The 57,671-nt window shown below is 45.2% G+C and carries 53 protein-coding genes (1 of these 53 running past the window's edge); 25 read left to right on the plus strand and 28 right to left on the minus strand.

Translation table 11 applies throughout. From position 1 onward, the window contains the following. Positions 1-3,650: DUF4347 domain-containing protein (locus tag QUB06_RS08010; protein ID WP_333434847.1), on the minus strand; the 3,650-nt coding region annotated here is incomplete at its 3' end. A gap of 32 nt (positions 3,651-3,682) precedes the next feature. On the opposite strand from QUB06_RS08010, the gene QUB06_RS08015 reads away from it, so the two are divergent. Further along, the gene (locus QUB06_RS08015; protein ID WP_333434848.1) at positions 3,683-4,351 is read left to right on the plus strand and encodes a Fe2+-dependent dioxygenase; all 669 of its coding nucleotides are present in this window, start codon (positions 3,683-3,685) and stop codon (positions 4,349-4,351) included. Between the two features lie 16 nt (positions 4,352-4,367). On the opposite strand, the gene QUB06_RS08020 is transcribed toward QUB06_RS08015, so the two are convergent. Both QUB06_RS08020 and QUB06_RS08025 read right to left on the minus strand, forming a co-directional pair. Next, a complete protein-coding gene (locus QUB06_RS08020) occupies positions 4,368-5,207 on the minus strand; it encodes a sulfotransferase (RefSeq protein WP_333434849.1) in 840 nt (279 codons plus the stop codon). A gap of 475 nt (positions 5,208-5,682) precedes the next feature. Then, the gene (locus QUB06_RS08025) at positions 5,683-6,564 is read right to left on the minus strand and encodes a glycerol acyltransferase (protein ID WP_333434850.1); all 882 of its coding nucleotides are present in this window, start codon (positions 6,562-6,564) and stop codon (positions 5,683-5,685) included. 269 nt (positions 6,565-6,833) lie between these two features. On the opposite strand from QUB06_RS08025, the gene QUB06_RS08030 reads away from it, so the two are divergent. Together QUB06_RS08030 and QUB06_RS08035 are read left to right on the plus strand one after the other, a co-directional pair. After that, entirely contained in the window at positions 6,834-7,067 is a 234-nt protein-coding gene (locus QUB06_RS08030) for a hypothetical protein (protein WP_333434851.1), read from the plus strand. Between the two features lie 640 nt (positions 7,068-7,707). Further along, positions 7,708-8,646, plus strand: coding sequence for an SH3 domain-containing protein (locus QUB06_RS08035; protein WP_333434852.1), 939 nt, complete (start codon positions 7,708-7,710; stop codon positions 8,644-8,646). A gap of 262 nt (positions 8,647-8,908) precedes the next feature. On the opposite strand, the gene QUB06_RS08040 is transcribed toward QUB06_RS08035, so the two are convergent. The 6 genes from QUB06_RS08040 to groES form a co-directional block, all read right to left on the minus strand. After that, on the minus strand, positions 8,909-9,148 hold the full coding sequence (locus QUB06_RS08040) for a hypothetical protein (RefSeq protein WP_333434853.1): 240 nt from the start codon (positions 9,146-9,148) through the stop codon (positions 8,909-8,911). After that, positions 9,145-9,807 (minus strand): glutathione S-transferase family protein, encoded by a 663-nt coding sequence (locus QUB06_RS08045; RefSeq protein ID WP_333434854.1) that lies wholly within the window; start codon positions 9,805-9,807, stop codon positions 9,145-9,147. The genes QUB06_RS08040 and QUB06_RS08045 overlap by 4 nt, the downstream gene beginning before the upstream one ends. Positions 9,808-9,868: 61 nt before the next feature. After that, the gene (locus tag QUB06_RS08050; protein ID WP_333434855.1) at positions 9,869-10,237 is read right to left on the minus strand and encodes a hypothetical protein; all 369 of its coding nucleotides are present in this window, start codon (positions 10,235-10,237) and stop codon (positions 9,869-9,871) included. Positions 10,238-10,404: 167 nt separating this feature from the next. Next, positions 10,405-10,770 carry a Tse2 family ADP-ribosyltransferase toxin gene (locus QUB06_RS08055; RefSeq protein WP_333434856.1) on the minus strand — a complete coding sequence of 122 codons (366 nt, stop codon included), beginning with the start codon at positions 10,768-10,770 and terminating at the stop codon, positions 10,405-10,407. Positions 10,771-11,009: 239 nt separating this feature from the next. After that, entirely contained in the window at positions 11,010-12,650 is a 1,641-nt protein-coding gene (gene groL / locus QUB06_RS08060) for a chaperonin GroEL (protein WP_333046934.1), read from the minus strand. 145 nt (positions 12,651-12,795) lie between these two features. Further along, positions 12,796-13,107, minus strand: a complete 312-nt coding sequence (groES, locus tag QUB06_RS08065) for a co-chaperone GroES (RefSeq protein ID WP_006633072.1) — start codon at positions 13,105-13,107, stop codon at positions 12,796-12,798. A gap of 423 nt (positions 13,108-13,530) precedes the next feature. On the opposite strand from groES, the gene QUB06_RS08070 reads away from it, so the two are divergent. The 7 genes from QUB06_RS08070 to QUB06_RS08100 all read left to right on the plus strand — a co-directional run bounded on the left by QUB06_RS08070 (position 13,531) and on the right by QUB06_RS08100 (position 20,164). Continuing rightward, complete coding sequence (locus QUB06_RS08070) at positions 13,531-13,956, plus strand: ferredoxin (protein WP_333434857.1); 426 nt, start codon at positions 13,531-13,533, stop codon at positions 13,954-13,956. Between the two features lie 875 nt (positions 13,957-14,831). Next, on the plus strand, positions 14,832-15,482 hold the full coding sequence (locus QUB06_RS08075; RefSeq protein ID WP_333434858.1) for a response regulator transcription factor: 651 nt from the start codon (positions 14,832-14,834) through the stop codon (positions 15,480-15,482). Between the two features lie 337 nt (positions 15,483-15,819). Then, positions 15,820-16,341, plus strand: coding sequence for a LabA-like NYN domain-containing protein (locus tag QUB06_RS08080; protein ID WP_006633075.1), 522 nt, complete (start codon positions 15,820-15,822; stop codon positions 16,339-16,341). Between the two features lie 208 nt (positions 16,342-16,549). Then, a complete protein-coding gene (locus QUB06_RS08085) occupies positions 16,550-18,190 on the plus strand; it encodes a 2-isopropylmalate synthase (RefSeq protein ID WP_333434859.1) in 1,641 nt (546 codons plus the stop codon). 143 nt (positions 18,191-18,333) lie between these two features. Continuing rightward, complete coding sequence (locus QUB06_RS08090; RefSeq protein WP_333434860.1) at positions 18,334-19,134, plus strand: class I SAM-dependent methyltransferase; 801 nt, start codon at positions 18,334-18,336, stop codon at positions 19,132-19,134. Positions 19,135-19,385: 251 nt separating this feature from the next. After that, positions 19,386-19,700, plus strand: coding sequence for an antitoxin family protein (locus QUB06_RS08095; RefSeq protein WP_333434861.1), 315 nt, complete (start codon positions 19,386-19,388; stop codon positions 19,698-19,700). Further along, positions 19,694-20,164, plus strand: a complete 471-nt coding sequence (locus QUB06_RS08100; protein WP_333434862.1) for a type II toxin-antitoxin system VapC family toxin — start codon at positions 19,694-19,696, stop codon at positions 20,162-20,164. Before QUB06_RS08095 ends, QUB06_RS08100 begins: the two co-directional genes overlap by 7 nt. 190 nt (positions 20,165-20,354) lie before the next feature. Here QUB06_RS08100 and hisC read toward each other — a convergent pair whose 3' ends face one another. The 4 genes from hisC to QUB06_RS08120 form a co-directional block, all read right to left on the minus strand. Continuing rightward, positions 20,355-21,401 (minus strand): histidinol-phosphate transaminase, encoded by a 1,047-nt coding sequence (hisC, locus tag QUB06_RS08105; RefSeq protein WP_333434863.1) that lies wholly within the window; start codon positions 21,399-21,401, stop codon positions 20,355-20,357. A 175-nt stretch (positions 21,402-21,576) separates the two neighbouring features. Beyond that, positions 21,577-22,290, minus strand: a complete 714-nt coding sequence (locus QUB06_RS08110) for a glycerophosphodiester phosphodiesterase family protein (RefSeq protein ID WP_333434929.1) — start codon at positions 22,288-22,290, stop codon at positions 21,577-21,579. After that, positions 22,287-23,141 carry an alpha/beta hydrolase gene (locus QUB06_RS08115; RefSeq protein WP_333434864.1) on the minus strand — a complete coding sequence of 285 codons (855 nt, stop codon included), beginning with the start codon at positions 23,139-23,141 and terminating at the stop codon, positions 22,287-22,289. The genes QUB06_RS08110 and QUB06_RS08115 overlap by 4 nt, the downstream gene beginning before the upstream one ends. A 185-nt stretch (positions 23,142-23,326) precedes the next feature. Further along, on the minus strand, positions 23,327-24,388 hold the full coding sequence (locus QUB06_RS08120) for an esterase-like activity of phytase family protein (RefSeq protein ID WP_333434865.1): 1,062 nt from the start codon (positions 24,386-24,388) through the stop codon (positions 23,327-23,329). Positions 24,389-24,661: 273 nt separating this feature from the next. Between QUB06_RS08120 and QUB06_RS08125 the strand changes: the two genes are divergently transcribed. Further along, entirely contained in the window at positions 24,662-25,984 is a 1,323-nt protein-coding gene (locus QUB06_RS08125) for a tetratricopeptide repeat protein (RefSeq protein WP_333434866.1), read from the plus strand. A gap of 70 nt (positions 25,985-26,054) precedes the next feature. On the opposite strand, the gene QUB06_RS08130 is transcribed toward QUB06_RS08125, so the two are convergent. Then, positions 26,055-26,576 carry a GNAT family N-acetyltransferase gene (locus QUB06_RS08130; RefSeq protein ID WP_333434867.1) on the minus strand — a complete coding sequence of 174 codons (522 nt, stop codon included), beginning with the start codon at positions 26,574-26,576 and terminating at the stop codon, positions 26,055-26,057. Between the two features lie 90 nt (positions 26,577-26,666). After that, positions 26,667-27,239, minus strand: coding sequence for a GNAT family N-acetyltransferase (locus QUB06_RS08135; RefSeq protein ID WP_333434868.1), 573 nt, complete (start codon positions 27,237-27,239; stop codon positions 26,667-26,669). 152 nt (positions 27,240-27,391) lie between these two features. Between QUB06_RS08135 and QUB06_RS08140 the strand changes: the two genes are divergently transcribed. Next, complete coding sequence (locus QUB06_RS08140; protein WP_333434869.1) at positions 27,392-29,482, plus strand: ABC transporter ATP-binding protein; 2,091 nt, start codon at positions 27,392-27,394, stop codon at positions 29,480-29,482. Between the two features lie 162 nt (positions 29,483-29,644). Here QUB06_RS08140 and QUB06_RS08145 read toward each other — a convergent pair whose 3' ends face one another. The 3 genes from QUB06_RS08145 to QUB06_RS08155 form a co-directional block, all read right to left on the minus strand. Beyond that, entirely contained in the window at positions 29,645-29,863 is a 219-nt protein-coding gene (locus QUB06_RS08145; RefSeq protein ID WP_006633087.1) for a hypothetical protein, read from the minus strand. Positions 29,864-30,007: 144 nt separating this feature from the next. After that, complete coding sequence (locus QUB06_RS08150; protein WP_333405000.1) at positions 30,008-31,225, minus strand: DNA double-strand break repair nuclease NurA; 1,218 nt, start codon at positions 31,223-31,225, stop codon at positions 30,008-30,010. 409 nt (positions 31,226-31,634) lie between these two features. Next, a complete protein-coding gene (locus QUB06_RS08155; protein WP_333434930.1) occupies positions 31,635-32,429 on the minus strand; it encodes an HAD family hydrolase in 795 nt (264 codons plus the stop codon). A 167-nt stretch (positions 32,430-32,596) separates the two neighbouring features. On the opposite strand from QUB06_RS08155, the gene QUB06_RS08160 reads away from it, so the two are divergent. Beyond that, positions 32,597-32,761 (plus strand): hypothetical protein, encoded by a 165-nt coding sequence (locus QUB06_RS08160; protein ID WP_333434870.1) that lies wholly within the window; start codon positions 32,597-32,599, stop codon positions 32,759-32,761. 39 nt (positions 32,762-32,800) lie between these two features. Here the strand turns inward: QUB06_RS08160 and QUB06_RS08165 are convergent, their stop codons facing one another. Together QUB06_RS08165 and QUB06_RS08170 are read right to left on the minus strand one after the other, a co-directional pair. Beyond that, on the minus strand, positions 32,801-33,535 hold the full coding sequence (locus QUB06_RS08165; RefSeq protein ID WP_333434871.1) for a DUF928 domain-containing protein: 735 nt from the start codon (positions 33,533-33,535) through the stop codon (positions 32,801-32,803). Positions 33,536-33,676: 141 nt separating this feature from the next. After that, entirely contained in the window at positions 33,677-34,417 is a 741-nt protein-coding gene (locus tag QUB06_RS08170) for a DUF928 domain-containing protein (RefSeq protein WP_333434872.1), read from the minus strand. 335 nt (positions 34,418-34,752) lie between these two features. Here QUB06_RS08170 and QUB06_RS08175 point away from each other — a divergent pair, with 335 nt between their 5' ends. The 4 genes from QUB06_RS08175 (at position 34,753) to malQ (ending at position 39,649) form a co-directional block, all read left to right on the plus strand. After that, the gene (locus QUB06_RS08175) at positions 34,753-36,543 is read left to right on the plus strand and encodes a CHASE2 domain-containing protein (RefSeq protein WP_333434873.1); all 1,791 of its coding nucleotides are present in this window, start codon (positions 34,753-34,755) and stop codon (positions 36,541-36,543) included. A 74-nt stretch (positions 36,544-36,617) separates the two neighbouring features. Beyond that, positions 36,618-37,376 (plus strand): MinD/ParA family protein, encoded by a 759-nt coding sequence (locus QUB06_RS08180; protein ID WP_333287959.1) that lies wholly within the window; start codon positions 36,618-36,620, stop codon positions 37,374-37,376. A gap of 175 nt (positions 37,377-37,551) precedes the next feature. Next, positions 37,552-37,677, plus strand: coding sequence for a photosystem II protein Y (locus tag QUB06_RS08185; protein WP_333140345.1), 126 nt, complete (start codon positions 37,552-37,554; stop codon positions 37,675-37,677). A gap of 463 nt (positions 37,678-38,140) precedes the next feature. After that, a complete protein-coding gene (gene malQ / locus QUB06_RS08190) occupies positions 38,141-39,649 on the plus strand; it encodes a 4-alpha-glucanotransferase (protein WP_333434874.1) in 1,509 nt (502 codons plus the stop codon). A 395-nt stretch (positions 39,650-40,044) separates the two neighbouring features. On the opposite strand, the gene QUB06_RS08195 is transcribed toward malQ, so the two are convergent. Both QUB06_RS08195 and QUB06_RS08200 read right to left on the minus strand, forming a co-directional pair. Then, a complete protein-coding gene (locus tag QUB06_RS08195) occupies positions 40,045-40,926 on the minus strand; it encodes a RodZ domain-containing protein (RefSeq protein WP_333434875.1) in 882 nt (293 codons plus the stop codon). Next, positions 40,923-41,717 carry a pseudouridine synthase gene (locus tag QUB06_RS08200; protein ID WP_333434931.1) on the minus strand — a complete coding sequence of 265 codons (795 nt, stop codon included), beginning with the start codon at positions 41,715-41,717 and terminating at the stop codon, positions 40,923-40,925. Before QUB06_RS08200 ends, QUB06_RS08195 begins: the two co-directional genes overlap by 4 nt. 109 nt (positions 41,718-41,826) lie before the next feature. Between QUB06_RS08200 and QUB06_RS08205 the strand changes: the two genes are divergently transcribed. Both QUB06_RS08205 and QUB06_RS08210 read left to right on the plus strand, forming a co-directional pair. After that, on the plus strand, positions 41,827-41,982 hold the full coding sequence (locus QUB06_RS08205; protein ID WP_333434876.1) for a hypothetical protein: 156 nt from the start codon (positions 41,827-41,829) through the stop codon (positions 41,980-41,982). A gap of 349 nt (positions 41,983-42,331) precedes the next feature. Then, complete coding sequence (locus QUB06_RS08210; RefSeq protein WP_333434877.1) at positions 42,332-43,123, plus strand: DUF2993 domain-containing protein; 792 nt, start codon at positions 42,332-42,334, stop codon at positions 43,121-43,123. Between the two features lie 121 nt (positions 43,124-43,244). On the opposite strand, the gene QUB06_RS08215 is transcribed toward QUB06_RS08210, so the two are convergent. The 3 genes from QUB06_RS08215 to QUB06_RS08225 all read right to left on the minus strand — a co-directional run bounded on the left by QUB06_RS08215 (position 43,245) and on the right by QUB06_RS08225 (position 46,759). Beyond that, entirely contained in the window at positions 43,245-44,162 is a 918-nt protein-coding gene (locus tag QUB06_RS08215) for a phosphatidate cytidylyltransferase (RefSeq protein ID WP_333434878.1), read from the minus strand. Positions 44,163-44,539: 377 nt separating this feature from the next. Next, complete coding sequence (cbiT, locus tag QUB06_RS08220) at positions 44,540-45,133, minus strand: precorrin-6Y C5,15-methyltransferase subunit CbiT (RefSeq protein WP_333179209.1); 594 nt, start codon at positions 45,131-45,133, stop codon at positions 44,540-44,542. Between the two features lie 99 nt (positions 45,134-45,232). Continuing rightward, the gene (locus QUB06_RS08225; RefSeq protein ID WP_333434879.1) at positions 45,233-46,759 is read right to left on the minus strand and encodes an aminotransferase class I/II-fold pyridoxal phosphate-dependent enzyme; all 1,527 of its coding nucleotides are present in this window, start codon (positions 46,757-46,759) and stop codon (positions 45,233-45,235) included. Positions 46,760-46,950: 191 nt separating this feature from the next. Here QUB06_RS08225 and QUB06_RS08230 point away from each other — a divergent pair, with 191 nt between their 5' ends. After that, positions 46,951-47,238: a hypothetical protein gene (locus tag QUB06_RS08230; protein WP_333434880.1), complete on the plus strand. Its 288-nt coding sequence runs from the start codon at positions 46,951-46,953 to the stop codon at positions 47,236-47,238. Between the two features lie 121 nt (positions 47,239-47,359). Next, entirely contained in the window at positions 47,360-48,394 is a 1,035-nt protein-coding gene (locus tag QUB06_RS08235; RefSeq protein WP_333434881.1) for a CHAT domain-containing protein, read from the plus strand. A gap of 44 nt (positions 48,395-48,438) precedes the next feature. On the opposite strand, the gene QUB06_RS08240 is transcribed toward QUB06_RS08235, so the two are convergent. Both QUB06_RS08240 and QUB06_RS08245 read right to left on the minus strand, forming a co-directional pair. Further along, complete coding sequence (locus tag QUB06_RS08240) at positions 48,439-49,887, minus strand: pentapeptide repeat-containing protein (RefSeq protein WP_333434882.1); 1,449 nt, start codon at positions 49,885-49,887, stop codon at positions 48,439-48,441. 485 nt (positions 49,888-50,372) lie between these two features. Next, positions 50,373-52,379: a peptidoglycan-binding protein gene (locus tag QUB06_RS08245; RefSeq protein WP_333434883.1), complete on the minus strand. Its 2,007-nt coding sequence runs from the start codon at positions 52,377-52,379 to the stop codon at positions 50,373-50,375. A gap of 772 nt (positions 52,380-53,151) precedes the next feature. On the opposite strand from QUB06_RS08245, the gene QUB06_RS08250 reads away from it, so the two are divergent. Beyond that, positions 53,152-53,400 (plus strand): gamma-aminobutyric acid A receptor, epsilon-like protein, encoded by a 249-nt coding sequence (locus QUB06_RS08250; RefSeq protein ID WP_333434884.1) that lies wholly within the window; start codon positions 53,152-53,154, stop codon positions 53,398-53,400. Between the two features lie 133 nt (positions 53,401-53,533). Here QUB06_RS08250 and QUB06_RS08255 read toward each other — a convergent pair whose 3' ends face one another. Then, a complete protein-coding gene (locus QUB06_RS08255; protein ID WP_333205857.1) occupies positions 53,534-53,890 on the minus strand; it encodes a hypothetical protein in 357 nt (118 codons plus the stop codon). A gap of 121 nt (positions 53,891-54,011) precedes the next feature. Here QUB06_RS08255 and ychF point away from each other — a divergent pair, with 121 nt between their 5' ends. The 3 genes from ychF to QUB06_RS08270 form a co-directional block, all read left to right on the plus strand. After that, positions 54,012-55,103 (plus strand): redox-regulated ATPase YchF, encoded by a 1,092-nt coding sequence (gene ychF / locus QUB06_RS08260; RefSeq protein WP_333434885.1) that lies wholly within the window; start codon positions 54,012-54,014, stop codon positions 55,101-55,103. Between the two features lie 23 nt (positions 55,104-55,126). After that, positions 55,127-55,498, plus strand: a complete 372-nt coding sequence (locus QUB06_RS08265; RefSeq protein ID WP_333434886.1) for a phage holin family protein — start codon at positions 55,127-55,129, stop codon at positions 55,496-55,498. Between the two features lie 363 nt (positions 55,499-55,861). After that, on the plus strand, positions 55,862-57,671 hold the 5' portion of the coding sequence (locus tag QUB06_RS08270) for a leucine-rich repeat domain-containing protein (protein ID WP_333434887.1). The gene runs 860 nt beyond the window's last position; only the first 1,810 of its 2,670 coding nucleotides appear in the window; it begins with the start codon at positions 55,862-55,864; its stop codon lies off the right edge, out of view.

Here is a 57,671-nt window from a genome sequence, read left to right on the forward strand (position 1 = left end):
CCAAAGTCGATCGTACTTGTGGTACCATCTACTATATCTGTTGTGCCGTCTAATACTTGGATTTCGGGTAATGGTGTAGCAGTGACTGATGCTGAAATCTGGAAATTAAAGGGATTTTCATCGCTGTCATTATTGACAAATTCCAGCGGACCTGATTTATTTCCTGCTGCTGTCGTATCGACTTGAACTTGCAGGTTAGTTGTACCGCCGGCGGCAACTGTTGCAGGTAAATTTCCGACAATGCTAAATCCTGTTGGTAGGGTAAGGTTGCTGAGGTTTAAAGCTGCTGTACCGAGATTGTTGACGGTAAAGGTTTTGGTGAGATTCGTGCCAACTATGACGCTGCCAAAGTCGATCGTACTTGTGGTACCATCTACTATATCTGTTGTGCCGTCTAATACTTGGATTTCGGGTAATGGTGTTGCTGTGTCATCGTTGTTAATGGTTGTGGTTGCGGTAGCTGCGGTTATTGTTGAGCTTTCGGGTGCTGCGGTGGGATTGGGATTAGATAGAGTGACAATAATTGTTTCGTCACTTTCGGCAACACTATCTCCCAAGACATCCAAAGCGATGGTTTTACTGGTTTCATCCGCCGCAAAACTGATAGTTCCCGTTGCAGTAGTGGCACCTGATGTGCCGCCAATATTGTTGTAGTCGGAACTGTCAGTAGTGCCAGCAATTGTATAGTCAACTGTACTTGCAACCCCAATTCCACCACTGCGAGTGACGGTAAATGTGAGTGGTTGATTACCGCTATTTCCTTCGGCTAAGCTAGCGGCTGATGTGGCAATTGCATAACTAATTGCATCGTTGGCGGCAATTGTGACTGTTGTCGAGGGAGTAGTTGTGCCGACAGTGCCGCCTGTAATTGTACCAAAATCGAGGGTTACGGTTTCGGCGTTTTCTGGGAGGTCGTCGGGGTTGATGGTGGCTACTACATCCTGGGTGAGGGTGGTGGTATTTGCCAGAAAGGTAATAGGGGTGGTGGAAAGAGTGTAATCTGCACCCGTTGCACTGCTGCTGGCGTTGATAACAATGGGTACGGTGACGTTACTTAGGGGAACTGCTGAAAGGGTGACTGGGATGGTTACTGTGTTAGCGGTGGTGTTTTCTGTGGTGCTGTAGGTAGCAGCACCGAAGTTAACGCTGGGGATATCGTCGTTATTGATTGTGGTGGTAGCACTGGTGGGAGCCGTGATGGTGGCAGCGTAACCTGTTGCAGCCGTGGGGTTGGAAAGGGTGACGGTGATGGTTTCGTCATTTTCTATGGTTGTGTCGCCTAGAACGTTTAAGGTGATGGTTTTGCTGGTTTCGTTGGCGGCAAAGTTGATGGCGCCTGTGATACCTGTGGCGCTGGAAGTGCCGCCGATGTTGTTGTAGTCGCTGCTGTCGGCGGTGCCGGTAATGGCATAGTCAACAGCGCTGGCGACTGTGGTTGCACCTGTGCGGGTGATGGTGTAAGTTCTGGTTTGAGTGCCGGTGTTGCCTTCTGCGAAGGCGGCAGTATCTACTGTAATGGTATATGCGATGTCGTTTTCGTCAACGGCGATGGTGGCTGTGCCGGTGGTCCTACTGTAGGGACTGCTGCCGCCGTTGTTGGTGCTGGTGTTAGCGGTGCCGCCGTTAGTACCCGCCATTTGATCCCAGGCGCGGAAGGTGAGGGTGTTGGCTATGGCACCGGAGTAGTCGGCATTTGGTTGGAAGTAGATGCGGGTATTGGCATTGGCCGCAAGTAAGCGAGCGTTAGTATTGAGGAATTCACCCAAGGGGTTCCAAGTTGTGCCGCCGTCGATGGTGTAAAACCAACGGCCGTTGGTAGTGTCGGCGGCGGTGATGGCCACGCCTGCTACTGCGCCTGTGTCGGGGTCGGTGAGGTTTGTACCGATGGCTGCGATGATGGAGGAGATGAGGTTGCCGACTGCGCCAGTGGGTGCTGCGGAGTCTTCGAGGACGTTGCTGAGGGTGACGACGGTACCCTCTCCTAGCTCAGGGGCGGTATTGCCGGTGATGGTACCGTAAACGTCGTTGTTGTCTTGCCTTTCGCCGACACCATTGGGGGGGGTGGTGGCAGGGGGGGCACTTGCTTGGTCGGCAGCGGTGTTGTCACTGAAGGTGGCTCCCAATGTGGTGACGGTAGGTAGCCGAGTTGGCATCCCTTGGGTGTTACCATTAACCGCATCGTCCTCGGTAGATTTCATGGCAAAAATTGCCCCACCTTTGCCTTGACCGGAGTTTTGTCTTTCGCCTGTACCGCCTGTCGCTGAGTTGCTAGTAAAAATGGCGTTGTTGAGAGTTAAAGAGCCTTGGCGGATAAAGACTGCACCCCCAAAGCCCGCACCACCGCCGCCATAGCCGCCTTCGCCGCCTATGACGCCAATGCCGCCGCCAAAGCCGCCGCCGCCGCCAAAGCCGCCTTCGCCAATGCCGCCGCCATAGCCAAAGCCGCCGCCGCCGCCGCCGCCATAGCCGCCGCGGCCGCCGCCATAGCCAAAGCCAAAGCCGCCGCCGCCGCCAAAGCCGCCGTCGCCGCCATAGTCGGCGCCATAGCCGCCGCCGCCGCCAAAGCCGCCGTCGCCGCCAAGGCCGCCGCTAACGCTGTCGGCGCCGTCGCCGCCGCTGCCACCAAAGATACCCCCACTACCACCGGTGTCGCTGGTAGTGCTGGTGCCGGTACCACCACCGCCGCCACGAAAACCAGTTCCCCCATTCCCCCCGATGGCAGAATTGTTTGTGAAGTTCACATTACTCAGCGTCACCGTCCCGTCAGAAATGAACAGTCCGCCCCCCATACCCGCAGCCCCGCCACCGCCACCGAAGCCATTTCCGCCTTGCGCCCGTCCCCCCCTGATGGTGAGGTTAGATAAAGTAACACTTCCAGACTTGATAAAGAAGGGACGAACATCCCCGCCATTATTTATACTGTCATCATTGACATCCCCACTGACACTAAACCCACCCCCATTAATTAAAATATTGCTGTCAATGGCGATGGTGGGATCTCCGGTAAACCGGACATTATTTTGCAGAGTAATGGTGTCATCACCGGGTGTGGTATTTGCTTGATTAATTGCCCAGCTTAGGGTGTTAATCACCCCTGTGCCGTTATCAGTTGTCTCGCTGACAATAAAATTTTCCAGCACATAATCGTAATTTTGCACCGCCTCATCCCAAAAGGGCACAGTGGTTTCAACAGCGCCAGATACGATTTCTAAATCCCAATCGCCACCTTTTTTTGAATTGCCGGTTTTGTCGTTACTTGCGGCAATATCCGCGCCGGTGATTTCACTCAGGGTTGCAATGAAAGAGGAATCAGCCGCTACATCACAGCCATACAATAAAATGTCCGCATTTTCACTCAAATTAGCTCGCCATTGCTGCAATAAATTTGAGTAGCTTCCCACGTTTTCGCTGTTAAGGTGGGTTGCACCAAGTTTTAAACTACCCTGACTGCCGTGTGAAAGAATATGTACCGCGCTAAGATTAGAAGTGTCGGCCAGTATTTCTGTAATTTGCTCAATGCCATCGCGGGTTTGATCCAGCACCACAACTTGCGTACCTGCGGGAATGTCGGCTACGAGTTGCTGGTAATTTTGTACAGTAGGATCGACAATGATAATTTGCTTGGCTGCGAGATTGATTGATTCAGTCATGGTTTTAGTGGGAAATTAAGTGAGAAAAAAAGATGATTTTTTGTATCGGAAATGTGCTAACTCCCGAAGAGTTAAACTGGGTGAATTCTCACCTTCAAAATGGTGAGTTTGTTGATGGTAAACTCACTGCTGGTGTGGGAGCATCGGTGAAGGATAACCTGCAATTAAAAACCGATTCTCTTCTGGTGCAGGAACTCAATAAGGTTATCATACCAGCTCTCTGGCGCGCACAACCTTTTCAAATGGCGGCGCGACCAAAGATTATACGCGATGCTATTTTTAGTAAATATGAACCAGGGATGAAGTATGGAACGCATATTGATAGGGCTATGATGGGTGAAAGTTATATGATGCGGACTGATCTTTCTGTAACCATATTCTTGAGTCCCGCATCCAGTTACAGCGGTGGGGAGTTGGTGATAGAAAATCCGCATGGTGAGCAAGCTGTAAAGTTAGATGCAGGAGCCTTGGTTGTGTATCCTTCTACATCTTTGCATCGCGTTGAAATGGTGACGCAAGGTGTTAGGTTGGCGGCAGTTACTTGGGTGCAAAGCCTGATCCGCGATGCTCATCAGCGGGAGATTTTGCTTGATTTGGATACGGCGATGCAAAGCATTTTTGAAAAACATGGAAAAACTCCTGAATTTGACTCGGTTTGTAAAACTTTTACCAATTTATTACGCCTGTGGGCTGAGGTTTAAAGTTGTCCGTGCCGTTTTAATTGCCCGTTGATTTCTGTTTTGTGACAATGACACTGGCTTTGCTATAACTCGATTCTTCCCAAAAAGATAAGCCGTTAAATCGCTCAAACAAGTCGGGAGGTAAAATCGTTTTTCTCGGTTTAAACTCGACTTGGGCACGCACTTGATGTAACCCTTGTGTTTTCAGCTTATTATCAAATTCTGGCTCTTCATATTGAACATTCTCAAAATCATGAGCGAAAGACTCTTCGCCTAGAAATTGATAAATTAGCGATATCGTTTTAGCCGGATTTATGGTTAATAGCTCGTAATCTACCAGTAGAATAGATGCACTCTGTTCGCTATAAAATGCTTCTTTAAGAGCGTTATAAGCATAACCAACTAAACGGGAACCTTGACTTAATGCCTCGGTGCGACTGTAAACTGTAGCCCGTTCCGCTGGATTATTAAATAACCGGGAAACATCAAAGGTGTTGCGCCGAATCAGTAACTCGATGCTGTCCATAATCCAAGCAATGTTTCTGACACAGCAGATGACTTTAGCTTCAGGAAATAGTTCCCGAATTAATGGCAATTTGCTGCACCAAAGGCGATTGGTGTCGAAGATGATTTCTTTGTCAGCTTGCGGGTGATAATAAGCAGAAAAAATACTGAGAATCAGCGCCCGTTTTTGTTCGGGGGAAATAAACACGGAAAATTCATTATCTTCGCTCATGGCTTCCAACATTCGCTCAACTAAACCCCCGACGGGGCTAGTCATACCGGCATGAAACCGGGGGTTTTGTCGCAGGATGGCTGCTAGTAAGGTAGAGCCCGATCGCGGAAGTCCCGATATAAAGTGGACTTTCTGGGGCATTGAGTTAAAATATCTTTAGGGTTTACAAGTAATCTGCACCTGAAGAGAATAAGATAATTGCTTGGTTTTAGATACTTGCTCTGAGAGAGTATCTGGTAGATATTAGTTAGATGCCTTCTCATACCAGATTATAACAGCCCTACCCTACCCCTGTCAGTCGGAAAAGTCGGATCGTTAAAGTCGGAAAAGTCGGAAAAGTCGGATCGTCAAAAATGGTGATCTAGGTCATTGCTGTTTGTAGCGAAATGTGGTATGAGGATATAGTTTCAGTTGACAGTTGACAGTTGACCGCACGGGTAGCGACCTCTACCTGGAAGAAAGAGGATTGGAGTAATGAATAGTCTTCGTTTAATTTCTCCCGATCGGGCTTTGGGCTTTAAACCAATTCTTTCTGGTAACGAAGGCTGGGTTGAATAGAAGGTCGATCGACAATCAGTGCGATCGAACCTATAATAATTTGATAGTCCTGCAATTCTCAATTACCAATCAAACAATCTAATTGTGCTTGCATTTGGGCGGTAACTAGATCGAAACAAGCATCAACATAATCGCGATCGCGCGCAGCCTCCGAACCGTACCTCTCAAATACAATCGGTTTGCAGACGCGAGTCCGAATTTGCACGGGTAAAGGCAGGTTCGGCAAAGGCCCAATACCCAATCCCCAAGGCAATCCCAAATACACCGGAAATACCACCGGATCGATGCCAAATAGCCACGGCATCCCCCATTCATGCAATTGTTTAACTTGTTCGTACAAATCTGCCAAAACTATCAAAGTATCGTGTGCACCGTGCGATACAAGTGGTACAATTGGCACTTCTTCTCGCAATGCTAATTTGATAAATCCCTTGCGTCCCGCAAAGTATATTTGATCGCGCAAGTGGTGGGGGCGAAAAACATCTTGGGCGCCGCCCGGATAGACAAGAACTGCGGCATTTTTCCGCAAAGCTGCGATCGCCATTTTCGGATGTGCCTGGAGGGCACCACACTCAACCCCCATACTAGCAATCTCTGGGGAAACCTTCCATACCGTGGGGTGCATCAATCCGTAGGCCAAGCGTTCCGTGCCGTACCTGCGGAACCATTCGTATAGGAACATAAACATATCTGGAGCGGCGAGTCCCCCGTTGTGAGAACCGACAACAAGCATTTTTCCGCTCGCGGGCACGTGGTGCCAGCCGTCGCTTTGTACGCGAAAATAGTAGCGGTACAGCCATTCCCAAACTGGCAACCAAAGCTCAATGAAGTCGGGATTGCGATCGTCTAAAGATAGACCGTCAAAGGGATAGTTAGAGGATTTGCCGTCTTTTTTGTTAGTAGTTATTGTCACTGCAAAAATATTTAACGCTTTGGTCATTATATAGCAGAAGGAAGAAAGCTTTAACTCTCGAATAGAGAAGGCTTTAGTTATTTGGGCAAGAAAGAAGAAGGGATGAGATTAGTTGGGCTTTTCCTCTCCTTGTGCGTGCGCTAATCCCGATCGCCCTCCCAAAACAAGATTTTTCCTATCATTAATATGCTCCCATTCCGCAGGAATCACCGCATTAGTTTTAGCAATTGAAAACCTCCTAAACATCGAGCGCGGTTGCTATAGCAATATAATTAAATCAGAATTGGCGCAAATATTTGGTTTCTGATTTGAGCGGGCTGGTTTTGTTCCGAGGTTTTGTGCTGCTTGTCTCCACAGGGCAAAACCGTTTGGAAACAGCTACAGCAACTGTCGCTGATAGCGAGGTGGCTTTAGCCACAAAAACAAAACTCTGCCTCAAGCCGATAAGTTTCCGTTTTGGAAGATTTTATCAAATTGACGCCAGCCATCGCGTCAATGCTAACGATTTGCGCTGTTTGCCACAATTTTAATAGTCCTGGACGCACGTACTAGGATTTTCTGTCCGAAGATAAAGTAGTGAAGCAATCTCAAACCCTTGATTTAACGCCCTTGAGTGCGTAAGTCCTGTTTAAGTAAGGTACGATCGACAGTGGAGTTATGTCAGGGCGATCGAAGAACTGTATCCGGCTTGTGGCATCTCATTACGACGATGGGGTCGATCGCGCCAATCGCCTGTCACTCAGAATCTGGGACTATCTCCAGCACAATCTCGCTCTCGAAACTGCCAAGAATTCACATGAAATGTAGCCCCATATTACTCAACTGCAACAACTGACAGCTAAATGGTTTAACGAACACAACAAATGACTTGCAGTCCTAGTAAACTGTCCGGCATTTAAACACTTAACTGTTTACTTTTCCCGTCTACCATTCCCCGACTCGGACACTCTCGCCTTCTCCCTCCCCCACTGTGGCATAATGAGCCATTTATAGGCGTAGCAGCTTTATGTGTCTTCGCTCAACTCACCAAACATTAAATTATATAAATTAAACTTGACTTGCGGTCATAAAAAAGTTATATAAAGCTTTTTTGTGGAATACAAATCGATTTTTTTGCTATATTGACCTGCAATTAAGATAATGATTGTGGTTAAGTGAGGAGTTGAACGGATGAAAAACTTGAATTGCTGGAATAAGCCCGCTGCATTGCTGGGCGCGATCGCGATCGTAGCCGGAAGTTTGCAGGCGAATGCCATCGGTGTTGCCGCCCCATCAACATCCACTGTCAGTCAAGATGCTGAAAATATTTCCTTTGAAGATAGCGCGACCTTTCAAATAGCCCAGGCTGGCAACCTTTGCCGTAAAGTCACTCCCAAAGAAGGTTTGACCGTTCGCCAGAACCCAGACCCCAAATCCCCTAGAGTGGGCGGGGTACCACTTAACACTCAGGTAACGCTGTCCCAAGGCGCTACTTCTGTTAAAGCCTCCGACGGTCGCCTCTGGATTCCAATTACCGCTCCCGTCACAGGGTATGTAGCTAGCGGGTATCCCAACAACGAGGCTAATTTAGGTTCGTGCACGACAGCGAGCACCACAATTAGTCAAACTCCTTCCCCAAGGCCGGCAGCGACACCTGCACCTGCACCTGCACCGGCACCGAGTCCAAGTCCAGCACCAGCACCAGCACCAGCACCAGCACCAGCACCAGCACCAGCACCAGCACCAGCACCAGCACCAGCACCAGCACCGGCACCAGCACCAGCACCAGCACCAGCACCAGCACCTGCGCCAGCACCAGCACCAGCACCAGCACCAGCACCAGCGCCTGCGCCAGCACCGGCACCTGCGCCTGCACCTGCGCCTGCAACGGGCCCGGTAAGTCTGTGCCGGCAAGTAGAACCTCGCGTAGCGCCGAGGGGTCTAGCTATCCGCACCGAGCCTTCCAAGACTTCTGCTGTTAAAGGCGGTGTACCGGCTAACGGTCAAGTAACGCTTGTACCGAATTTCCAGTTAGTGAAAGATAAGAATGGAGAAGACCGCAATTGGGTTGAGATTTCAGCCCCTGTGGCCGGATTCATCTCGGCTGGAAATTTGATCATGTGCAAGTAAACTTCTGAGTTCGATCGCTCTTTTTGACTAAAAGAGCGATCGACACCCAAAATAGTTTTAAGATTGTCGCGCAGCCAGGGAACAACGCGGAGCCCCGATTGCTTCCTGGACTTACGCAGGAATAACTTATTTCTGTCGCGAGTCAGCGGTAGCGAATCTTTCTTGGCCTCTGTTTTTCATCCTCGGTTGCGTAAAGTCTTAGCTTCCTTCCTCGCAACGCATCCGGGGTGAAAGAATTTAAGCAAAAAGCCGATCGACCTTTCTACTTACAGAGGCCGCTTGCCCAATTTTGGTGTCCGCGATTTGGTTGACACTTCGATTGTCTGCCAATCCAGACAATTTCCCACTTATTTTGCCTGAGTCTGAGTTCGATGCGGTGTTTAGCGTTAATTGCTTCGTAGTTCGATCGGGCTGTGGGCTGCCCCATTGCTGCGATGGGAACTTGGATGCAGGTAAAGACAGCTAGGAAAAAGAGCGATCGCTTGACAATTGATTGGTTCATGAGGCTTCAGATTGTGCGAGAAATTTTTGTCTCCCAGAGACGAAAGCCGCCAAATCTGCCTCGGTGAATTGAGTTTGCTGCCATGAGGGACGCGACATTAGTCGATCGCACCAAGCTTGAATTTTAGGATAGCCGTCTAGGGACACATCAACCCAAGATAGCAAGGGCACGACGGTGCCGGCAACGCACTCGGCAAAGGTAACAGTGTTGCTAGCGAAAAAAGGGCGATCGTCCAACAAACCTTCAAAGAATTTCAACACAGTATCGACTTTTTCCTTAGCCTTTGCGATTTCCTGCGGTTGGGGAATTCCCCAGCCCATTTTTTCACTGCTGAGGGGGTAAAGTGTCGGCGCAAGTTCGTTAACCGTGACCAATTCTACCATTTTCACAACTGCCAAATCTTGCGGATCTTTCGGCTGCATTGCCGGTTCGGGATACTTCGTTTCTAGATAGTCAAGAATTGCTAGAGACTCGACGACAGTGAAGTCATCATCGACCAAAACAGGGATGCGGTGAAAAGGATTCATGGCGACAAACTCAGGCTGCAAGTGATCGCCGTCCAAGTGGATTTCTACTAATTCAAAGTCGAGGTTTTTTTCTAAGAGGGCGATCCAGACGCGGCGGGAGTTGGCGGAAATGGGAGTATGGTAAAGTTTCATGGCGGTTGCTATAATCAAAATATCATCATAACAAACTTCTAAAGATGCTATTATTGGCTGATTATTGGCTGATAGTGACTTCCTGACGCACAGACGAGGTAATAGCCTCTACTAGAAATAACCGCTCGCTAACTGACAATTTAAGCGTTAATTTCACTAATTCTTGAAAAGATAAATTTTGGGAATTTTCCGAATAATTATCATTTCTATCGGGCGAAAAACTATCCTCAGAACTTAAAGGTTTGGTATTCTGATCTAAAGTTGTCGTCATGTCTGCGTGGAGAAGCTCTAAAAATTTAATATCGTTCCCTAGATCGGCAGCCTCATCCTCATCTACATCTTCAATTACTTGCAAACGTTCTTGATAGGCATTGATTTGATGTTCAATGGCTTCTATAATAAACCTTAAATCTTTAAATGATAAATTCATGCTACTTGCCTTGGTAAGAATAAATACTCATTTGCCGACTTGAGTTTAAAATACCTAAAACCTTATTTTTTTCTATGCAGGCAATTTGATATAAAAAAGTAATCAAATATACTATTAATTATATTAGTAGGTTGGGTTTATATAGTAACACCCAACCTTCTATTAACTTATTCTATTTTACAGAAAAATGTGCCTATGAGGTAAAGTGCCTCTTTGTATTTTTCTAGAGTCATCGGTCTACTTGGCTTGAATAACCAATGACCAGCACGGTCATTCACTAATTCCAATTCTGGTGGAATGTCAGTGCCGAATTCTAATTTATACCAATTTTTTCCTGACCCTGGACTCTCAAAGGTTGATATTCCTTCTGACCGAGACATTCCTCCTGACAACCTTCCTTCTTCTAAAGTAAGCATAACCCATAATTCATCTTGCTGTTCATAAACGGTAATATCTTTATTGGGTCTGACATTATCCATTCTAGGTGAACTAGCATTTCCCTGTCGATAGAGGGCAACGGGTGTTTTAGTCATAACTATTTAACTCCTCACAAGTTTTAACAAAAAACGCAGGGTTTGGCATTTGGGTATGACCTTGCGTTTTGAATAAAATGGATTGTGGATTGTGGGTTGAGCGAGATTGAGGAATTCAGGAATTGTGAATTGAGCGTTTAGTTAATCTCGCTTCAGAGTTAAAGTTATGCCTACAGTAAAAACCGTTATCAATATAACAGGGCGGGCCCTAAAGCCCGCCCCATCAAACGATCGATTAATTAGTAATCGAAGTCGCCGCCGCCCATGCCGCCGCCAGCGCCAGCAGCAGCGCCATCCTTCGGTTCAGGCTTGTCAACGACGATGCACTCGGTTGTCAGCACCATACCAGCAATAGATGCTGCATTTTGCAGAGCAGAACGAGTCACCTTCGCAGGGTCAACGATACCAGCTTCAAACATATCGACAAACTCATTTGTCGCTGCGTTGAAACCGACGTTGAACGGCTTTTCTTTGACGCGCTCAGCAATCACAGCGCCATTCAAACCAGCATTTTCAGCAATCCGCTTCAGAGGAGCAGCCAAAGCCCGTGCCACAATCAATGCACCGGTCAATTCTTCGCCCTTCAGGCTGCTGTTAGCCCACTCTTCCAATTGAGGAGTCAGGTGAGCCAAAGTTGTACCGCCACCAGGAACAATTCCTTCTTCGACAGCAGCTTTGGTTGCGTTGATCGCATCTTCCAAACGCAGTTTGCGATCCTTCATTTCTGTTTCGGTAGCCGCGCCGACTTTGATCACTGCGACGCCGCCAGCCAATTTGGCCAAACGTTCTTGCAGCTTCTCTTTGTCGTAGGAAGACTCGGTTTCGTCCATTTGACGGCGAATTTGTTCGCAGCGGGACTTGACGGCAGCTTCGTTACCTTCGGCAACAATTGTGGTGCTGTCTTTGGTGATGGTGATGCGGCGGGCTTTGCCGATCATGTCGAGCTTGGTGTTTTCCAGTTTCAAACCGGCATCTTCGGTGATTAGTTGACCGCCGGTCAATACGGCGATATCTTCTAACATGGCTTTGCGTCGATCGCCAAAACCGGGTGCTTTAACAGCAGTCACATTCAACACACCGCGCAGTTTGTTGACAACGAGGGTAGCTAGAGCTTCTTTCTCAATGTCTTCTGCAATGATCAACAGCGGGCGGCCGGAACGAGCTACTTGTTCGAGCACAGGTACTAAATCTTGTACCAAAGCGATTTTCTTGTCTGTCAGCAAGATGAAGGGTTCTTCTAGAATCGCTTCCATCCGCTCAGTGTCGGTGACGAAGTAGGGAGAAATGTAGCCTTTGTCGAAGCGCATCCCTTCGGTGATTTCCAATTCGGTGGTCATAGACTTCCCTTCTTCCAGGGAAATCACGCCTTCCTTGCCCACCTTGTCCATTGCGTTAGCAATCATTTGGCCGACTTCATCGTCGTTACCAGCAGAGATGGAGCCGACTTGAGCGATGGCTTTGGAATCTTCTACTTGTTTGGCGTGTTCGGCAATTTTTTCTACCAAAAACGTGGTTGCTTTGTCAACACCGCGCTTGAGGGCGATCGCATTTGCGCCGGCTGCTACGTTACGCAGGCCTTCTTTGACCATTGCGTGAGCCAAAACGGTAGCAGTTGTGGTGCCGTCGCCTGCTGCGTCGTTGGTTTTGGAAGCTGCTTGACGGATCAGGGCAACGCCTGTATTTTCTACGTGGTCTTCTAGTTCGATTTCTTTGGCGATGGTAACACCGTCATTGACGATCTGAGGAGCTCCGAATTTCTTTTCAAGAACCACGTTACGACCTTTGGGGCCGAGGGTTACGGCCACTGCTTCGGCCAGAATGTCCATACCGCGTTCGAGGGCGCGACGTGCATTTTCGTTGTAGATGATACGCTTAGCCATAGTTTTTGGGGATGAGAAGGTTTGAGATTTTGGATTAGGGATGATGGATTTTAGTCATTTGTCCCGTGTCATTAGTTGTTTGGCGGCGTTCGCTTTAAACTAATGACTGATGACTAAGGACTGATGACTAATGACTAATGATTAATTAGTTAACGATCGCCAGAATGTCTTTTTCTGCAAGCAAGACGTATTCGTCTGTGCCGAGTTTGATGTCGGTGCCGGCGTACTTCGAGTACAGAACTTTGTCGCCGACTTTGACTTCCATTTCAGTGCGGCTGCCGTCGTCATTGCGCTTGCCGGGGCCCACTGCCGCGACTTCGCCTACTTGGGGCTTTTCCTTAGCTGTGTCGGGCAGAAGGATGCCGCCGGCGGTTTTTTCTTCGCTAGCGCTTACTTTCACGAACACGCGCTCGCCTAACGGTTTAACGGTAGAAACACTCAGTGATACTGCTGCCATAAAAAAATCTCCAGATTACAGATTGTCGTGAGTCAGTCGTCAGGGGTCACGATGAAAGCAACAGCGGACTACTTACAACTGACATATTAGCACTCTCGACTCCTGAGTGCTAATTTAGCTTTAGTCAGGGTCGATCGCAACTTAGTTGTCAGTACGGGTTCCCGAACCGAGAATGAGTAGGAGGCAAGGAGAGGGGGAGAGAGGGAGAGAGGGAGAGGGGGAGAGAGCCAGAAGGAGAGAGGGAGAGGGGGAGAGAGCAATTCGCGAAAAAGCCGGGATTTCGACTTTTTATGCCTTTAAAACTTGCCTCTTGCTTGCCCTCCATTTCTGAATAGTAAAAAACCTACCCTTGAGACGGGAGGGAGTGGGGGCTGTGGTGATGACTTTCGATCGCTAACCAATTACTTTTGATTGATGAATACAATGACCGAAAATAACGAGGAATATTGCAGCCAAGGCTTGAGCGCTTGCGTCCAAAGCCTGGGAATCGCTCAAATCGAGCGGCATATTTTTATCTGTGCCGACCAAACCCTGCCCAAGTGCTGCGATCGGCAAACCAGTTTGGACGCGTGGAATTACTTAAAAAAACGCTTGCAACAATTGGGGTTGGACAAGCCAAGTGCCACTCGACCAACCTGCGTCTTTCGCACCAAAGCCAATTGCCTGCGAGTGTGCGCGTCTGGCCCGATTATGGTAGTCTATCCAGACGGAGTGTGGTATCGCGACGTTACTCCCCCCGTCATTGAGAGAATTATTCAGGAACATCTCCTCAACTCAAAGGTCGTTCAAGAATACGCTTTCTTAACTCATCCCTTGCCTGTGCCTTCTGAGGCCCAGCCAAACATTTAATTATAGCGCTGTTAAAGTACAGGGTTATAATTAAATGTTAAGTTTCAAGGTTAAGGGTCAGTAACTCAGGGCTAAAGCCACGCTCGCTTGTAAGAGAAATCAAGCAAGCTGTACTGACCAGCCTAAGCCTTAACTGGCTACGTTATTTAGGCCACGACACCCTGGGATGCGAAGCTAGTCCCTTGCTCTGTCGCTAGTAGTTAAACAGTCTTAAAGTCACTGAGGCAGTGCTGCTAGCCTGACAAGCCTTTATAACATTGGCGAAGCTAACTTGACCCCAGTAATGGGTGTTTGAGGACAACCATATCCTCGCCGGAGGGGCAACCATACCCCTCTACCCCGCAAGGGAATTCAAGGCGATTGAAATCGCCGGGTCGTTTTCCTCTCAGGACTAAAGTCTCTGAGCTTCCCACTTACCGAGCTTTTTTTGTGAAATTATGTGCAAAAATTTCTCAGTGGCAGACACTAAGCAGGTTGCCAAACTACACTAGAAACAGTTAAATACGTAAGTAGGGAGTCTGCTTAAATTTCTCTATATCAGAAGTATCATTTAAAACCGGGGCATTAACCTGAAATTGAACCGATCGAGATTAAAGATATTTAACTTGCGCTCTGTTAGGGAATCTCCAATCAATCAAGGCTGATCTTGACAGGGCGATCGTCCATTACAGGTTTGGGCTGCATTCCAGGTCGTAAGACACTCACAAACAGCCGTCAATTATAGGTTGGAAAGCGGTAATACCCGCCCCGCTTTCCCTCACCGCCATCCCTTCAGTCGATCGTCGTCCTCCACCCCCAGCCGGGTGGCGGGGGACTGACGGAAAAAACAGAAGTGAAAACAAGGAAGCGTGCGGGATACTTTAGCGGGAATAAACATGACAAAGGACAATAATTCAGGAGAGCAAAAACGGCTGATGCTGGTTGACGACGACCCCAACTTGATCTTGCTCGTCAAGGACTACTTGGAGTTTCGGGGTTACAACGTCATTACAGCAGAAAACGGCAGAGACGCTCTGGAAAAACTAGAACAAGAAGTTCCCGACTTGATTATCTGCGATGTGATGATGCCGGAAATGGACGGCTACACTTTAGTCAAACACATCAGAGAAGACCCTCGCACTAACTGGATTCCGGTTCTTTTCTTGTCCGCAAAAGGTCAAAGTTCAGACCGAGTAAAAGGCTTGAGCACTGGGGCGGACGTTTATATAGTCAAGCCTTTTGAACCAGAAGAACTGGTAGCCCAAGTGGAATCTTCTCTGAAAGCAGCATCCCGCTTGATTCGCCACTCAAATCCCGGTATGGAGAGTAGCCCAAAAATTAAGGCGCGCCGCAATGTCGAATTGACCCCCACTGAGTTAAAGGTGGTACAGTTGCTAGCGCAGGGTATGGCAAACCGCCAGATTGCAGACGTGATGAATGTCAGCCAGCGGACTATCGAAAGCCACGTCAGCAATATGCTGGGCAAAACAGGTCTGCACAACCGGACAGAGTTAGCTCGCTGGGCCCTTGAAAGCAAAAAGGCTTGAGCTGAGGTAGCCTGCGCTATGAAATCAGGGGAGCAAAAGCTACTGCTATGCGCTTCGGTATGCCTGCTTGGCGGTAGGGCGGTGGGCGCGGTAGTTTGAATGCGCCATTAACCTTGACACGGCAGCGGGTATTGAGTTACTAGGCGTATAGTTTGTGAGGGCCCCTCGCTCAAATGCAAGCAGGGTTAAAAGAACCCTCTGGCGGTAGAGCCGAAAATATGAAATACTGGGGAGATGGAGTTTTCTGAAGTTTAATCTATTGCCTCAGTTAGCTCCATGTTGCTAAAATGTGATATTTAGATTAACTTCTTTCTACAATTATTAGGTCTAAGTTTCTATGACAAACTTAATGAACCGCCTTTCTATTTTTGTGGACGGGAACAATATGTTCTACGCTCAACAAAAGAACGGTTGGTTTTTTGATCCTCGCAGGGTGCTCGAATATTTCAAAACTTCGCAGCCGAATGTCATCTTGATTAATGCTTTCTGGTATACGGGTCTCAAAGACCCCCAAGATCAAAGGGGATTTCGAGATGCCTTGATCAGTCTGGGTTACACGGTTCGCACTAAGATTCTTAAGGAATATTACGACGATGCTTCGGGCAGATATTCTCAAAAGGCTAATTTAGACATTGAGATTGTGGTTGATATGTTTAATACGGTGGATCAGTACGACCAAGTTGTGCTTTTTAGCGGGGATGGGGATTTTGAGCGGGCGATTGAGCTGCTGCGCTCGAAAAATACTCATATTACTGTGGTATCCACCGAAGGAATGATTGCTAGAGAGTTAAGAAATGCTACAGATAGGTATATAGACCTAAATGAAATTAGGGAACATATCGAGAAGATGGATTATTAGTCAGTAGTTATTAGTCATTAGTCATTAGTCATTAGTCAGTAGTCATTAGTTATTAGTCATTAGTCATTAGTCAGCAGTCATTAGTCAGTAGTTATGGGTTATGGGTTATTAATTATTCGTTATTGGCGCGAGACAGGGGACTGGTGACTGGAGGCTAAAAACCCAGAAAAACGGACAAGTAAAAATCAGGAAAACACTTTTTAGAGCTATGAAAACTCAACCAAGTCAAGACCGGATTATTATTTTCGATACGACTTTGCGGGACGGAGAACAATCTCCGGGTGCATCTCTGAATGTGGATGAAAAGCTGACGATCGCTCGCCAGTTAGCGAGATTGGGCGTGGATGTGATTGAAGCGGGTTTCCCCTTTACCAGCACGGGAGATTTCGAGGCAGTCCAAAAAATAGCCCGATCGGTTGGCACGGAAGATGGCCCGACAATTTGCGGTTTAGCACGGGCGAGAAAGCAGGATATTAAAACAGCAGCAGAGGCTCTGAAACCAGCAGTAAATTCGCGAATTCATACGTTTCTGGCTACGTCCGATATTCACTTGGAGTATAAGCTGAAAAAGACGCGGGCTGAGGTTCTGGAAATTGTGCCGGAAATGGTGGCTTACGCTAAGTCTTTTGTGGATGATGTAGAGTTTTCGCCCGAAGATGCTTGTCGATCGGAACCGGAGTTTTTGTATCAGGTTCTAGAACGGGCGATCGCAGCCGGTGCGACTACTGTTAATATTCCCGATACTGTCGGCTACACGACTCCGAGCGAGTTTGGGGCTTTGATTCGCGGAATTAAGGAAAATGTGCCGAATATCGATCGCGCAATTATTTCGATTCACGGTCACAATGACTTAGGATTGGCTGTTGCTAACTTTTTGGAAGCTGTGAAAAATGGCGCTAGACAGTTAGAATGCACGATTAACGGGATTGGCGAACGGGCGGGAAATGCAGCTCTGGAAGAGTTGGTAATGGCGCTTTACGTGCGGCGTCAATATTATAATCCGTTCTTGGGCCGGGCTGCGGATTCTGAGGAACCGCTGACAAATATTGACTCGCGCCAAATTTACAAAACTTCCCGCTTGGTTTCGACTTTGACGGGGATGTTGGTGCAGCCAAATAAGGCGATTGTCGGGGCAAATGCTTTCGCTCACGAGTCGGGAATTCACCAAGATGGGGTGCTGAAAAATAAGCGGACATACGAGATTATGGACGCTGAGTCGATCGGCTTGACAGAAAATCAAATCGTCTTGGGCAAATTGTCGGGCCGCCACGCTTTTCACACTCGCTTGAAAGAGTTGGGTTTTGAAATGGCAGACGATGAGCTAAATAAGGCTTTTGTCAAGTTTAAAGATTTGGCAGACAAGAAAAAAGAGATTACTGATTGGGATTTAGAGGCGATCGCCAATAACGAAGTGCACCAAGCACCGGAACTTTTCCGGTTAGAATTGGTGCAAGTTTCCTGCGGCGACAAATCTCGCCCGACAGCAACTGTCACTGTGCGGAATCCGGCGGGCGAAGAATTGACCGATGCTGCGATCGGCACTGGGCCTGTGGATGCGATTTACAGGGCAATTAACCGGGTGGTAAACGTACCCAACGAGTTGATCGAGTTTTCTGTACAATCGGTAACTGCGGGCATAGATGCGATCGGCGAAGTAACAATTCGCTTGCGGCACGAAGGCAAAGTATTTTCCGGTCACTCAGCAAATACCGACATTATCGTAGCGTCTGCAGAAGCATACATCAGCGCTTTAAATCGCCTGTATCAGGCATTGCAGCATATTACTGAAAAATCCTCGCAACAGCCAAATCTGATCAGAAATGAAGTTGTTGCAGAAGCACAGCGCTGATAAATTTCTTGTCAGCCCTTTTTCTTGAAACAAACCGCAGACGAACCCAGATCGAAGCAGATAAATCTCAATTAATCTGCCTTGATCAGGGTTTATCTGCGGTTTAAAATTACTTTTTTTTACTAATAACCAACTCTTGAAAAATGCAAGACGAAACCTTAAAAAAAGAGCGGCAATTCCACGATGCTTGGGCATCCACAATCGATATTGACGGCATTCGAGTTAATGATTACTTTGAAGCTTGTACCGCCCCAGAAAATAGATTTATCGTCCAGCAAATGGGCGATATTACGGGCAAACGCCTGTTAGATTTAGGCTGTGGCGCGGGAGAAAATAGCGTTTATTTTGCTAAAAAAGGTGCAAATTGTGTGGCGGCGGACTATTCTCAGGGCATGGTAGAAGTTGCCCTGAAATTGGCTGAGAAAAACGGCGTCAAAATAGAGGGCTGCACTGTAAATGCAATGGCTATGGATTTCGCGGACAACAGTTTTGATATTGTTTACGCTTCTAATTTGCTGCACCATTTGCCGGAACCAGAAAAGGCAATTTGCGAAATGCACCGCGTGCTGAAGCCTGGGGGAAAAGCTTGTTTCTGGGACCCGATGAAGCACAATCCGGTTATTAATGTTTACCGCAGGATGGCTACTGAGGTGCGAACGGAGGATGAAACTCCTTTGGATATTAATATTGTGAATTTTATCAAGTCTTTGTTTTCGGAGACGGCTTACGATACGTTTTGGCTGACATCGCTGTGGATTTTTTTACGCTTTTATTTAATAGAAAAAGTGCATCCAAATGAGGAGCGTTATTGGAAAAAGATTATCATTGAACAAGAGAGATTGAAACCGGAATACTCTCGATTGGAAGGGTTGGATGGCTTTTTGAAAAAGTTGCCTTTGATGAAGCGCTTGGCTTGGAATTTGGCTGTGGTGGCAACGAAGTAAGACGATTTTAGATTTTAGATTTTGGATTTTCGATTAAAGAATCGGGAATGACTGATGATATCAGTGGTAGGGTGCGTCAGTTTTGAGATTTTAAATCAGCGCCGAAAGTATTATTCTGACGCACCATTTGTTGTCAGGTGCGTCAGTTCCGAGATTGTTTGTTTGGAGCAAAAATAATCACAACTGACGCACCTTACTGAAAACTCTAAAAGAAGTACAATAAGTCAAAGCATTTAATTAAGAGGCTAATTATGCCAGAAACTATTACTGCTATCTACGAAAACGGGGTTTTTCGTCCTTTGAGTCCTTTGTCATTGAATGATGGGGAAACTGTGCAAATCACAATTGTAGCGGAAGTGTCGCCGGAAGAACTCAAGGGCGATCGCGAAAAGTCGATGATTAAGATGCTTGTAGAGGGGGTGCGTTTGCCAAAGAAACAGGGTAAGCTCGATCGAGCAGAATTAATCAAGCGCGCGCAGCAGTGGCGCGAATTGATGCAAAAAATGGAACCGCTACCAGGTAAGCCTATCTCAGAAATCGTTATCGAGGATCGTGGCCCGTGGTAAATGCTTATTTTCTGGATACTAGCGCTTTAGTCAAACGATACGTGCCTGAAATAGGCAGTGGCTGGATTTTATCGATTACCGATCCTGCTACAGATAACGATTTAGCTATTAGCCAGATTACTTGGGTGGAGGTACACAGCGCTTTTGCACGCCGTCTGCGGGATAGAAGTTTGTCTGCGGAACGTTTTGATTTAATTGTGCAAAAAGTTAGGGAGGATTTTGAAAATGAATACCGAGTCATAGATGTTGATCAAACTTTGATAGAAACAGCCACCGAATTGGTGATGCAACATCCGCTGCGCGCTTATGATTCTGTACAGTTAGCCTCGGCTTTGCGTTTTCAATCTACTACTCTCCTTTCGCAGCCAGAAACTCGACTGGTTTTTGTTTCGGCGGACAACCGATTGCTGGATATTGCTCAGTCGGAAGGATTGGCGATTGATAATCCTAATAATTATCCGTAATCAAGCTGTTGGTAGTGAGGAATGCAAGTCTTCATACAAATCAGAGGACTAAAGTAAGCTGTTCTACATTTAAACTGTGTGTCAAAAATCAATAAAACTCTTGTGGGACGGGCTTCTAGCCTGTCCCGATTTTCCAATTTAAATGCGTAACAGCTTAATCACTAGCAACTAATTTTAGTGCGATCGTTATTTAGAGGATTTCTTTCAAAGTTTTAACTAAGATTTGATTCTGTTCCTCCGTACCTACACTAATCCGCAATTTGTCTTCTAATCGGGGCTGATTGAAGTATCGAATCAATATTCCCCGTACTTTGAGTGTTTGATAAATTCTTTCTGCATCGCCGTTTGGTGGCCTAACTAACAAAAAGTTGGTTTGCGAAGGCCAAACGTCAAAGCCTAATTCCTTGAAGCTAACGGCTAGTTTTGCTCGCGAAGCCTTAATCTTTTCGGCGTTGGCTATTTTGTGGTCTCGATCGGCGATCGCAGCCGCCCCCACTGCATAAGCTAAAGCATCCACATTATAGCTGTCTTTGATTTTATTTAATTCTGCCAGCAGCGCCGGATTTGCTATGCCAAAACCCAACCTCAATCCTGCGAGGGAATAACCTTTTGAAAGCGTTCTCAAAACTATAACATTACTGTATTTTTTTGTCAATTCCAAAGAATTTTCTTCGGCGAAATCTACATAAGCTTCGTCGATCACAAGAATGCCCGATAACTCTTTAGCCAGTGTCTCCAAATCAGCCATAGATATGGCTGTTCCCGATGGACTGTTTGGCGAAGCTACAAACGTCACAGCACCTCGGGCTGCTATTAGCAAATCGACTGGTAACTTGTAGTCGTCGGGATAAGGAACCTCAACAAATTCTGCATCTTGAATTGCTGCCAAAGTGCGGTACAATACATAGGTTGGCGCGGGACAAACAATCTGTTTCCCCGATTCGCCCACAGCGCGAACTATCAAGTTTAATAAATCGTCGCTGCCGTTACCTACAACAATCCAATCGTCAGCAACTCCAAAAACTTTACTAGCAGCAATGCGAAAACTTTTGCCAGTGGGATCTGGATAGCGCCGCAGCATTTCTCCGTCTATTTCCTGAAGCACTTTTAAGGCTTTGGGAGAAGGCGGATAGGGATTTTCATTAGAATTTAGTTTAATAATTTTTGTGCCTAACGGTGGCTGTTCTCCCGGCACATAGCCAGACATTTCGTGGATGCTTTTGCGAAAGTAATTCATCTATATAATTGAGTTTTGTGGAACGGGCATCTTGCCCGTTCTTGATAATGGTGCAAAATAAGCTGTTGTGCATTTAATTTGTATGTTGAGGGCGGGCAGGATGCCCACCCCACAAGAGGAAAAATTTATTTTACTATGCAATTTAAATGCGGATTAGCTTATCAAGTTAAACAAATTATATCAAACAATTAGTGACTATCCGCGTTATACCCAAATCAAGTAACTTTTGCATATCCGCTCGATCGTCCACCGTCCAGGCCACAATGTCAACTCCCTGACTCCGGGTTTCTTGAATCAGTGCGGGGTTTTCCAGCAACACGCGATACAGACTGCTAATCAAATTATCCTGATGGGCTACAGCTTGAGCAAATTGAGTTTTGTATGCTTCTAGATTAGCAACAATGTGTCCGATCGCCAAATCGCCAGATAGCCGCCGCACTTGTTCCAGAAATCCAGCGTTAAAGGAAGTAATAACGCATTTTTGTTGGATTTCTTCGCCCTTCAAAGTATTGACAAAATCCGCGACATCTGCATCAGACCACTCGCAGTGAGGTTTGACATCAAAGTAAAGAAATTTGTCAACATTTTTGAGGATAGCTAATGATTCTTTTAAGGTAGGAATTTTTTCTTGTGAAAATTCATCGCTAAACCATTTTCCCGCATTAAGTGTCTGCAATTGAGACAGAGTTGTTTCCCTAACTTTGCCAGAAACTCCAGTGATTCTATCTAATGTTGCGTCGTGAAAAATCACTGGTACGTTGTCGGCGGATAGCTGGATGTCAAATTCGATCGAATGAGCTCCACGGGCGATCGCCAGTTCAAAAGCTGCTAAAGTATTCTCAGGGGCGATCGCCGAAAATCCCCGGTGTGCGATAATTTCTAAATTCAGTGTCTTGTGCCCTCTAAAAACTCTGCCACAGTTTGATTAAAAGTTTCGGGTTGAGTCAAAAAAGACCAGTGATTCCCCGGTACTTTTGCAACGGTAAGATTTTTCAAGTATCTATTGTATGGCTGCATTTGCCAAGCCATGCGATTTACGCCTTTTTCCGGTTGCACAAACAAAGTCGGTATGTCAATATTTTCAGTTAAACCGGCAACTTTCATCACTTCTGCAAATATCTGATTTCTGGCTGCAATCGTAAATTTACTGCCCCAAGTTCCGTCTGATTTTTGTTCGATTTGGTGTTGGAATAGCATTTGTTGCACCTCACTCCAATCTGCGTATTCTCCCGATTGTTTTGCTGCTGCTTCTGCTTGGGCTAAAGTCGCAAACGGGCCCACACATTTGAGACAGTCTAATTTTCGGTAAACAATTGGCAGGGTGAGTTTCATCGCGGCGGGCATTTTGGTGATGAAGATGGGGTCTACTAAAATCATACTGCAAAAACGAGCGGGATTTTGCCTCGCCCAAATCGGTGCTAGTTTGCCCATCCAAGAATGTCCTAAAATGTGGGCGTCGGGCCAGTTGAGATGTGCCATCAAAGCTTCTAAATCTGCGATCGCACTTTCAAAAGTATAGTCTGTTTTCGGTTTGCTACTCTCTCCGTGACCGCGCATATCTGGCGCTACAATATGATAGCGGTTAGACAAGTAATTGCCCAAGCTAGTCCAGACACACGCACTATCTGCTAAACCGTGCAGCAGCAGCAAGCGCGGAACTTTTTCTTTCCCTGTTTCTGGCTGCCATTCTAGGTAGGAAAGTTCGATATCTGGTAAGTGCAAAGTATTACGAGTTGGCATAATTAGGGTATTTTATTGTGGAAAAATTTTTGTTTCACCTCATTTATACTATTTTTATGAACAGGCAAGATGCCTGTTCCACAAAGAGTGAATTTTATTGTACGGTTTTCCTCAACAGGCTTTCCGGCCTTTTTCACAAAGAATAAATCTTCTTGTGGGGTGGGCTTCTAGCCCGCCCTTCTGACTTAACCTTTGCCCTTCAAACTCAACAAAATAAACTGAGTTTTCTGCGCTTCATCAAAATTGTCATCGCTGACTAAAACGAGACTCTGGCTGCCATCTGGCAAGCGCGGGCCGAGGGTCATCCCTTCTAAATTGTACAGCGGAATTCCGAGTTCGCTTAAGTCTAGCAGCAACTTTTTCTTAACAGGTTCGACCGCCACTCGCCCTTTAAAACTCTGGATTCTCGAAGTATCTGTAGCCGCCCCAACCGCTAATTGATATATCCTAGCGCTGTATCCCGACAGCCCAAAAGAACGTTCTAAACTCAGAATCTGACCGCCACCGACAGTTACTAATTCTGTTAAACCGTTCAAAACAGTCATGGGAACTTGGTCTAACTTGTAAAGATTTTCTGATACTAATTGCGGCGTTTTATCGACGATGACATAATGTAAAAGACGGAGTTTATTTTCCTGTTCCGGGTCTAAATCTTGCATTAACGGCGCTTCCGTAGCTGCAAACAAACGAAACGGATCGAGACCGCCCGGACTAAAGGTTTCTGGGTCGATTGTTAAAGATTCAAAACCTAAATTGTCGACCACTCCTTGCTGCTGTTTTTCATCGCTGGCATCGGGAATATAGCGCTTTGGTATCGGCAATTTTCCCCGCATTTGCCCTGTTTTGAGGTCAAATTCACCGAGAAAAGGAGGGATGCCAACATGAGTAACGCCTTCGCTGGCGACAAATACTGAATTGCGGGGAGAAAGGGCGATGCCTTCGGGATTGATGGAACCCCAAGAGAAGGTTTCACCCTCTGCTTTTTTGAGGGATGTAACGCCTTCAACGGTAACTTTTTTCAGGCGAATATTGCCGGGGTCATTTGATGTGAGGTCGAGTCGGAGACTGTAAAATCTGGCTTCTCCGTTTTCGCTGGGGTCGTCGGAAAGAGCGTAAAAGCGATAAGCTTTGGAAGTGACTTCACTAATACCTTTGGGATCGTAGGTAATTCCTGACAAACCGCCGACTGGTACTCCTTCAAAATTCATTTTTGGCAATTCGTACTCGCCCAAAAATTCTAGGGACATTTCTGGAAAAGAGCGGTCTTTTGCAACTGCGGGAGGGGGGGCGCAAGCTGTGCAAACAGTTAAAAGAATGAGGGCTAGACTGAATAAGCGTAAAATACGTTGGCGAAGCCCGCCCCTACGGGGGCTACGCCAACGAAGAGGATCGCCCAACGCATTGAACTGAAAACAATTGCTCAGTGCGGTAAAATTTATTTTGTTGCTCTTGTTGAACTGTTTACTTTTGTGCCATCTTTGTGACATAATTTATACCGTTTTGTAGATATGCAAAACTTGATGTTTCCAAAAGAGATGCCGAATCGCGGCAACCAAATTTTAAGAATGAGAAGTTCTGTGCCAATTGGGTGCTTGCTTTTCTTGTGGCTGTGTGTTGGTTCTATTGCTAGCGCCCAAACTAATCCACCAGGCCTCGATCAATTTTCTCCTAATCCTCTAGAAATTACCACACCCGATCCCCTAGCCCCCGCTAACGAATCTTTGAGCAGCACTCAGCGGGACGAACTGACAGCGGCTTTGGAAGAGTTAAACTTAGAAGCAGCGGCTAAACTGGAAGCTGGAGACGGCGCGGGTGCTTTTGAAATTTGGTTCCGAGAATTGCGGCTGCGGAGGTATCTGGGCCCGGCGGCGGAAATTGCTGCTTTGAGTCGGGTGGGAAGTGTTGCTTGGAGTAATGGTAAAAACCTCGAACTACAGCTTATTACCAAACGGTTGCAAGCAATTCAAAAAGAAGTCAAATCCCAAGTACCACTTAATACTGAGTTGCTCCCCGTCTTCGCTGCGGCTTTTCAGCAGGTGCGCGCTAAAGGCCCGACTGTAGAAGTTTACCAAGAAATTCTCGAAAATGCGCGCCAAAACGAAGATATATTGGCTGAAGGTCAGATTTTGAAGGCGATCGCGCTAATTCACGTCAATTGGTTGAGTTACGATAAAGCTGCTCCCGTCTATGAGGAATTGGCAACTTTAATTCAGGAAAACCGCGCTTTATTTGCTGCTAATTCTGCTGTGCCAACTTCTGCTGTAGTTGCGGGAAACGGCGCGCCGCCGCAGCCTGTAACTCCTCCAACAGAGGTAGATACTCTGAGACAGTTGGCCTACGTTTACCAACAGTCGAAACAACCCCTAAAGGCGATCGCAGCCCGGGAAAAACTAGCATCGGTGTATCTTAACTTGCAAAACCCGAGTGCTATACCACCGCTCAAAATTGCGATCGCCAGCGATTACCAAACCATAGGTCAAATCAATTTAGCAGCTCAATACTATCAGGAAGCCTACAATTTAGCCGTCCCCATTCAACAGTATGCCCAAGCTAGTGAAGCTTTAGATAAATTAGCTTTACTTTATCGAGCGCAAAAGCAGTGGGAGCCGAGTTTGCGGATTTATCAAATGCAGTTGCTGTTAGAAGAGCGGGCTTACAATTTCTACGGATTGATGAACACTTATGACAATATCGGTCAAGTTTATCAAGAGATGAAGGCTTACGATAAAGCTTTGGAATCCTATCAAAAAGGGTTGGACGTGGCTAAAAGATTGGGACACAGACAAGAGTATTTTGCTAAGAAAATTCAAAAAGTTAACAAGCAATTGCAAAGAACTTCGTAGTTGTCAGCAGGCAATAATGACAAATTGCAATGTGAGTAATTTAAATGCAGTAAGGTGTGCAACGCACACCCTACAAAACTACTTTTGAATCGTAGGTTTCTCGCGATATAGAGTAATATAGTACATCAGTTTCGTAATAACGAGCATTTTTTTCATATTTCATGCCAACTTTCTGTATCACCCGCTGGGAGGCGATATTTTCTGGGCGGGCGATCGCAACTATTCTATCCAAATTTAATATTTTAAATCCATAATTTAGACTAGCCAAAGATGCTTCAGTCGCCAATCCTTGATTCCAATAAACTTTGTCAAGGGTATAGCCTAGCTCAACTTCCGGTGTCTTGTCCAGAAAAACCAGTCCGCAGCGACCAATCATTTTACGGTCTATTTTATGTACTAAAGCCCACATTCCGAAGTGGTTTTCTTCCCAACTTTTGAGCATGGTATTAATGGCGATTTCTGTTTCTTCTCTAGTTTTAACTCCTCTCAAGTATTTCATTATTTCTGCATCACTGTAGATGCGGTACAGCTCATCTAAGTCGTCTGGCGTAAATTGTCTCAGATACAATCGGGCTGTCTCTATCTCTCGCATGATTAATATAATTTTTACCACTAGATTATGATACCAGTTGTGATAAGTCTTGCTACAAACATTTTGGTTTAATTTCCTTCGTCAACTCAACTAAACTACTTTTGACTGGTAGATTTTTCGCGAGATTGAATAATATACTCGATCCGAATCATCGAGGTTATGCTGGTATTTCATCCCCATTTTTTCCATTACCCGCCGCGAGGCAATGTTTTCGGTATCTGCAACAGCAACAATTTTTTCTAGTTTCAATGCTTCAAATCCGTACTTGAGGCTAGCCGCTGCAACTTCCGACGCTAAACCTTTCCCCCAATAGGCTTTTGCTAACACGTAACCGACTTCTACTTCAGGTGTTTTGCCTAAGAAGCGAAGCCCCCCATCGCCGATCAATTGGTTATTTTCTTTATAGACAACAGCCCACAAACCGAAAGCGTGTTTTTCCCAATCTGCGATTATCTGAACTAAATCTGCTGCTGTTTCTTCTCTATTTCTGACGCCTTCGCTCAAATACTTCATCACTTCTGAATCGCTGTAGATGTGGTACAGCTCATCTAAGTCGTTTGGCGTAAATTGTCTCAGATACAATCGGGCTGTCTCTATCTCTTGCATGATAAATATAACTTGTACCAGTAGATTATAATACCATTTTTGTCTGCCTACAAACATTTTGGTTGGGTTTCTTTCCTCAACCCAACCTGCTGTTACAAGAAAACACTCTTTGTGAAACAGGCATCTTGCCTGTTACTGATATTAGTGCCAAATATTCATTCTATTTGTTACAATTATTAACTAGATATATTGTACAGTTTTTGCCATCAATGACTATTTCCTCACCAGTAGCAGACACCAAAAACAAATCCGGCCAGGAAACAGACTGGCGGTTATTCATGAGGTTGGCATCTTACGCAACCCGCAGCAAACGCTTGCTGATTATTGCGATCGCACTATTAGTACCGCTAGCAGTCTCAGGAGCAATTCAACCGATTCTCATTGGACAGGCAATTTCGGTAATTCGCTCGGAACCTACCTACGAATTCTTGCGGGGAGTGCCTCTATCTGCTGCATTGAATATTTTGGCTATTTTGCTGATGCTAACTATAACACTTAGATTAGCACTGCAATCACTTCAAGGCTATTTAGTCACGAAAGTAGGGCAAATAATTACTACAGATATTAGAAATGATTTGTTCGCCCACGTCACATCGCTAGCAGTGAGATTTTTCGATCGCACTCCTGTCGGTAAACTGATGACTCGACTCACCAGCGATGTAGAAGCTTTGGGAGAGGTTTTCTCTTCAGGGGCGATCGGCATTGTCAGCGATTTATTTTCAATTTTAGTAATTGCCATTTTCATGTTTACCATGCAGTGGCAACTAGCTTTAATGTTGGTGCTGATGATGATACCAATTACCGCAGTCATAATTTATTTCCAGTACCAATATCGCATAGCAAATTACAATACCAGAGAAGAACTGTCCGAACTCAACGCCCAACTGCAAGAAAACCTGACTGGTATTGGTGTAGTGCAGCTATTCCGCCGCGAAAGATTCAATTCACAATTGTTTCGCGTCACCAATAAACGCTACATTAAAGCAGTTGACAAAACTATATTTTACGACTCAGCCGTATCTGCGACATTAGAATGGATTGCTTTAGTAGCGATTGCAGCCGTTTTGTGGATGGGTGGTCAAAGGGTTTTAGCCGGTAATCTTAACTTTGGTACTCTCTCGGCATTCATTTTATTTGCTCAACGTCTCTTCGATCCGCTGCGGCAATTTGCCGAGAAATTCACTGCAATTCAAGCAGGATTTACCGCTGTAGAACGGATTAGCGATATCCTCAACGAACCGATCGAAATTAAAGATCCAACTAGCGGGAAGAAGGAAGGGCACAACACGGATTTTGACACGGATACACGGATGTTTGAAGGGAGAGGGAAGAAGGAAGAAGGAAGAGGGAAGAAGGAAGGAGGAAGAAGGGCAGGTTATTCACCCTTGTTGATAACTGGACATCCAGAGGCAACGGCTTACAACTTGTCTCCGGTCGATCGAGAATTGGCAGATAATCATCAAAATCCAGCAAGTTCAGAATATCGTTTATTGCCTAACAATCCCCAATCACCCCCCGCCAACCCCATCTTGCTAAGGGGGGGAGAAAATGCCAAATCGCAGAATTCTGAATCGGGAGAAATCCAATTTGACAACGTGTGGTTTGCTTACAAACAAGACGAATATGTCCTGCAAAACCTCAATTTCACCATCAAATCCGGCGAAAAAGTAGCATTAGTTGGCCCCACTGGTGCGGGCAAAAGTTCGATTATCCGTCTCCTGTGCCGCCTTTATGAGCCTAGCCGAGGACGGATTCTGGTTAATCATGTGGATATTCGGGATTTACCTCAAGCAGAGTTACGCAGGCATATAGGCGTGATTATCCAAGATGGCTTTCTATTTGCTGGTGACGTGAAAAGCAATATCAGCCTGGGAGAAAGTTACTCGATTGAGGAAATTCAAGCAGCAGCAGAAAAGACAAATGTTGCCCGTTTAATCGAACAGTTGCCTCAAGGTTATGATACGCAATTGCGGGAACGGGGGACGAATCTTTCGGGGGGACAAAAGCAATTACTAGCGTTTGCTCGCGCCGCTATTCGCAATCCCAGTATCTTAGTTCTAGACGAGGCAACTGCTAGTTTGGATGTGGGGACGGAAGCTTTAATTCAAGAAGCTCTAGAGCGTTTGATGGCGGACAGAACGGCGATAATTATTGCCCACAGGCTCTCGACTATCCGAAATGTCGATCGCATTTTAGTGCTCAAACGCGGGCAGTTAGTAGAATCTGGCAGCCACGAAGAGTTGTTGCAGCTAGAAGGGTTGTATGCCAGTTTGTACAATTTGCAAATGCTGGGAAGTTAATATCTGAAGTCAGGCACGACACGGATTTTGACACGGATACACGGATGAATTATCGATAAGAGGGAAAATTCTCCGAATACGCAGATACCCGACTTCTTCAAAAAGTCGGGTATCTAAAAGAATTTCAAACCTCAACTCTCAAATTTCAAATCTAAAATCGGATCATTTGCCTGAAATCATTTTCCCCAGGGTTTCCGGCAAGTGAATTATATGTTGGAAAAGCTGATTTGGGCCGATGCCAAACAATAACTGCATCGTCAGCACAATTGCTGCTAAACCAATCGCTGTCCCGATGCTGGCTTTCAACACTTTAAAAGCCCAATTAAACACCAGCCAAGATACAAGTAACGAAGCAATTAAGATAATTAGTTCTATTGGCATATAACATTTTTAACTTGATTTTAACTCTACATAACTTACGCATAAATACCAAAGAAACGGGGTTTTTTCTCTGTGTTAAAGGCTTAAATGCAGTATTTCCCTAAAAACCCGGTTTCTGCGTCCAAGATTACTCTACTTATTACTTTAAGCAATACTGCCGCGCTTCCGTGTTTCCTTATAAGAAATTCCGACATTTTTTAAGCCGGCTTTAATCATTTGCTGCTCTAACAAAGCGAAAAAGCGACTTCGATCGCCCCCCGTGACTACCGCTTGATTGTGAGCTTCTGCTAGCGTCACCGGATACCCGCCGCCTTTGTGTACTTGAGCCAGCATCATTCCTAATGCTAAATCTAGCTGTGCTGTATCTTGTGCTACCCATTCCGGCACTTCTATTCTAGCAATTTCTGTGCCAACGTGAACGTAACAGAAATAGACGGAATTAAGACCGTACAAATCTAAAATTCGAGCTTGAGATTTCCACAAAGGGCTTCTTTGTCCCGGTGACAGGATTGTTGCCCACAATATGGCATCCCGCAGAGGTTCAAATTCTTGACAAGGTGCTTTTTCTGCGAAAGAAATTGTGGCGGCAAATCCGACGTTCGGGCAATTTGTCATGCAGTCTGGTACTTCGTGGGTGCAAGCTTCAAACCGTAAAAAAGATAAGCTTTCGCTGCTGCGAGAAGCGCTTAAGTATCCTAACAGCGGAATTCCTGCTAAACGCAACTTGTCCCAAGCTTCTAAAATTGGCAGCAAAATTTGATCGCGCGCTTCGCTGGGTAACTGTTCCAAAAACCAATAAATCAGGGAACCGTCTACCATTGCTAAAGCTGGCGCGGGCAATTTATTGTCGTTAACTTTTGCCCAATTGCAGCCCATTTCTGCCAAGGCTATTGCTTCGGAAACTGCTCGCCGATATCCCATCCATTCTTCGGTTCTAATTCCCCACTGTCGCGAACCGTACAAGTCTTCGGGTTTGTAGAAAACCTCGGGCACGCTGTCTAAAACTGGGTGGCGGCTTTGTCCGTAGTGCAGCATAACTGTGCCGACGTTTAGCAGGTAGCAGTAGGCTATTTCGTGATGGTTGGGGGAAATTTGCGATCCGTCTGTGGCAAAGACTGTGTGAGCGGCGGGGGGTGCGGTGATGTAGCTGCGATCGTCCAAGGGCTCGATCGGCGTGGCAGCATTGAATAAAGTGCGATCGCGCCAATTCTCTTGCAATTCCACCAATTTTTCCTGTTCCGCTGCGGCCTTTACCAGCAAATTCTGAGCCACTTCCAAACGCTGGCGAGCCGCCTGAGCTTCCACATTCAAATGTTGGCTCATTCCCTGCATTGCCTTGGCTGCTTTAGTTAAATCGAGCATTGGTTTTAAGTCTCAATATTAGAAAGCTTTCAAGCTGAGAAATTATCAAAACACTTTTCAATTTTTTGGTTCCGAATCTGGTTTTTTTGTGATAGACGCGGTTTGATAAACTAAAACACTTCGTACCAGCCCCCATAAATAGTAAAAAAACCTGGTTTTTGAGGTCAAGATTACCTGCAATAGTCTCTGAAAAAAAACCTTTTTTTTTTCGATCGGCTTGCTTTTTTGAGAAATTTCTGTTATATTTATCTTATAATGGGATGGTGGCAAAAATAATATTTTTGCCACCATCCCATTATATTAATATACCATGTCTACGCCGCAAAAGTCAACAAAAAAGATGTAAATTTTTGTGGTTTTTTTTAACTCTGAAAAGCGAAAAAAATCACAAGTGTAAAAAAATCTAATATTAACATTCGATCGGCAGCCAATCGGCAAAATCTCCGGCAAACTGCGACAGAGAAAGCAATTGAACGGGTGGATTTTGAGCCACAGATTCCCGTTCTGGCAAAGTATTGTAACCCCAATCAGCCAAAAATAACCTCACCTGAGATAAATCCGGCTGCTGCTTCACCGACAGCAAAGTTTTTAACCGGTCTTCCACAAACCAAATAGTCGAATCTTTGCCAGACGCGGCCAAAAATTCCCGCAAAATTTGGTGTTTCGGCTTGTTGTATTCCTTGCCAAAAATCAACTCCGACGGCATTTGTACGCCCGCTAGCTGCAAAAGTTCCCGCACAAAACGGCCTTCCTTTGTAGTGACGATCGCCACTTTCACCGAACTCTCCTGCAACGAGTGCAAGCGATCGGCAACCCCTGGATAAAAGCGGTGCAAAGACAGCCACCCAGATAAATCCTCAGCAATCCAATTATCGCGCAATCCGTCTAACATAGCACCGACAGACTGCGCTTTTAAATTATTTGCTGTCAACAAATAGGGTACTATATTGGGCCACTCTAGCAAAATTTGCTCTGGGGAAATTCCTGTCAGCAGTGCGCGGATCAGCAGCGGCATTTCCCAACCAGTTTCGATGGCGGGCCGCACTCGGTAAAAACTCAAAGCTAAATCTGGATCGGGCACTGTTTCGACTGGTTTCCAGATTTGACAGTAGGCACGCCAAGCTGTTTGGAAATATTCGATTAGTCCGTCACAAATCACACCGTCAAAATCAAGAGCTAGAATTGTCGGAAAGTTATTAGCCATCAATCGATTTTAGATTTTAGATTTTGGATTTTGGATTGAAGAATTGAAGAATTTGAGAATTGAACAAAGCGATATCATATCATTTCCGGTTACAGCGGAATGATGTTGACAGTGAACAGTCAACAGTGAACAGTCAACAGTGAACAGTCAACAGTGAACAGTCAACAGTGAACAGTGAACTCGAATTTACTATTCCGATGCTAACGGATTTGATATCACTGATGACTCCGGGGACTTGTTATCGGATACTATTTTTTGGTTGTGCCAAGATAAAGACGGGGGCTTGTACCCTGGCTGCTTTCGGTCACTGGATTGAAGGATTGAAGAATTGACTGTGCAAACAATCAGCAATGATTGGTGAAGAGTCGTTATTAAAAAGACTGAACTAGCGGTTGAGCGGCAATCGATTCTAGTCCTTGGGACTGCAACAATTGCGTCCACTCGGTTGTCAGCCGCGAATCATCGGGTGCGAGGCGCCGCATTTCGGCTAGAGTAGCAAGAGTCTCGTACCAAATCCCATTTTTAGCATAAGCAATCACCTTAGCCATAGGGTCGGGATTTGCCAAATCGTTCTTGAGATTTGCCTGGGGTTCAATTCGCTGCATCCATCCTTTAACAATATAATCTCCAGAACGCTCCAGAGGATCGCAGGCTAGTGCAAACGACCAGACATATCGCTTACCAACCTCAATTTTTTTTGTCTTGTCTTTCTCCGAAAGGCTAACTCCAACTATTCCGGCTTTGTCATTTTTTAAAGTAGTTTCGTAAACTACTTCGGATTCATCTGCGTTTAGCAAAATAAACTCTACTTGAGCTGCCGGTTGAGAAACATATACAAAAAATGTTGGCGACTCTGTTAGCGTTAAGCCAATATTGCTTTCAGGTACTAAGGGAGTAATGAATAAACCATCCCGTAACTTACAGCCTCGATGCGTCCCCCCTTGCCGGTTGTCGGGGGCTGTTACATCGGGAGGTTTGAAATTAACATTCTGACTCAGGAGAATGGGTGCAGGTACAGCCTGCATCGGTGTCAGCACACTGGGGAGAGTAACGGCGATCGCCAATACAGTCATCACCAGTGAAGTAAAATGTATAAAACGTTTCATTTTTCCACCCACTTGTAAAAATATTTATAGAGCGCATTTCTAATGTTAACCCGGAGTTTTAGCTCCGGGCGCGATCGAGTAAATGGGTCAATTTTCACATCGCCATCGGCAGACCGACCAAACTTCAAGAAATAGCGAGATTTAAAGAGGCGCAACCAGTGGTTGAGTTGCAACTGATTCCAGTCCTTGGGACTGCAATAATTGCGTCCACTTGGCTGTCAGCTTCACATCCCCCGGTGTCTGGCGCCGCATTTGGGCTAAAGTAGCGAGAGTTTCGTACCAAATCCCATTTTGAGCATAAACGTTGAGCCTAGTCATCGGGTCGGGATTTGCCAACTCGCTCTTGAGTGTTGCCTGCGGTTCAATTCGCTGCACGAACCCTTTAACAACTAAATCCGCAGCTCGGTCTTCGGGGTCGCAAACCATCGAAAATGACCATACGTATCGCTTGCCAACTTCAAGGGATTTGTTGTTGTCCACTGTAGCAGGAATACTAACTCCTACAATCCCGGATTTGTCAAGTTTAAAGGTTTTTTCGTAGACTACTTTGTCTTCCTTTTCGTTGAGCAAAGTAAACTCTATTTCGGGCGCTGTGTTAGGAATATAGACAAAAATTGTGGGAGAATCTGTTAGGGTTAAACCGATATTAGTTGGAGGCACTAAAGGAGTAATAGATAAACCCGCTGGACAAAGCTTGTTGCCGCGATGTGCCCCTCCTTGTCGGTTGGCGGGGGCTGTTACGTCTGGAGTCTGGAAATTAACATTTTGACTCAGCAGAAGCGGCTGGGATTGTGCGCGCATCGGTGCAAGTGAAGTGGGTACGGTAGCTGCGATCGCAGATACGGCGACCGCAAGCGTAGCCCGATGTAGAAAACGTTTCATTTTGTTGTACCTTTCAGTATAATTGCAAACACAGGCATTCGCTGATGGCGACAAATATTTTTGAGATGCTAGTCGAGGGCGCAGATACACAATTTAAACCTTTACATATCATCAATAACATTTATTAATTCGATCGGCAAGTGGATTGTCCGTCCGAAAAATCAGGTTGCCTAGGTCGCAAGTATCATTGGATACAGTTGCTCGCCACGTACTGTAAATTTTTGTAACAAAGCGGTCGGAGTTTCCGAGTGTTCTAAGATGGAGGAAGTCTCCAGCAGGGGGAAATGTGAAACAACTGCTGTTCCAGAAACGAGTCAAACTTTTATGCTGGGATAATGAGTAAAATATCTAACAACATTCGATCGGCAGCGACTCAATTGAGTCAAAGGTATAAACTATCACTAGCATTGGCTAAGTCTGTATTAATTGCCAGCGCGGCAGTAACATTATCCTTGATGGGGGCCAGACAGCTAGGAATAGTCGAACCAGTAGAATTAAGCGCTTACGACCAAATGGTGAGGTGGCGTCCCGATGAACAGCCAGACTCGCGTTTGCTAGTGGTGGGGATTACCGAAGCAGACATTCAGAAACTGAATCAGTGGCCAATATCCGATCGCAAAATAGCTGAAATCTTACAAAAACTCGACAAAATGCAGCCGGCAGTCATCGGTTTAGATGTACTCCGAGACGTACCTTTAGGAGAGGGGCGCGAGGAATTAACCAAAGTTTTACAAAAAAGCGATCGAATTATCGGGGTATGTTTAGTCACCGACGGAAGCCCAGACAATCCCGGTTCTCCGCCTGCGCCGGGGCTGCCACAAAACCGCGTGGGATTTGCAGATTTCGGAGTCGATCCGGGTGGCATACTCCGCAGGGCTTTATTATTTATGAAACCGCCGACAATTGAGGGCAACTCCTCGGCCCAAAAACATCTTTGCAATGACAATTCTCAAGTTTTAGCTTCCTTCAACCTCCAGCTAGCACTCCGCTACCTGCAAGGGCAAAAAATCTATCCCAAACTGGCACCCGATCAATCTTTATGGCTGGGAAACACCCAATTAAAACAACTAGCAAGCAATGACGGAGGATACAAAAATGCCGATGTCAGGGGATATCAAATATTAATTAACTATCGTTCCCGGCGGCAAGTCGCAAACCAAGTCAGAATTACCGATGTTTTAGAAGGGAAAGTTGACCCAAATTTAGTTAAAGATAAAATAGTTCTCATCGGTTACACCACAGAAACCGTTAAAGATTTGTTTTATACTCCTTACAGTGGGCGACAGCAAAGCAACCAATTCATGCCTGGTATCGTGGCACACGCACAAGTGGTCAGCCAAATTTTGAGTACAGTTTTAGACAACAGACCGATGTTTTGGTTTTGGCCGGAATGGGCAGAAATCTTGTGGATTTCGGGATGGTCAATTGTGGGAGGAACCTTGGCATCGCGGATGGCTCACCCAGCGAAGTTGACAGTGACATTCGGAGCAATGGTGTCCGGGTGCTGCGCGCTCAGCTTTGGGATTTTTCTGTTGGGAGGGTGGGTGCCTGTGGCAGCGCCAGCCTTAGCATTAATCCTAACTGGCGGTAGCATAGTATCAGCAGAGAGATTTAATAAAGCCGGATACGGGAAAGCAATTAGCGATCGAGTAAAACAAGTCTTCAAAATCGAAATAGACCAAGCCAAAAAAGAACAGCAAGTCGCAGAAATCACAGAATCTGATTTCTTTAAAGAATTGCAGCAAAAGAAAGATAAACTGAGGATTAGCAAACAAGAAACCTCTGAAAAAACACCTTCCGAACCCCAAGAAATAACTGCAAGTACCCCAGAGCTTCCCAAGGCCGAAAGTCAGACAGACGATTACTTAGCTCAGTTGCAGGAAAAAGCCAAACAGCAGAAGCAGCGCGCCGCCGTGACTGAATCGGAAAGCGGCTCTCAAACGGGTGTCCCGATAGATACCGGTTGTCGTGCTAGTTCAGCCGAAACTAAACCTGATGACGAGTTCAGCGATTTGCAAACCAAAGCCAAACAGATGCGGCAGCGCAGGGGCCCCCAAAAGACGATAAAAGATGAAAAAATTGATACTTTCACAGATAAGGAGGATTTGGGGGGGAAGGAAGAATGACCGACAACTCTACTGCATCATCGAGAATTGCATCATAATGGGTTCTCGCAGTTTCTTACCCTAATACGCAGATCATGTCCAAAATCATCTCTGTCCACTCTTACCGGGGCGGAACTGGCAAATCGAACACGACAGCAAACCTGGCATCTATTATCGCTCGCGGCGGAAATCGGGTCGCCATTGTGGACACAGACATTCAATCACCGGGGATTCACGTGCTGTTCGGTTTCAGCGAGAGCAACATGGATCGCTGCCTGAACGATTACCTGTGGGGCCGCTGTCCGATCGCGGATACGGCCTACAATGTGAGTTCGCTGCTGCCAAAATTAGCCAGTAACGGCAACCTCTACCTGATTCCTTCGAGCATTAAAGCAGGGGAGATAGCGCGAGTTTTGCGGGAAGGCTACGACGTGGGACTGCTTACCGACGGCTTTCAAGAACTGATCGAGGTTTTGAACTTAGACTACCTATTTATAGACACGCACCCGGGGCTCAACGAAGAAACCCTCCTCAGCATCACCATTTCCGACATCCTGCTGCTGATTCTGCGTCCGGATCAGCAAGATTTTCAGGGAACGGCTGTCACGGTAGATGTGGCCCGCAAATTAGAAGTTCCCAAGATTTTGATGACTATCAATAAAGCCCCTGAATCCCTAGATTTCGAGGATTTGAAGCAACAAGTAGAGAGTATTTACAACATCCCAGTGGCAGGGGTACTGCCCCACAGCGACCAGATGATGCTGCTCGCCAGCAAGGGAGTGTTTGCGCTGCACTTCCCTAACGACCCTCTAACTAAGGTTGTGGAAGGGATTGCCAAACAGATTGTGGGATAATTGCTGCAGCGAATGCCGATCGCCCGCCCAGGAGTTTCGCTTTCGCTCTCCATTCCTGCGGAGCGATGTCCTCCTGCGTATCCCGAATATTTGGTTAAACAGTCAAGAGAATCGCGACAAAATGAGATACAAATAGATTATGAGAATTTGTTAAAAAACTTTAGGAGGAGAACTCATGGAATTTGACTTCCGCATACTAATAGTATTGATGCCCGTATTGTTGGCGGGCGGCTGGGCTGCTTACAACGTCGGTGCTATAGCTCTCAAACAAGTACAGAAAATGTTGAACAAGCAAGCATGAACTAAGCATTATCACCAGTAATTTCGCAGCCGGCTGTTGTTTGAGATACAAAACAGCCGGCTGATTTGTGCATGGGCTCTGCTTCAGTGATGGCTGATTCTTGGTGGGCAATTTACGACTGCAGAGAGATGGGGCAAAAACCCAAGAAAAGTTAAATTTAAAGATTAGGCAGAAACCGGGTACGCTCAAGCAAAATACTTTGTTCCAGCAAACGAGCCTGGGTAAAAAAACCTAGTTGGAAAAGCAGGGCGATCGTGTAAGTTCGGATTTTGATGTTTTGAACTCTACTCAGGATTTATGAGTAGAGTTCCATAAAAATATTTGGTAAGCACGTTATCGCAGAAAATATGAGACAATCACAAAAGTATTTGCCCTAACAATCGCCCTAAAAACTACGAAGTTTAACTCGTAGGGAAGATAGGTCAAATTGTCAATGTTAAATTCCTATATCTTTAGATAGATTATGCTTTTTCCCCGATCGAGCGGCATGCTAGTCCACCCCACATCCTTTCCCAGCCGATTTGGCATTGGGGACTTGGGAATAGAAGCATATCGCTTTATTGACTTTTTAGTTGAGAGCGACCAGCAATACTGGCAGGTATTGCCGCTGGGCCCGACAGGATACGGAAATTCTCCTTATTCGTGCTATTCAGCAATGGCGGGAAATCCGCTGCTGATCAACCCAGAAATGCTGCGGGACGCTCAATGGCTCGCCGATGAAGACTTCGCTAATTTACCAGAATTTCCGCTCGATTATGTAGACTTCGAGCGGGCGATCGCCCTGAAAGTGCCTTTGCTAAAAAAAGCTTGCGAAAACTTCAAAGCTAAAGCATCCCCGATCCAGCAAAAAGAATTCTCAGGTTTTTGCGAAAGCAAAGAGAATTGGCTGGAAGATTACGCCTTATTTATGGCACTAAAAGATCACTTTGGCGGTGTTAGCTGGAACAATTGGGAACCAGAAATTGCCCGTAGAGAGCCAGAGTCGCTAGAGAAGTGGCGCCAGCAGCTAAATGCTGAGATTTATTACTACAAATACGTCCAGTTTGAGTTTTTTCGCCAGTGGACAGAGTTGAAAGGCTATGCTAACATGCGGGACATTAAAATTATTGGCGATATTCCGATTTATGTAGCTCACGATAGCGCGGATGTATGGTCTAATCCAGAAATATTTTGCTTGGATGAAGCCAGCGGAGAACCAGCTTTAATGGCGGGAGTTCCCCCTGATTACTTCAGCAATACAGGTCAATTGTGGGGCAACCCGGTATACAATTGGGAGAAGTTGCAAGCAACTAATTTCGAGTGGTGGGTGCAGCGTTTTGAAGCGATTTTCGCTTATGTAGACGTGACTCGGATCGACCACTTTCGAGGATTTGAGGCTTACTGGGCGGTGAAGCGCGGGCAAGAAACTGCTATGTACGGAGAGTGGATTAAAGCGCCGGGAACAGCTTTGTTGGATCTAATTAATGAAAAGTTTGGCAACTTGCCGATTATCGCGGAGGATTTAGGGGTAATTACTCCAGAAGTGGAAGCTTTGCGAGATCGGTTCGAGTTTCCGGGAATGAAGATTTTGCAGTTTGCTTTTAACTCAGGCCCGGGCGAGCCTTTTTTGCCTTTCAATTACGATCGCAACTGCGTAGTTTACACCGGCACTCACGACAACGACACGACTGTCGGATGGTTCAATCAACTGCAACACTACGAAAGAGATGACGTTTATCGTTATTTGGGCTGCATCGATCCCCAAGGAATTCACTGGTCTTTAATCCGCATGGGTTGGATGTCTGTTGCTAATTTGGCAATTGTGCCGTTTCAAGACTTGTTGGGTTTGGCTACAGACGCGCGGATGAATTTTCCGGGGAAAGCAGAGGGGAATTGGGGCTGGCGGTATCGACCTGAAGCTTTGAATTGGGAAGTGCGCGATCGGCTCAAAACCATGACTTACATCTCCGGCCGCGCTCCGAATAGAAATTGAGCGTCGGTAAGGGGTAGTTGGTAGTGGGTAATTGGTAATTGTTAATGGGTAATATCAAATCTGTTAGCATCGGAATTATTCCTATCTCTCTACTCTTTATCTGCGTGAATCAGCGTCAATCCCTTGTCATCTGCGGTTCATAAATTATCTTTTTTTGACCGCAGATACAGGCCGATAAACACAAATTAACGCAGATGAGTTAGAGCTATTCCGGTTGCACCATCCGTGATTGTTGACTGTTGACTGGATTTGACTATTCCGATGCAACCGGATTTGATCTAATGGGTAATGGGTAATTGGTAATTGGTAATGAGTGCATCAAGACGGACATTCTAATTAAAATCTGTGGACTGCCCGCTATTACCTATTACCCATTAACAATTACCAATTAACACTCAACCTTCATTCTTGGGCGGTGCTGAAGGATTGAGTTCGTTTGCTTTAAACACAACTTCTTTGGCGACTCCAGGGGCTCCGAGTGGTTCGGCTTGTCCGTTATTAACAGCAACCATTACCCCGCCGGCGTTACCTGCTACCACTACTAATTGCTTTTGAGCCCCCCAGGTGCGAACAGTCCCGGTCGGCAAAGTTCCCTCAAACTCTGTTTTACCATCGACTTCAACCTGCATCCACGATTCTGCTTTAAAAGTGACGTTAACCATCACTGGTTTATTGCCAGATTTATTTGAATTTTGACCGGTTCTTACTGCTTCGACAGCCTCGTAACTATCGGGTTTCTGATTTTGTGAGGCTCTCGATGCCTCAGCAGCGGCGCGAGCTTGTTCTTGCTGACCAAGCGCTAGTTCTTCGGCTCCCGCACCGTTTTTTGCGGTAATAGAACCGCTCATCAACTGAGATAAGACATTGACCGAACAGATAATTAGAAATGTGTAAAAGAGGTAGAGGTGCATCGGCCGCAACTGAGGCCCATCTTGCCAGGATAGCTTGGTTCTCGATCGGGGCGGCGGTTCGATCGGGAAAAATTCGGCAAACTGATTTCCGTCCAAACCCATTGCTTCAGCGTAGCGCTTGATCAAACCCTGAGTGTAGACGGGTTCGGGAAGTTGGTCGAGTTGACCGTCCTCGATGGCTTGTAGCAGATTCCGCCGAATCATTGTTACCACGGCTACTTTGTCCAAACAAATAGACTGCTGTTCGCGGTACTGACGGAGTTGAGTTCCAATTTCCGCTAGCTTCTTCTGAGCTGTTTCGGGCTCTTGGGAGTGCCGTTTCTGCTTAGTGGTTTTGAAGAATAAAAACAATAAATTCTTTGTCATATGCTGTGCTCCTGGGAATTTACTGGCACGCTTATTGATGTTAGGTTGACTAGATTCCATAAATAAATAATTTCCGCATCTTCTAGGGGTCGGCAGCAGCCTGGTGGCAATATTGGCGCACCGGGCCGCTGCAATTGAATCGGGCCAATGGCTGTGCGGTGCAGGCGCACCACGGGATATCCCAACTGTTCGGCTGTTCGCCGAATCTGTCGGTTTCTGCCTTCTGATAGAATGACTTCTAACAGAGTTTGGTCTCGCGCGCGATCGATAACTTTAACTTTCGCGGGCAAAGTTTTTCTGCCGGACAAGATAATACCCTGACGCCACGTTTGTAGTATGCGTTCCGGGGGATCGCCGATCACCCAAACCTGATAAGTTTTGGCGATCGAGTGACGCGGATGGGTCAAACAAAATGTCAGCTTACCATCATTGGTGAGCAACAGGGCGCCGGTGGAATCTGCATCTAAGCGTCCTACGGGGTGGATGCCTTGACCGGATCGCAGTTGTGGTGGCAGCAAGTCAAGAACTTTCGATCGGGCCCTTGGATCGCTGCAAGTAGAAACTACGCCTGCCGGTTTGTTGAGCAACAGATAGACCTGTGCGGGTCGATCCGTTGGTTTCACCGGGACTCCATCGACTTGGATGAGATCGCGATCGGGATTCGCTTTTTCTCCTAAGCGAACAATATTGCCATTAACTCGGACTCGTCCAGCTACAATCATCTGTTCTGCAAGACGGCGAGAGGCAATGCCCCACTGGGCCAGGATTTTTTGCAGCCTTTCATCAGACATGACGGGAGTGTGGAAATCCCCAACGAACCAGCGGTGGGGAGGAAACACGACACGGTTAATTGATTAACCGTACTAGCAATGCTCAATTCCTGATTGGGAATAAATTATAATGCTGACCAATTATTACAGGACGCCCAGCCTGGCACAGATTGTCCTTGTGCCCGGTGCAGATTGTCCTGATGGCATTACCCTGAATGCTGTGCAAAAACTACGAAAAGACTCGCGGCAGGCACAGGTTTGCACCGTTGGTTTGCGGCTGGTGTGAGAGGTGTGGGTCTGACCCGACCATAAACCAACACTACCATAAATCCCGTACTCCTGGTTAAATTTATACGCTCGATCGCGAATTTTTCATCGGGATCGCACAACTGGTGAACTACCCAAAGATCCCAAGGGGAGAAAGGTGAGAATTTTTCTGCTTCTGGCGTGGCTGATGCCAGATTTCTGCTTGATTTTGGAGTTAATGGGGCTTGTGTTCATCAACCTGGTTTCTAAGGAAAATCCGAGGTTGACGGCGATATATCTGTGCAGAAACCGGGTTTTTGAGATCGGATGTGCAAGCTCTAGTTAAATTTCTGTGCTTGAATATTAAGGTTTATATTCTGAAATTGTTTATGACTGTCGATCGAAACTCTCTTCAATTTGACAATAGAGATGGCGCTGCTGGCTCTGGTGGGACTGTTAATCTCGACCTTGAGCCGGGGAGACCTTCGCCGAGTCAAGGCAGCCGGATCGCGAGCGCGGTGCTGTCTCCGGCGGTGCAGTTGTGGCTGCGATCGCAAGTTCAGCACGTGGACGAGTTGAAGGTGAAAATTGAGGGGAGCGATCGACAAATCTTCAGCGGTGCGATCCCCAAAGTCACGGCTGCAGCGATCGGTGCTGTGTATAAAGGACTACACCTAACTGAAGTTGCCATAGAGGGCTGCGGCATTCGCATCAACCTCGGTCAAGCTCTCAAAGGCCAACCCCTGCGCCTCCTGGAATCCGTTCCCGTGGCAGGCGTTTTGAGGGTCAGCCAAGCGGATTTGAATGCGTCGCTGAAAGCGCCTTTGCTGGCTGATGCTTTGAGCGAATTTTTGCTGCCTATGCTGCCACTAACAGATAGGGAAAAGTCGCTGAAGTTGCAAAATTCTCAGATCGCAATTGAAGCGGGTTTGTTAACGCTGTCGGCGGCAATTTTGCGCGCTGGCGGTACGCAAATTCCTTTTGTATTGCGGACTGGTTTGCGGATATCCAGCGGTCGCGAATTGATGTTTGAAGAACCAGAAATCGAAATGGATGGAGAATTAAAGACCAGTGATTTCAATGGTTTTAAAATTGATTTTGGGCCGGAAGTTGAGATAGAAGAGTTGATTTTGAGCCCGGGGGAGATTGTTTGTCGGGGAGGAATTAGAGTTTTACCTTAGTTAGTTGACTGTTGACTGTTGACTTTAACCTGGTTCTTTGGTAGAGCCTGGGAATACATACCCAAAGCCCAAAGCCCAATGCCCAAAGCCCAAAGCCCAATGCCCAATGCCCAATGCCCAATTACCGATTAATTAAAAAAGAGTCGATCGCGGGCAACAGTAAAGTCACAAAATAATAGACTAAGGGTGCGGTAAAAACATAACTGTCAGTGCGATCGAGAATGCCGCCGTGACCGGGGATCAACTGTCCCGAATCCTTAACGCCGGCGTCTCGCTTCATCATCGACTCAGTTAAATCTCCCAACAGGCTAGCAACCCCAATCAACAGACCAAAAGCAGCCCCAGTATACGGCCACCCCGGCCAGTGTAAATACCAAGACCCAGCGACTGCCACGGCGATGCTGCCACAAACTCCAAATACCGCACCTTCAACGGTTTTTTTGGGGCTGATGTGGGAGAGGCTAGTGCGGCCGAAGAATTTGCCGACAAAATAAGCCCCAATGTCAGCGGCCCAGATGCAGAAGAAAGCCAGCAGCAGCGAAGTCAATCCTAAAGATATATGGCTGGAAGTTGTCCAAGACGGCGGCGAGGAAATGTTAACGGGCAAATTGCTTGCTACTGCTTGCGAAAGTTGGGTTGTAGCAAGATTGCCGGGGTCGAGGCCGACTCGCAGCCGTACCCAATAGCTGGGCAAATAACCGCCGTAGAACAATCCTAAAACTGAGGAGGCAATATCGGCGATCGTCGATAATTTAGGTTGGAATAACAGGTAGAAACAGATTAAGGTTCCCGCTAAGGGGAACATGGCATCTACGAGTTCCGGTGCTAGGGCGGCAGTAATTAATAGCCCTTGACTGACGGCTAAGGTAGTTTTGGCAGCGGGTGCAATACCTTTAGCCCTGGCTAATTGAAAATATTCCAATTGGCCTAGGTAGACGATGACTCCAAAGCCGACGGTGAAGTACCATCCGCCCATAATAATCATTCCCAAAGCAAGGGCGATCGCAACTATTCCACTCAGGATACGAGACCAAGGCATAAAATGAATTTCTCTTGCAGACGGCGGTGGATCATTCGATTTTGGATTTTGGATTTTGGATTTTGGATTTGAGATTTTGGATTTTTCTAGAGCACGAGTTGATCCCTTGCACAACTAACCCCCATCCCCCATCGGTCATCCAATATCTCAAGTCAGGCGGTCAATCCAGCTATGGTGGCCCCTATTCTTAAGTATGAAGGTTAATTGAACGTAAAAAAGGTTAAGAATTACATTTAGGAATGGGCATAGGGCATAGGGCATGGGGCATTGGGTATGTATTCCCAGGATCTGCCGAGGAACCAGGTTAAAGTTAACTGTCAACTGTCAACTGTCAACTGTCAACTGTCAACTGTCAACTGTCAACTGTCAACTAACTTCTAATCCAGCTTTTCGCCGCTGAGAATAAATATGGGATTGACGGCGGCAAAGGTTTGACTGAGGCCACGAGTCTCCAAGCGGTTGACTGCGGACTGGACTACCTCGATGTTGCGGACTTGTAACTCGGCGAAGCCTTCGGAAAGGGCGTAAAGATTTTCTAAATTCGAGGCTGTGGCGACAACTCTACCGTGGGGTTGCAAGTACCGCCAGACTTCTTGGAGAATCGCTTTAATGGGGCGACCTCCTTCGATGCAGACTCGGTGGGGGGGTTGGGGCAGGTTTGCAAGGCATTCCGGGGCACTGCCTTCTATGACTTCTACGTTGTTGAGCTCGAATCGATCGCAATTTCTGCGAATCAAGCTTGCTACTTCTTCGTCCCTTTCAACGGCAATAATCCGACCTTTGGGACACAGCAAACCTGTTTCTACGGCGATCGTACCAGTACCTGCACCGATGTCCCACACCACTGAATCTGCTTGCAGCCGCAGGTGGGAGATTAATAGCAGTCGGACTTCTCGCTTACTCATGGGAATTCCCGGTAAACGTTCAAATAAGTCATCCGGGATGCCTGGAGTGACGTAGGGCCAAAGCATAGTTATATTTTTGATTTTTGATTTTTGAGTGAAGCAAGACGACAGTTGGAACTCGCGGAAGAAGTAGAAATTCTCCCAATTTCCCCCAAGCCTTAATATTTACTGTCGCACAACCTTGAGAGTTTGGAGGTTTCTATCGCTACAACCTGTGATTTTTCCGCCGGCGGCAAGGATTTGTTGCAGGTAGTCAACGGCTGCTGGCGTAATGATTTCACCGGGCATCAAGACTGGTATTCCTGGGGGATAGGGACAGATGAGTTCGGCGCACAGGCGATCGACTGCTTTGTCTGCAGCTACTATTTCCGCTGGCAAAAAGAAGGCCTCGCGGGGGGAGAGGAGAGGGGGAGAGGGGGAGAGTGGGAGAGTGGGAGATTGGGCAAATCTTCCATCGGACATCGGACTTCTTCTCTCTTCCTTCTTCCTTCTTCCTTCTTCCTTCTTCCTTCTTCCTTCTTCCTTCTCCCTTCTTCCTTCTAAAATCGTCAAAGCTTTAACTAGATTGTCGATATCTCTTTCTGTATTGCCCAAGCTAATAATAAATGTTAGATGTTGAGGCATGGGAAGTTCTGCGGTGACTGCGAGTTCCGAGTGCAGAATTTCATCGGCGGCAAATCCTGTAATTCCTAAATCGGATACTTTTACGGTTAGTCGGGTGCGGTCTAATGCTGCAAAACCAGGTGTATTTAACGGTTCTAAAACTGATAAGCCAGGAATTAGACGGATGCGCGATCGCGCTTTTTCTGCTAGTTGTAAAGTTTGGGTCATTAACTGTTCGCCGTGGAGTGCGATTTGTTGGCGGGCTGCGTCTAGGGATGCTAATAGTATGTAACTCGGACTGGTAGATTGTACTAACTGCAATGCTCTATTTAATTTTTGGATATCTATGCGATCGCCCTTGACGTGCAGCATTGATGCTTGTGTCATTGCACCGAGGGTTTTGTGGATTGATTGTACTGTTAAATCGGCGCCGGCTGATAGTGCTGGTTCTGGCAAGTTTGGATGAAAGTTAAAGTGTGCGCCGTGGGCTTCGTCTACTAATAACGGTATGTTGTATTGATGGGTAATTTGGGCGATCGCCCGCAAATTGCCGCAGACGCCGTGATAGGTTGGGTAAACTATCATTACTGCTTTGGCGTCGGGATGTTGTTTTAGGGCTGCGACTGTGGCTTCTGGGGTGATGCTGTTGGCAATATCCCATTCCGGGTTGTACTCTGGATTGACAAAAATTGGAATTGCGCCGGATAAAATTAAACCAGAAATTGCCGATGAGTGGATATTTCGAGGCAAGATAATTTTATCGCCGGGGCCACAAGTTGCTAAGATGGCGGCGATAATTCCGCAAGTCGAACCGTTGGTCAAAAACCGAGTTGATTGGGCTCCAAATGCTGCGGCGGCTAAGTCTTGAGCTTCGGCAATTGCACCTTCTGGGTTAAAGAGATTGTCTAACTCCGGCAATTCCGGCAAATCCGAACGAAATACTGCTGCACCGAATAAGTCAATTAGGGGTTGAGAGATTCCTTGTCCGTGTTTGTGTCCGGGGGCATAAAATGGGGCGTGTGGGTGATTTGTGCGCTCGCGCAAGGCATCTAATAGAGGTGTTTGTTGTTGAGAGTTTGCTGGTGACACGCTTAATCTTGATTTGAATATTTGGAATTATAGCAACCGCCGAGGTTTCACTGGAGGTTATTAATTGCTGAAACCATTGCTGGAAATTCCCCGATCGCATCGACGGCTGCCTTTTTCCTTGCAATCGCCCACAAGCAACACTGTCTCAATTTCAAACTTCTCTAAAATGACTTAACATCGACTGCTTAAGTATGAAACCCAAACACTTGACAATCCTGTCTACTGCTTTACTTATGATTTGTCTAGGGGCTGTGGTTTCAGTTACAGCACAAAATCCTACCACAGTCTGCGACTATTTTTCAGCCAATATCGGCTTTCGAGTCAATACAACCTGTTCGATAATATCGGCTGCTTTCTTGACTGGACACGCTCGCCCGATCGCGTCTTGGAGGGCGATCGCACGTTTTTTGATTGATACATTAATTGCCGTCGCCCTCGACAAACATGAATCCTCAACATCTAAAAAACTGGTTTACTAAATGCTGTTACTGTTATCCATAAGCTTGCAATATGCTGTATCATCTATGGAAATAGGAGTTAATAACTTCAGAAAAAGTTAATTTTATAAAAATTAACAATTATCTCAGGGAGGATGAAATTGTGAATTATGATGCTATTCATCGAAAAGTTTTAATTTTATCAGCTAATCCTAAAAGAACAACTCCTTTGCGGTTGGATGAAGAAGTGCGAGAAATCAAAGAAGGATTAAAGCGATCGCACTCTAGGGATTTATTTTCGATTGAATCTGCAGAAGCTACGCGATACAGAGATATTCGCAGGGCAATTTTAGACCACAAGCCGAATATTGTTCATTTTAGCGGACATGGATCGGGGGAAAATGGTCTGGTTTTTGAAGATGATACGGGATGTCAAAAGTTAGTTGATACTGAAGCCCTAGCAGGACTTTTTCAATTGTTTTCTGCACAGGTTGAATGTGTTGTGCTTAACGCTTGTCACTCTGAGTACCAAGCTCAAGAAATAGCTAAATACATTAATTATGTGATTGGCATGAGTCAGGCTATTGATGATAGGGCAGCGATTGAATTTTCCGTGGCATTTTATGATGCTTTAGGAGCAGGTCAAACCTATGATTTTGCTTATCAGTTAGGATGCAATGCGATTAGGATTGCGGGAATACCTCAAGAATTTATTCCTCAATGGTATGCTGAAAAAAGTGAAAACTCAGCTCCAAAAACGGCTACTTTTATACCACCAACTGAGTCTTATTCAAATATGTCTAATCAAAGAGATAGAGATAAAAAAATGACAGGCGGACGTAACATCAAGATGGGAAGTGGTGATTACCGTGAGACATCGGTTAATGACCAAGGCAGTTATGTTGAAGGAAATTACTACAATAATTCAGCAGAAAAACAAAATCTTGCTGAAGCTGCTAATGAAATTCAACAACTGCTGGAACAACTCAGCAAAAATAACCGCACTGATACGATGACTGGAAAAATGAAAGTTGCAGGGGAAGCGATCGAGCAAATTGAAAGTAATCCTGCGTTGATGAATCGAGTTCTCGGTGCATTAAAGGCGGGTGGTGTTAGTGCTTTTGAGCAACTTCTAAATCATCCAGCAGCAAGTTTTGTGATTGGTGCTTTGGAAGAGTGGCAAAATAGCAAAAGCTAGGGGAAGCGCGACAACAAAACCTAACACCAAGATTGCAGATTCAGCTAGCTTTCTTTCTGTTGGGAATCGTGATGAGCATCACCTTCAACATAGGTTCCTTGTTCGTTAATAGAGGTTTCCCGGTAATCGCCGCGATCGATTTGAATGTTGCGATCGCCTGCAATTTGGGTATCTCCTTGGGAAACATCTACACTTCCGGTTAGATCGCCACCAACCACTCCACTAATATTTCCCTGGACGCTACTAATGGTAATATTACTACTTTGTTGATAAGTTTCAACATAAAATTTATTCTGCTTTAATGCTGTTTCTAATAAATTTCTCAGATCGACAATATGTTTGTCTTTTTCATTAACGCCTGCCAAAAGTGCTAGTAAATCTTTATAGCTTCCCGATTGTACTTGCTTGTAAATTTCATTATATTCTTGACTGAGGAGCGAACGGTTAACCTCATCGGTGACTTGAGCTTGAAAGTGAATTTTTTCATTGCCTCGTCCTTCAATTGAAAGCACTCGCAATCCTGCTTCTGGATATTTTTCTATTAATTTCTGAAAGGCGATCGCAGCCGCACTGGGATCGACACCTTCGTAGTGAAATAAATCCAGAATTGTATAATTCTCTGCTACTTTCCGCAAATCGACATTTTGAGTTTGGTAGAGTTTTTGAGTTTTGATAATAGGCGCGATAAAATCGGTAAAATCACCGTCTTTGAAGGTTTCATTGCGGTTGTCCGGTTTGCGCCAAGGATCGCCGTCTTCTTTGGTTGCTAAACGCATATAAATGTATTCGCATTTAATCCCCTCAAGTTGGGTATCGAGGGAAATTGCCCAATCTTGAATGCAAGCACCTGTTAAGATTGCATTGGTGAGGTTAGTGCCGTAAAGCTGAGCCTTGACGAGTTTTGCTCGCGTTAAGTTTGCCCCTTCTAAGGTAGCTTCGCTCAATTTTGCATTAATGAAACTGGCATCGGTTAAGTCTGCATTTCGTAAGTTACATCCTCGCAAGTCTAACCCGTCAAAGTTTTGTTCGCGCCCATCTCCTGTAACAAGCAATTGACGAATTTTTTCGTTTTCCAGATAGGTTCCTTCAACTCTAGCTTTATGTAAGTTCCGAGCATTCCGCCAACAAGTCCGAGTTAAATTAGCTTCTCTAAAGTCAGTGTTTCCCAAAACTGCACCTGTAAAGTTTGCATCAGTTAAATCAGCTTTTTCAAACGTCGTTCCTATCTTTGAAGATAAGCTAATAGCAAGGGATTTAAAAAATAGATATTTACGCTCTCCTGCTAAAGCTTTCTGTTGGACATAAAAAACTATTGGTAAGGAAGACAAACTAATAAAGATACCTGAAACTAATTGTTGATAGGTTTCAAAATATATTAAACTACCGCAGGTAATACCCAATAGAATAGCTACTGCACTTAAAGCTAGAAGGATAGGTCTCTTCTGATAAGAAGTAGTTGTAACGATTTCCAAAAGTATAGTAATCTCAACCAAAAATGAAAATCCCGTAAAAAAACCAATAAATATAAAAAATCCAGCCAAGAGTGAATTGAGTAAATTGACAACAGAGTCATTTTCAGGAACTATGAATAACACAATAATTGAAAAGCTTGCGAATAGAATAGTTGAAAACAGTAACGTACTTCTAAAGTCTGCTTTCAGAAGAAAAATAATAACTGTAATACCTATTATTGAGAGCGTTATCCAAGCAAATTCAGCTATAAACCACTTCTCGTTAGATAGCAAATAACCCACCATCCGACTCGAATAGGATAAGATAATTGCTGCCAGAGTTAATAACAACAATAAAATAATAATTATAAACACTTTTACAAGTGGTATAATTCCAGCTAAAACATCAGTAAAATTTGCTCCTACAAGAATAAAATTTTTAAAATTTGCTCTCTGAAGATCCCAATTACTAAAATCTCTATAAGTCCAATTTTGATTTTGAAATTTTTCTCTTAATCTTTTCCTTTTCATTTCTTACGACCTCCAAAAATACGACTAATTACCCATCCCATACCACCTCCTGCCTCATTACAAGGTGTTTCGCTTATTTGATTATTAATAGAATCTAAAAGTCGATTTACATCAGTCTTTAAATTCGGGTTCTCTTGCATAAGTTGTTCTAAACCTTTTACTGCTGGTTGACCAATGCTATATAGAATACACGCTGGATATCTCGGAACATCATTCTTTTCAAGGATAATATCCAGATCCCATTTAGGATTTTTTTTGTACAAATCAATTATAGTTTCTAAAGCTTTTTCTTTACTCTTATCATTCTTGCTCTCATTATAAAGAGTTTCAGCTAGTTCTAACTTTAGTTCAAAATTCATTTTGTCTGTTTTATCTTGTCCTAGCAAATTAATAATAAATTCTTCTTCTCCAACAGATATTAATATAGAAGCTGCTAAACCCACTTGAAGACGATTATCCTTGTTTGATTCTTGGGTAATCAAATCTTTCAATAACTTTATAGAATTTTTGTTTTTTTTGGACATTTTTTGTGCAACAATTATATTTTTTGTGGCAACCTCTATTGGAAAGATAGAATTAGATTCTAGTTTTTTATCAGATTCAAATAAGCTTATTAAATGTTGAAAAGCTATATCATTACCTATTGCAGCAATTTTACCTAATATTATGGCAGCATTCCCTGATTCACTATTTTTGGAATCCCTCATAAGTTCATTCAGAACTGGTATTGTATCTTCAAAATAGCTACTATCATTAGCATATTCGCTGAAAATATCTAAGGATTCGAGAGCTTGTGTGCTCATTGAATTTGTGTTTATTTCAGGTGTAGAATCACCATTTTCTGAATTTGTATTACTTGTTGTTTTTTCTTCTAAATTTAGAATATTAGATACCTTGTTTGTTTCTAATTCTTCTTTGAGAATATTAATAATATTTTTTGTCGGATTTTCCCTAATGTATGCCATCGCAGAAGCAGCCAAAAAACGATTTACCAAATCTTCTTCTTGATTGGCTGCTTCATTAAGAATTAATCTTATCTCATCAATTGGAACTTGTTCTCGTTTTTCTCCTATAAGTACACTATCAATCCTATAAATGTTAGGTTTATCAATACAGCTACGTGATTTACAGTTTTTTGGCTCTTTTTGAAAATCTAGCCAATTTTTATGAAAATTTTCAGCATAAATTTTTCTTGCTAAAAAGATAGCAGCCCGGTATCGAGTTTTCTTGTCTAGATTTTCATCAAAAATAGCGGATTTAATGATTTCAAAGTTCTTGGATTTAATATATAAGACATCTTGTCCCTGTTCAATTACGTTTTCTGGGTCACTTATTACCTCCACAAATGCTTGTTCATAAGTATCAGAATCATAGGAAACTTGAGTAGTATTAGCTTGAGAAACTTGAGTTCGAGGTGTCCACAAAACTTTAGCCGTCTTCGGCCCAACAATTCCATCGGGCTTCAAACCATGATAATTTTGAAACCGAATAACTGCTTCACGAGTTTCTTTTCCAAACACACCATCTACTTTCTTAACCGGAAATCCCCAATTATTCAACTGACTCTGAAGTTGACGAACTTTTTCCCCTCGACTTCCCATCTTAAGAACTCCTGAACTGGCTAATGACTGGCAAGTTTTACCAGAGTCCAAAGCATTGCGAGTTTGTTCTCCCACAACTCCATCCACTCTTAAACCATGAGTTTGTTGTAGTTTTTGCACAGCCGCTTTCGTAATTTTTCCATAATAGCCCGTACTTCTAACACGCTGAGGAAAACACCCAGCTTGTTTGAGATCATTCTGCAATGCCACAATATCTTGACCTCGACTTCCTCTAGCTAATAATTGTGCAGCGAGTACAGGATGTAAATCGATCAGAGGAGTAAGAATCAAAATCAAAATCAGTAAACCTGGAATAGCGGAAATCTGAATCTCAGGAACTTCTGACTGTTCCTCCTGTTTTTCCCAGATTAACCAAGCTTGAATGCACCCTAACGTATCCATCCGATTTCTTCCTTTCTCTATTCTCTGTTATGCCAAGGAACAATAAATTACTATCGAGCTTGCTTTACGCAGCTTACCACACCTTCCCCATTTCGCACCTGGCCAAAAGTTAAGTTTTTACCTAGCAATACTCCGGACAGTTTTTGATACAGAGGCCCAAACCCTCATTCTACCGTTAGCATTTGACCTCACTGAGAAGGCTGAAACCCGCATCCTGCCGTTATTTATTGAAAACAGTCCGGACTATTGACCTAGCATAACAGCTAGTCTAAGTAGACTTAGCCACCTTCACAAATCTTTTCAAACTTCACTTTACTTCATGTATCCTCTTTCGATCGTCAATTTAACCTGTTCCGTTGTCCATTCTGAACTTGCAGAAATCACCGAATTAATATATTCCGTTGAGGCGGTGCATCTTCACTGGCTAAAAACGCAGCCAAGGCTGGCAAGGCTTTTCGGAGGGCGATTGTGCGATTGCGCGATTTTAAATTTTAGATTTTAGAATTGCTCCCACGGGCTGTAGAGCTCGCAGGTAATGAGTAAGCTACGCTTTTTTCAAGGGTTCACGGCCTGTACCGCGGGGCTGTGACCAAATTGCTTTCGGTCAGCATAAAAAATCAAATATAGATAAACCCGGTTGCTGTCATCTACTCCAAAAAGCTGATTTAAAATGCTACAAAATATCAATTTTAATATTTTCACTATTTAGATAGATGTCGTTTTTTTAGTTTTTTATCTACGATGATTGTATCGAGTTATTAATAGAATTGCCGTGATTTTTCCCAACCCTAGTCCATTTCCAGGGCCGCAGATTCCCAGTACCGAACCGGGGTTCCCGACTATACCCGCATCGCCACCAGTGCCGGGCCCGGTACCCGAACCGATTCCCGGCTTCGTACCGGAACCGGTACCTGCGCCAATTCCGCAGCCAATTCCCGAACCGGTGCCGGAAACTGTACCCTCTCCAATTCCTCAGACAGTGCCGGAACCTATTCCTCAGACAATCCCTGAACCTATTTAAATTATGTTTTAGTCGATCGCGAAATTTAAGATTGTTTGTCAGGTCGATCGCAAAAACCGGCTTTCTCCAAAGTCCCCAATCTTTTTGATGAATATCAGACTTGAAAAAACTCGGTTTTTGCGTAGATTATCGATTACTTGAAGTTGAGCGCAGTCTCTTTACAAAGGTCAACAGCACCCAAAGCAGTCCATTTGCCGTCCTCGTATTCGGCCATGACATCAAAAACACAGCCCGCATCCGAACCCTCGTAGTCAGCTCGATCCCACTCAAAATCTGCCTTTTCCCGATCGGCAATCGGGGCCGGCAACTCGTTTTTTCCCCAAGCCTCCTTATCGGGAGGAGACATATAGACGGCTGTCATCGTCTTGCCGCTGTTGTTAATCACCGAAATTGTGACCGTCTGAGCGAAAACGCTAGCTGCTGTGAGCGCTAACAGAGGCAGCGACAGCCCCGCAGCCATCGTTACTTTGCTTAACCACTGGTTAACCATTGAGCCATCTACCTCAAGTTGTATATTTATTCAAGCTTAGCTATGGAAGTTATAACACACAAGTCAGATATATTGCTATTCCTTATGATATTTTGAAACAGTGATATGTTTCTAAATAGCTATGCTTACTGCCGGAATTGTCGGACTGCCTAATGTTGGCAAATCTACTTTGTTTAATGCTCTGGTTGCTAATGCCAAGGCGACTGCTGCTAATTTTCCTTTCTGTACGATCGAGCCAAATACGGGTATCGTGGCAGTGCCAGACGAACGGTTGAAGGTGCTGAGCAATATTTCCAATTCCGTGCAAACTGTGCCGACGCGGATGGAATTTGTGGATATTGCCGGTTTGGTGAAGGGGGCGAGTCAGGGGGAAGGACTGGGAAATCAGTTTTTGTCTCACATTCGGGCCGTAGATGCGATCGTCCACGTTGTCCGCTGTTTTGAGAATGACGATATCATTCACGTTGCGGGTTCTGTCGATCCGATCCGAGATATTGACATTATCAATCTCGAATTAATTTTAGCAGATTTAGCTCAAATTGAACGCAGGCTCGATCGCACTCGCAAGCTAGCCCGCAACAACAAGGAAGCTCAGGCAGAAGTGGATGTGCTCGAAAAATTAGTCGTGGTTTTGAATGCGGGGAAACCGGCGCGGCAGTACAATTTCACAGATGAAGAAGCTGAATTAGTTAAAGGTTTGGAATTACTCACCAACAAACCAATTATCTATGCTGCTAACGTGTCTGAGGACGATTTAGCAACCGGAAATAGCTATGTCGAACAAGTGCGGGAAGTAGCAGAAGCAGAAAATGCTAAGGTTGTCATAGTTTCGGCGCAAGTTGAGTCAGAATTGGTGGAGTTATCCGAGGAAGAACGAACGGATTTCCTAGAATCTCTGGGGGTAAAAGAAGGTGGCTTGAAATCTCTGATTCGAGCTACTTACGAATTATTGGGTTTGCGGACTTATTTTACTAGCGGGCCAAAGGAAACTCGCGCTTGGACAATTATTGCCGGAATGTTAGCACCGCAAGCTGCGGGGGTGATTCACTCGGATTTTGAACGGGGTTTCATCCGGGCCGAAACTGTAGCATATGAAGATTTGGTTGCTACGGGCGCGATGAATGCGGCTAAGGAAAAAGGCTTAGTTCGCAGTGAAGGAAAAGAGTATGTTGTACAAGAGGGGGATGTGCTGTTGTTCCGATTTAATGTTTAGCTTTTTTTCGAGGAGGTTGCCAAATGAAGCTCGACATCTTTTCGGTGGCAATTGCTTGGCTGGTTAATTCTGTGAGCTTTTTTATTCTTTCCAAGTTGCCCATCGGGGTAGATATTGACAGTTTTGGAAAAGCTATGATTTCGGCTGCCGTGTTTGGATTGCTGAATGCTTTTGTGCGGCCGCTTTTTGTGGGAAATTTTGGACCAGTTGCGTTGCCAACTTATAGCTTGTTTGCGATTGTTATCAACGCTGCTATGTTTGGATTGGCGGCTTGGCTAGTCGAAGGATTTCGGTTGCGGTGGGGAATTTGGAGTGCAATGCTTGGGGCGATCGCCCTCGGTTTTATCAACTCTTTGCTCTATGAGCTATTGCGGACTCTGCCTAGTTTTCGCTAGTTATAAGTCATCAGTCATCAGTTTGGCAATTACTTTGTAGGGTGCGCAGTGCGCACCTTAATGCATTCTTAGCTGCATTAAAACTGGTTTCCAGGCGATTTACAGCTTACCCCCAACAGTTCGAGGGCTATTCCGAAAGTCCGCCAGGGGTTTAAACCCCTGGCTAATAGCGAAAGTCCGTTTTAACGGACTGCTAATATTAAAACAATGCACAAGTTTACAGAAAATATTTTATAAAAGTTCGATCGACCTCATTAATTTTAGTTGAAATTCAGTCGGGTTCAACCGACTTTTGCTATGAGGCAGGGGTTTAAATCCCTGCCGGGCCTCCAGACTGCACGACTTTTCTAATATTGATGTCCTATGTCAGAACAACAACCAAATCCTGTTGAAGTCAACAGCTTTACCAACTGGTACTTACACAAAGACAGCCTTTGTGAAACAGCAAAACATACAGTTGAGGTACTGTTAAAATCTGCTGGCACTTCTGACATTGATGAAGCAAATCGGATACTGTCAACCTGTAATGAGCTGAAGCTGTCCAACAATCAAATATCAGACATTACCCCCCTGCAATCTCTGACTAATTTGACAGAGCTGGATCTAAACAACAATCGAATATCAGACATTACATCGCTAAAATCTCTGACTAATTTGACTCATCTGAATCTAATACACAATCGACTATCCGACATCTCTGTTTTGGAATATTTGACTAATTTGAAATATCTAAGTTTAGAAGAAAATAAAATATCTGATATCGCACCCCTGCATTCTCTAACTAATTTGCAATGGCTGGGTCTAAACAACAATCAAATATCAGACATCACACCCCTGCAATTTATGACTAATTTGACGGTGTTGTTTCTGTGGGAAAATCAAATATCAGACATCACAACCCTACAATTTTTGACTAATTTGAGGTACTTGTTTTTGTCGGAAAATCAAATATCAGACATCACAACCCTACAATTTTTGACTAATTTGAGGTACTTGTTTTTGTCGGAAAATCAAATATCAGACATCACACCCCTACAATCTCTGATTCATTTGACTGAGCTGAAGCTGTCCAACAATCAAATATCAGACATTACATCGCTAAAATCTCTGACTAATTTGAAGTGGCTGTTTTTGTCTAGCAATAAAATATCAAACATCATATCCCTGCAATCCCTGACTAATTTGGAAAATCTGGGGCTGGGCAACACTCTAATCTCAGACATCACACCCCTGCAATCTCTGACTAATTTGACTCATCTGGATCTGGTATACAATCAAATATCAGACATTACACCCCTGCAATCTCTGACTAATTTGACTCATCTGAATCTGAACGACGATCGAGGAATATCAGACATTACACCCCTACAATCTCTGAAGAATTTGACTGAGCTGAATCTGTACCAAAATCAAATATCAGACATTACACCCCTGCAATCTCTGACTAATTTGACTCATCTGGATCTGAACATCAATCAAATATCAGACATCACACCCCTGCAATCTCTGACTAATTTGACTCATCTGAATCTGGGCCGCAATCAAATATCAGACTTCGCACCCCTGCAATCTCTGAAGAATTTGACTCATCTGGATCTGTTATACTATCAAATATCAGACCTTACACCACTGCAATCTCTGACTAATTTGACTCATCTGAATCTGAACCTCAATCAAATATCAGACATTACACCGCTAAAATCTCTGACTAATTTGACTCATCTGAATCTGGTATACAATCAAATATCAGACATTACACTGCTAAAATCTCTGACTAATTTGAAAACTCTGTATCTGTCTTACAATGCAATATCAGATATCGTACCTCTCCAATCTCTGATTAATGTGACTCATCTGCATTTGGAGAACAATCAAATATCAGACATCACACCGCTCCAATCTCTAACTAATTTGAACAGTCTGTATCTGGAAAACAATCCAATCTCAGACATTACTCCTCTAAAATATTTGACAAATTTAACTGGACTGACAGTGAGCTTGACACCCGAAGATCGGAATTTCATCGAAATTTGCCGTCACAATTGGGGAACTCTCGCTAACTCGACAAGGCCGCTCGATCCTGCCAAAGCTTCAACCGCCATTAAAGCTGTCTGCGCAATTATCGGTTTAGAAGTTCCTGAAATAACTTTTTGCACCAGCCCTCACGAAATGG

This window comes from Microcoleus sp. D2_18a_D3 (assembly GCF_036702455.1).
Lineage (GTDB): Bacteria > Cyanobacteriota > Cyanobacteriia > Cyanobacteriales > Microcoleaceae > Microcoleus.

Bases quoted from the DNA above. Each gene is read 5' to 3' on its own strand.
- QUB06_RS08015 (WP_333434848.1), top strand. From the start codon at position 3,683: ATGATTTTTTGTATCGGAAATGTGCTAACTCCCGAAGAGTTAAACTGG.
- QUB06_RS08020 (WP_333434849.1), bottom strand. From the start codon at position 5,207: ATGCCCCAGAAAGTCCACTTTATATCGGGACTTCCGCGATCGGGCTCT.
- QUB06_RS08025 (WP_333434850.1), bottom strand. From the start codon at position 6,564: ATGACCAAAGCGTTAAATATTTTTGCAGTGACAATAACTACTAACAAA.
- QUB06_RS08035 (WP_333434852.1), top strand. From the start codon at position 7,708: ATGAAAAACTTGAATTGCTGGAATAAGCCCGCTGCATTGCTGGGCGCG.
- QUB06_RS08040 (WP_333434853.1), bottom strand. From the start codon at position 9,148: ATGAACCAATCAATTGTCAAGCGATCGCTCTTTTTCCTAGCTGTCTTT.
- QUB06_RS08045 (WP_333434854.1), bottom strand. From the start codon at position 9,807: ATGAAACTTTACCATACTCCCATTTCCGCCAACTCCCGCCGCGTCTGG.
- QUB06_RS08050 (WP_333434855.1), bottom strand. From the start codon at position 10,237: ATGAATTTATCATTTAAAGATTTAAGGTTTATTATAGAAGCCATTGAA.
- QUB06_RS08055 (WP_333434856.1), bottom strand. From the start codon at position 10,770: ATGACTAAAACACCCGTTGCCCTCTATCGACAGGGAAATGCTAGTTCA.
- groL (WP_333046934.1), bottom strand. From the start codon at position 12,650: ATGGCTAAGCGTATCATCTACAACGAAAATGCACGTCGCGCCCTCGAA.
- groES (WP_006633072.1), bottom strand. From the start codon at position 13,107: ATGGCAGCAGTATCACTGAGTGTTTCTACCGTTAAACCGTTAGGCGAG.
- QUB06_RS08070 (WP_333434857.1), top strand. From the start codon at position 13,531: ATGACCGAAAATAACGAGGAATATTGCAGCCAAGGCTTGAGCGCTTGC.
- QUB06_RS08075 (WP_333434858.1), top strand. From the start codon at position 14,832: ATGACAAAGGACAATAATTCAGGAGAGCAAAAACGGCTGATGCTGGTT.
- QUB06_RS08080 (WP_006633075.1), top strand. From the start codon at position 15,820: ATGACAAACTTAATGAACCGCCTTTCTATTTTTGTGGACGGGAACAAT.
- QUB06_RS08085 (WP_333434859.1), top strand. From the start codon at position 16,550: ATGAAAACTCAACCAAGTCAAGACCGGATTATTATTTTCGATACGACT.
- QUB06_RS08090 (WP_333434860.1), top strand. From the start codon at position 18,334: ATGCAAGACGAAACCTTAAAAAAAGAGCGGCAATTCCACGATGCTTGG.
- QUB06_RS08095 (WP_333434861.1), top strand. From the start codon at position 19,386: ATGCCAGAAACTATTACTGCTATCTACGAAAACGGGGTTTTTCGTCCT.
- hisC (WP_333434863.1), bottom strand. From the start codon at position 21,401: ATGAATTACTTTCGCAAAAGCATCCACGAAATGTCTGGCTATGTGCCG.
- QUB06_RS08115 (WP_333434864.1), bottom strand. From the start codon at position 23,141: ATGCCAACTCGTAATACTTTGCACTTACCAGATATCGAACTTTCCTAC.
- QUB06_RS08120 (WP_333434865.1), bottom strand. From the start codon at position 24,388: ATGTCCCTAGAATTTTTGGGCGAGTACGAATTGCCAAAAATGAATTTT.
- QUB06_RS08125 (WP_333434866.1), top strand. From the start codon at position 24,662: ATGTTTCCAAAAGAGATGCCGAATCGCGGCAACCAAATTTTAAGAATG.
- QUB06_RS08130 (WP_333434867.1), bottom strand. From the start codon at position 26,576: ATGCGAGAGATAGAGACAGCCCGATTGTATCTGAGACAATTTACGCCA.
- QUB06_RS08135 (WP_333434868.1), bottom strand. From the start codon at position 27,239: ATGTTTGTAGGCAGACAAAAATGGTATTATAATCTACTGGTACAAGTT.
- QUB06_RS08140 (WP_333434869.1), top strand. From the start codon at position 27,392: ATGACTATTTCCTCACCAGTAGCAGACACCAAAAACAAATCCGGCCAG.
- QUB06_RS08145 (WP_006633087.1), bottom strand. From the start codon at position 29,863: ATGCCAATAGAACTAATTATCTTAATTGCTTCGTTACTTGTATCTTGG.
- QUB06_RS08150 (WP_333405000.1), bottom strand. From the start codon at position 31,225: ATGCTCGATTTAACTAAAGCAGCCAAGGCAATGCAGGGAATGAGCCAA.
- QUB06_RS08155 (WP_333434930.1), bottom strand. From the start codon at position 32,429: ATGGCTAATAACTTTCCGACAATTCTAGCTCTTGATTTTGACGGTGTG.
- QUB06_RS08165 (WP_333434871.1), bottom strand. From the start codon at position 33,535: ATGAAACGTTTTATACATTTTACTTCACTGGTGATGACTGTATTGGCG.
- QUB06_RS08170 (WP_333434872.1), bottom strand. From the start codon at position 34,417: ATGAAACGTTTTCTACATCGGGCTACGCTTGCGGTCGCCGTATCTGCG.
- QUB06_RS08175 (WP_333434873.1), top strand. From the start codon at position 34,753: ATGAGTAAAATATCTAACAACATTCGATCGGCAGCGACTCAATTGAGT.
- QUB06_RS08180 (WP_333287959.1), top strand. From the start codon at position 36,618: ATGTCCAAAATCATCTCTGTCCACTCTTACCGGGGCGGAACTGGCAAA.
- QUB06_RS08185 (WP_333140345.1), top strand. From the start codon at position 37,552: ATGGAATTTGACTTCCGCATACTAATAGTATTGATGCCCGTATTGTTG.
- malQ (WP_333434874.1), top strand. From the start codon at position 38,141: ATGCTTTTTCCCCGATCGAGCGGCATGCTAGTCCACCCCACATCCTTT.
- QUB06_RS08195 (WP_333434875.1), bottom strand. From the start codon at position 40,926: ATGACAAAGAATTTATTGTTTTTATTCTTCAAAACCACTAAGCAGAAA.
- QUB06_RS08200 (WP_333434931.1), bottom strand. From the start codon at position 41,717: ATGTCTGATGAAAGGCTGCAAAAAATCCTGGCCCAGTGGGGCATTGCC.
- QUB06_RS08205 (WP_333434876.1), top strand. From the start codon at position 41,827: ATGCTGACCAATTATTACAGGACGCCCAGCCTGGCACAGATTGTCCTT.
- QUB06_RS08210 (WP_333434877.1), top strand. From the start codon at position 42,332: ATGACTGTCGATCGAAACTCTCTTCAATTTGACAATAGAGATGGCGCT.
- QUB06_RS08215 (WP_333434878.1), bottom strand. From the start codon at position 44,162: ATGCCTTGGTCTCGTATCCTGAGTGGAATAGTTGCGATCGCCCTTGCT.
- cbiT (WP_333179209.1), bottom strand. From the start codon at position 45,133: ATGCTTTGGCCCTACGTCACTCCAGGCATCCCGGATGACTTATTTGAA.
- QUB06_RS08230 (WP_333434880.1), top strand. From the start codon at position 46,951: ATGAAACCCAAACACTTGACAATCCTGTCTACTGCTTTACTTATGATT.
- QUB06_RS08245 (WP_333434883.1), bottom strand. From the start codon at position 52,379: ATGGATACGTTAGGGTGCATTCAAGCTTGGTTAATCTGGGAAAAACAG.
- QUB06_RS08255 (WP_333205857.1), bottom strand. From the start codon at position 53,890: ATGGTTAACCAGTGGTTAAGCAAAGTAACGATGGCTGCGGGGCTGTCG.
- ychF (WP_333434885.1), top strand. From the start codon at position 54,012: ATGCTTACTGCCGGAATTGTCGGACTGCCTAATGTTGGCAAATCTACT.
- QUB06_RS08265 (WP_333434886.1), top strand. From the start codon at position 55,127: ATGAAGCTCGACATCTTTTCGGTGGCAATTGCTTGGCTGGTTAATTCT.